Annotated in this window: 35 protein-coding genes and 3 pseudogenes; 23 read left to right on the top strand and 15 right to left on the bottom strand. The window is 65.3% G+C overall.

Features of this window, described 5'->3' with window-relative positions; all coding sequences use genetic code 11:
- The coding region (locus QOC76_RS05740) for a flavin-containing monooxygenase (protein ID WP_526355087.1) at positions 1 to 682 on the bottom strand (682 nt) is incomplete at its 3' end.
- A gap of 76 nt (positions 683 to 758) precedes the next feature.
- Here QOC76_RS05740 and QOC76_RS05735 point away from each other — a divergent pair.
- On the top strand, positions 759 to 1,775 hold the full coding sequence (locus tag QOC76_RS05735) for a helix-turn-helix transcriptional regulator (RefSeq protein WP_526355091.1): 1,017 nt from the start codon (positions 759 to 761) through the stop codon (positions 1,773 to 1,775).
- A gap of 4 nt (positions 1,776 to 1,779) precedes the next feature.
- Here the strand turns inward: QOC76_RS05735 and QOC76_RS05730 are convergent.
- Positions 1,780 to 1,911: pseudogene (locus QOC76_RS05730) on the bottom strand (Mut7-C RNAse domain-containing protein); the annotation flags it as partial.
- A 58-nt stretch (positions 1,912 to 1,969) separates the two neighbouring features.
- Positions 1,970 to 3,181 (bottom strand): ROK family transcriptional regulator, encoded by a 1,212-nt coding sequence (locus QOC76_RS05725; RefSeq protein WP_526355085.1) that lies wholly within the window; start codon positions 3,179 to 3,181, stop codon positions 1,970 to 1,972.
- A gap of 85 nt (positions 3,182 to 3,266) precedes the next feature.
- Between QOC76_RS05725 and QOC76_RS05720 the strand changes: the two genes are divergently transcribed.
- Genes QOC76_RS05720 through QOC76_RS05695 form a run of 6 tightly spaced genes read left to right on the top strand, consistent with a single transcriptional unit; the run spans position 3,267 to position 9,298 of the window.
- Entirely contained in the window at positions 3,267 to 4,223 is a 957-nt protein-coding gene (locus QOC76_RS05720) for a sugar phosphate isomerase/epimerase family protein (RefSeq protein ID WP_526355083.1), read from the top strand.
- 15 nt (positions 4,224 to 4,238) lie between these two features.
- A complete protein-coding gene (locus tag QOC76_RS05715; protein WP_526355081.1) occupies positions 4,239 to 5,387 on the top strand; it encodes an ABC transporter substrate-binding protein in 1,149 nt (382 codons plus the stop codon).
- Positions 5,388 to 5,398: 11 nt separating this feature from the next.
- Positions 5,399 to 6,472: an ABC transporter ATP-binding protein gene (locus QOC76_RS05710; protein ID WP_526355079.1), complete on the top strand. Its 1,074-nt coding sequence runs from the start codon at positions 5,399 to 5,401 to the stop codon at positions 6,470 to 6,472.
- Between the two features lie 2 nt (positions 6,473 to 6,474).
- Complete coding sequence (locus tag QOC76_RS05705) at positions 6,475 to 7,416, top strand: ABC transporter permease (RefSeq protein ID WP_526355077.1); 942 nt, start codon at positions 6,475 to 6,477, stop codon at positions 7,414 to 7,416.
- Positions 7,413 to 8,201, top strand: a complete 789-nt coding sequence (locus tag QOC76_RS05700; protein WP_526355075.1) for an ABC transporter permease — start codon at positions 7,413 to 7,415, stop codon at positions 8,199 to 8,201. Before QOC76_RS05705 ends, QOC76_RS05700 begins: the two co-directional genes overlap by 4 nt.
- Positions 8,198 to 9,298, top strand: coding sequence for a Gfo/Idh/MocA family protein (locus tag QOC76_RS05695; protein ID WP_526355073.1), 1,101 nt, complete (start codon positions 8,198 to 8,200; stop codon positions 9,296 to 9,298). Before QOC76_RS05700 ends, QOC76_RS05695 begins: the two co-directional genes overlap by 4 nt.
- Before the next feature lie 99 nt (positions 9,299 to 9,397).
- On the opposite strand, the pseudogene QOC76_RS05690 reads toward QOC76_RS05695, so the two are convergent.
- The 4 genes and pseudogenes from QOC76_RS05690 to QOC76_RS05675 all read right to left on the bottom strand — a co-directional run.
- Positions 9,398 to 9,687, bottom strand: a pseudogene (locus QOC76_RS05690) (FAD-containing monooxygenase EthA); the annotation flags it as partial.
- A 274-nt stretch (positions 9,688 to 9,961) separates the two neighbouring features.
- On the bottom strand, positions 9,962 to 11,968 hold the full coding sequence (locus tag QOC76_RS05685) for a YhgE/Pip family protein (RefSeq protein ID WP_526355071.1): 2,007 nt from the start codon (positions 11,966 to 11,968) through the stop codon (positions 9,962 to 9,964).
- A 2-nt stretch (positions 11,969 to 11,970) separates the two neighbouring features.
- The gene (locus QOC76_RS05680; protein WP_526355069.1) at positions 11,971 to 12,681 is read right to left on the bottom strand and encodes an ATP-binding cassette domain-containing protein; all 711 of its coding nucleotides are present in this window, start codon (positions 12,679 to 12,681) and stop codon (positions 11,971 to 11,973) included.
- Positions 12,682 to 13,128: 447 nt separating this feature from the next.
- Complete coding sequence (locus QOC76_RS05675; RefSeq protein ID WP_526355067.1) at positions 13,129 to 13,419, bottom strand: hypothetical protein; 291 nt, start codon at positions 13,417 to 13,419, stop codon at positions 13,129 to 13,131.
- 342 nt (positions 13,420 to 13,761) lie between these two features.
- On the opposite strand from QOC76_RS05675, the gene QOC76_RS05670 reads away from it, so the two are divergent.
- The 3 genes and pseudogenes from QOC76_RS05670 (at position 13,762) to QOC76_RS05660 (ending at position 16,191) form a co-directional block, all read left to right on the top strand.
- Entirely contained in the window at positions 13,762 to 14,532 is a 771-nt protein-coding gene (locus tag QOC76_RS05670) for an SDR family NAD(P)-dependent oxidoreductase (protein WP_526355065.1), read from the top strand.
- A gap of 69 nt (positions 14,533 to 14,601) precedes the next feature.
- Positions 14,602 to 14,773, top strand: a pseudogene (locus QOC76_RS05665) (NAD(P)/FAD-dependent oxidoreductase); the annotation flags it as partial.
- Between the two features lie 440 nt (positions 14,774 to 15,213).
- Positions 15,214 to 16,191, top strand: coding sequence for a hypothetical protein (locus QOC76_RS05660; RefSeq protein ID WP_526355063.1), 978 nt, complete (start codon positions 15,214 to 15,216; stop codon positions 16,189 to 16,191).
- 71 nt (positions 16,192 to 16,262) lie between these two features.
- Here QOC76_RS05660 and QOC76_RS05655 read toward each other — a convergent pair whose 3' ends face one another.
- Complete coding sequence (locus QOC76_RS05655) at positions 16,263 to 16,571, bottom strand: hypothetical protein (protein ID WP_526355061.1); 309 nt, start codon at positions 16,569 to 16,571, stop codon at positions 16,263 to 16,265.
- 473 nt (positions 16,572 to 17,044) lie between these two features.
- On the opposite strand from QOC76_RS05655, the gene QOC76_RS05650 reads away from it, so the two are divergent.
- Complete coding sequence (locus QOC76_RS05650; RefSeq protein WP_526355059.1) at positions 17,045 to 17,665, top strand: antibiotic biosynthesis monooxygenase; 621 nt, start codon at positions 17,045 to 17,047, stop codon at positions 17,663 to 17,665.
- A 156-nt stretch (positions 17,666 to 17,821) separates the two neighbouring features.
- On the top strand, positions 17,822 to 18,751 hold the full coding sequence (locus QOC76_RS05645) for a histone deacetylase family protein (RefSeq protein WP_526355057.1): 930 nt from the start codon (positions 17,822 to 17,824) through the stop codon (positions 18,749 to 18,751).
- A gap of 43 nt (positions 18,752 to 18,794) precedes the next feature.
- Here QOC76_RS05645 and QOC76_RS05640 read toward each other — a convergent pair whose 3' ends face one another.
- The gene (locus tag QOC76_RS05640) at positions 18,795 to 19,994 is read right to left on the bottom strand and encodes a glycerate kinase (RefSeq protein WP_526355055.1); all 1,200 of its coding nucleotides are present in this window, start codon (positions 19,992 to 19,994) and stop codon (positions 18,795 to 18,797) included.
- 349 nt (positions 19,995 to 20,343) lie between these two features.
- On the opposite strand from QOC76_RS05640, the gene QOC76_RS05635 reads away from it, so the two are divergent.
- Genes QOC76_RS05635 through gcl form a run of 3 tightly spaced genes read left to right on the top strand, consistent with a single transcriptional unit; the run spans position 20,344 to position 23,875 of the window.
- Positions 20,344 to 21,195, top strand: coding sequence for a hydroxypyruvate isomerase family protein (locus QOC76_RS05635; RefSeq protein ID WP_526355089.1), 852 nt, complete (start codon positions 20,344 to 20,346; stop codon positions 21,193 to 21,195).
- The gene (locus tag QOC76_RS05630) at positions 21,192 to 22,085 is read left to right on the top strand and encodes a 2-hydroxy-3-oxopropionate reductase (RefSeq protein WP_526355053.1); all 894 of its coding nucleotides are present in this window, start codon (positions 21,192 to 21,194) and stop codon (positions 22,083 to 22,085) included. Before QOC76_RS05635 ends, QOC76_RS05630 begins: the two co-directional genes overlap by 4 nt.
- Positions 22,082 to 23,875, top strand: coding sequence for a glyoxylate carboligase (gene gcl, locus QOC76_RS05625; RefSeq protein ID WP_526355051.1), 1,794 nt, complete (start codon positions 22,082 to 22,084; stop codon positions 23,873 to 23,875). Before QOC76_RS05630 ends, gcl begins: the two co-directional genes overlap by 4 nt.
- Before the next feature lie 33 nt (positions 23,876 to 23,908).
- On the opposite strand, the gene QOC76_RS05620 is transcribed toward gcl, so the two are convergent.
- Positions 23,909 to 24,679, bottom strand: a complete 771-nt coding sequence (locus QOC76_RS05620; RefSeq protein WP_526355049.1) for an IclR family transcriptional regulator — start codon at positions 24,677 to 24,679, stop codon at positions 23,909 to 23,911.
- Positions 24,680 to 24,834: 155 nt separating this feature from the next.
- Between QOC76_RS05620 and QOC76_RS05615 the strand changes: the two genes are divergently transcribed.
- Positions 24,835 to 25,518: a GntR family transcriptional regulator gene (locus QOC76_RS05615; RefSeq protein ID WP_526355047.1), complete on the top strand. Its 684-nt coding sequence runs from the start codon at positions 24,835 to 24,837 to the stop codon at positions 25,516 to 25,518.
- Between the two features lie 47 nt (positions 25,519 to 25,565).
- On the opposite strand, the gene QOC76_RS05610 is transcribed toward QOC76_RS05615, so the two are convergent.
- Together QOC76_RS05610 and frc are read right to left on the bottom strand one after the other, a co-directional pair.
- On the bottom strand, positions 25,566 to 26,954 hold the full coding sequence (locus QOC76_RS05610; RefSeq protein ID WP_526355045.1) for an OFA family MFS transporter: 1,389 nt from the start codon (positions 26,952 to 26,954) through the stop codon (positions 25,566 to 25,568).
- A gap of 289 nt (positions 26,955 to 27,243) precedes the next feature.
- Positions 27,244 to 28,485 carry a formyl-CoA transferase gene (frc, locus tag QOC76_RS05605; protein ID WP_526355043.1) on the bottom strand — a complete coding sequence of 414 codons (1,242 nt, stop codon included), beginning with the start codon at positions 28,483 to 28,485 and terminating at the stop codon, positions 27,244 to 27,246.
- A gap of 612 nt (positions 28,486 to 29,097) precedes the next feature.
- On the opposite strand from frc, the gene QOC76_RS05600 reads away from it, so the two are divergent.
- Together QOC76_RS05600 and QOC76_RS05595 are read left to right on the top strand one after the other, a co-directional pair.
- Positions 29,098 to 30,495 (top strand): OFA family MFS transporter, encoded by a 1,398-nt coding sequence (locus tag QOC76_RS05600; RefSeq protein WP_526355041.1) that lies wholly within the window; start codon positions 29,098 to 29,100, stop codon positions 30,493 to 30,495.
- Positions 30,496 to 30,783: 288 nt separating this feature from the next.
- Positions 30,784 to 31,464 (top strand): GntR family transcriptional regulator, encoded by a 681-nt coding sequence (locus tag QOC76_RS05595; RefSeq protein ID WP_526355039.1) that lies wholly within the window; start codon positions 30,784 to 30,786, stop codon positions 31,462 to 31,464.
- A gap of 6 nt (positions 31,465 to 31,470) precedes the next feature.
- Here the strand turns inward: QOC76_RS05595 and fdhD are convergent, their stop codons facing one another.
- On the bottom strand, positions 31,471 to 32,337 hold the full coding sequence (gene fdhD, locus QOC76_RS05590) for a formate dehydrogenase accessory sulfurtransferase FdhD (protein WP_526355036.1): 867 nt from the start codon (positions 32,335 to 32,337) through the stop codon (positions 31,471 to 31,473).
- Between the two features lie 85 nt (positions 32,338 to 32,422).
- Between fdhD and QOC76_RS05585 the strand changes: the two genes are divergently transcribed.
- From QOC76_RS05585 to QOC76_RS05570, 4 genes are all read left to right on the top strand, one after another.
- Entirely contained in the window at positions 32,423 to 33,772 is a 1,350-nt protein-coding gene (locus QOC76_RS05585) for an OFA family MFS transporter (RefSeq protein ID WP_526355034.1), read from the top strand.
- A gap of 24 nt (positions 33,773 to 33,796) precedes the next feature.
- Positions 33,797 to 34,090, top strand: coding sequence for an Rv0250c family protein (locus QOC76_RS05580; RefSeq protein WP_526355032.1), 294 nt, complete (start codon positions 33,797 to 33,799; stop codon positions 34,088 to 34,090).
- A gap of 107 nt (positions 34,091 to 34,197) precedes the next feature.
- Positions 34,198 to 35,901 (top strand): phospholipase C, encoded by a 1,704-nt coding sequence (locus QOC76_RS05575; protein ID WP_526355030.1) that lies wholly within the window; start codon positions 34,198 to 34,200, stop codon positions 35,899 to 35,901.
- 203 nt (positions 35,902 to 36,104) lie between these two features.
- The gene (locus tag QOC76_RS05570) at positions 36,105 to 39,314 is read left to right on the top strand and encodes an ATP-binding protein (RefSeq protein WP_526355028.1); all 3,210 of its coding nucleotides are present in this window, start codon (positions 36,105 to 36,107) and stop codon (positions 39,312 to 39,314) included.
- A gap of 200 nt (positions 39,315 to 39,514) precedes the next feature.
- On the opposite strand, the gene QOC76_RS05565 is transcribed toward QOC76_RS05570, so the two are convergent.
- Together QOC76_RS05565 and QOC76_RS05560 are read right to left on the bottom strand one after the other, a co-directional pair.
- Positions 39,515 to 39,700: an SDR family NAD(P)-dependent oxidoreductase gene (locus QOC76_RS05565; protein ID WP_526355026.1), complete on the bottom strand. Its 186-nt coding sequence runs from the start codon at positions 39,698 to 39,700 to the stop codon at positions 39,515 to 39,517.
- Positions 39,701 to 39,790: 90 nt separating this feature from the next.
- Complete coding sequence (locus QOC76_RS05560; protein WP_526355024.1) at positions 39,791 to 40,468, bottom strand: peroxiredoxin-like family protein; 678 nt, start codon at positions 40,466 to 40,468, stop codon at positions 39,791 to 39,793.
- 273 nt (positions 40,469 to 40,741) lie between these two features.
- Here QOC76_RS05560 and QOC76_RS05555 point away from each other — a divergent pair.
- Positions 40,742 to 40,957 (top strand): TetR/AcrR family transcriptional regulator (locus QOC76_RS05555; RefSeq protein WP_526355022.1); only part of this gene is annotated, 216 nt, incomplete at its 3' end.

Raw genomic sequence — 40,957 nt, 5'->3', positions numbered from 1 at the left:
CCAGCGCCTGTGAGATCTTGTCGAACGCGGGCAGGGAGAACACGTACGACGGCGAACGCTGCAGCATGGTCACCTGCGCCGCGTCGCCGGCCATTGCGGGGACCAGGGTGACTGCCGTTGCGCCACTGCCGATCACGACGACCTTCTTGCCCGTGTAGTCGAGGTCCTCGGGCCAATGCTGCGGATGGACGCAGCGGCCCGTGAACCGCTCGGCGCCGGGGAAGGTCGGCAGATAGCCCGCGTCGTAGTTGTAGTAGCCCGTGCAGCTGATGAGATAGCCACACGTGTAGTGGCGCGTCTCGCCCGTTGCCTCGTGCTCCGCGGTCACCGTCCAGCGACCCTCGGCGCTCGACCAGTCAGCGCCGACGATCTTCAGCCCGTACCGGATCTTCTCGTCGACGCCGTACTCGACGGCGGTGTCGGCGATGTACTGGCGGATCGACGACCCGTCGGCCAGCACCTTCAGCTCCTGCCACGGCCGGAACTTGTAGCCGAAGGTGAGCATGTCGGAATCGGAGCGGATGCCCGGGTAGCGGAACAGGTCCCAGGTGCCGCCGAGGCGCTCGCGGCGCTCCAGCACCGCGAGGGTCTTGTGCGGAAACTCGGCGGTCAACTGAGCGGCCGTGCCGATGCCCGACAGACCTGCGCCGATGATCAGGATGTCGAAATGCTGTGCGTTCATGACTATCAGAATGGCCGTCGGCGACGTTGCGGGTCTTGACAGTTTCCGACAGACTTTTATCATTTTCCGACAGGTGATGTTTATGGGCAGTCTGCTCCGCACCGGGGCCCTGCGGGGTTACGGCGATCTGGTGCGCGAACTCGGCGGCGACCCCGAGTCGTTCCTGGCGCGCTTCGGTATCCCCGTCGACGCCGAACAGCAAGCGGACGGATTCGTCGCCGTCGACGCGTTCATCCGCTTGCTCGAGGCGAGTGCCGAGGACCTGAAGTGTCCTGATTTCGGACTTCGCCTTTCCCGTTTTCAGGGCCTCGACATCCTCGGACCCATCGCGGTGATCGCCCGCAATGCCCAAACGGTGCTCGGCGGTTTCGAGGCGATCGCGCGCTACCTGTACGTCCATTCCCCCGCGTTGACGCTGACTGTCAGCCGGGCATCTGCGGACTCCGACGTGCGGTGCACGTATGAAGTGACCGAACCCGGCGTTCCGTACCCGACGCAGAGCTACGAGCTCAGCATGGGTATCGCTGCGCAGATTCTTCGGCTCCTCGGCGGACCGCAGGCCCGGCCTCGAGCGGTCTTCTTCATGCACCGCCGGCACGGATCGCAGGACGCCTACCGCGCGGAGCTGGGCTGCCCGGCGCGCTTCAATCAGACCTGGAGCGGATTCGAGCTGTCCGCGCATGAGGCCGACAAGGCCATCGACACCGCAGATCCCGAGACCCGACGCATCGCGACGAAGTACCTGGAGTCCACCTACCTGCCCAGCACTGCCGCGCTGTCCGAACGCGTAGCCGAACTGACAAGACGGCTGCTGCCCACCGGTCAATGTAGCGCCGACGCCATCGCCGACCAGCTCGCGCTGCATCCGCGGACTCTGCAGCGACAACTTGCCGCCGAGGGCGTGCGCTGTCACGACATCATCGACGGTGAGCGCCGAGCGCATGCCGCGCGTTACCTCGCGGTGCCGGGACTACATCTGCAGCAGATCGCCGGTCTGGTCGGCTATTCCGAACAGAGCGCGCTGAACCGGTCGTGCCGTCGCTGGTTCGGCCAGACGCCGCGGCAGTACCGGGCGAGCCGTTCGGCGACCTGATCACTCAGAGCTGCTCGCGGAGCAAGTCAACGAGGCGCAACAGCTTTGCGTGATGTAACCCGGGCCAGTAGATCCGGCTGCAATCCGCGCATCGAACGAAATCGCTGTAGTAGCGCCGCGTCAACGGCTCCAGGCGGTCGCGTAACTGGGTCGCCTACTCAGTAGGCGCCCGGGTTACAGCACCGGCGACGAGCTCAAGTCCAAGGCTGACTCACTGATCGAGCTGCCACCATCGCGTGGCAGGCGTACTCGGCCGCCCCGACGGCGCCGTCGTCGCGACCCAACTGACACGTACCGATCACCAGCCCCCGCGTCGCAGCCGGCCGCGCGTGCTCGTACACCCTCTGCCGCACCGCGGAAAGCACGACGTCTTCCGCACCGCGGATGCCGGTCGAGATGAACACCGCGGCCGGATTCAAGATCGTCACCAATCCCGCGATCGCATAACCGACATGCCTGCCCGCCGCCCGCAGCATTGCCGTCGTCGCCGGATCCTCCAACTGCGTGGCCTGCCCGATCGTGTCGAGCGACAGCGGTCCCGCCTTACGCAACTGGACCAGCGCGGGACTCTGCCGCATCTTCGCCATCGCCTCGGCCTCGCGCACCAACACCGGCGCCGACACCAGTGCTTCCAGGCATCCCCGGTTACCGCAGGCGCACACCGCTTCGCTGGCCGGGTCGATGCACACGTGCCCGATGTCGCCGGCGTATCCGTCACTGCCCCTGGCTAATTCGCCGTTGACCACCAGCCCGCATCCCACGCCACTGCTCACCTTGACGACCGCGTACGTTCGAAGACCCGACGCAGGCCCACACCTGGCCCGTTCCGCGACCGCCAGGACGTTGACGTCGTTCTCCGCAAAGGCCGGCACCTCGAACCGCCGCGCAAAGTGCGCGCCTATCGAGACGCCTGCCCACCGCGGCATCGTCGGCGGTGGTTCGGACACCTGGCCCACGTTGTCGATGTCCGCGGCAATCGACACCCCGATCAGCCGAAGCACACTGCGCGCCTTGGCCACCTCCGCCTTCATCGCCGCATCGATCGCCCGCAGCGTCTGTTGAGGTTCAAACGGCTGCTCGCAGTCCACGCCGCGGCGTGCCACCACCGTCCCGTCGAGATGCAACAGCACCAGCGATACACCGCCCGCGTCGATGTCCACCCCGGCAATCACCCCGAACTCGTCGTTGCCAAGCGTCAGCTGCGTCGCCCGCCGCCCGCCAGTCGATGCTGTCGACACTTCCTCCCGAGCAACCTTTTTCGCCACCAAGTGGGCCACCTCGGGCGAAAGGCGTGAGCGGCTGACGTCCAGCAGATCCGTCAGCTCCGACCGCGCCAGGGGTCCATGCGTGTGCAGCGCCGAGACCACCCGGCGCTGCAGCGACGACAGCCGCACCACTTCTGTCATAGATCGACGCAAGTTGTTCTAGACATCGACGGAAGCGTCTCATAGCGTCGGTGACGTCAGCAAGACCCAACGTTGCGAGGATTTCATGAGGCTCGGCTTCTACACCGACTACAGCCGCGACATCGCCCAGTTCGCGCAGGACACCGGCTTCACGTCGATGGAGCTCTCGGCGTGGCCGCAGTCGTCGCTCAACGCCGACGACGTCACCGACGAACGGATCAAGGAGATCCGCGCCGATCTCGACAGCCGCGGCATCGAGATATCCGCCCTGGGCTACTACCCCAACTATCTCGCCGCCGACAAGACCGAGGCCGCCGAATACAAGCGCTACTTCCGCAAGGTCATGCAGCTCGCCGACCGGATGAACGTGCCTGCCGTGTGCACCTTCGTCGGCATGACGCCGGGGTGGACCGTCGAGGACTGCATGGAGCCGTTCACCGAGCTCTTCACCGAATTCACCTCTGAGGCTGAAGATCTCGGCATCCGCATCGGCATCGAGAACTGCCCGATGCTCAACCACAAGAACCGCACCGGCGAGAACCTGGCCTTCAGCCCCGAAATCTGGAAGGCGATGTTCGACGCCGTCCCCTCGGGCGCGCTCGGCCTGGAAATCGACCCGTCACACCTGGTCTTCCTCGGCATCGACTACATCCAGGCGATCAAAGATTTCGGCGACCGCATTGTGCATTTCCACGCCAAAGACATCGACATCGACGAACGCAAGCGCGGCGTACTCGGGTTCTACGGCCAGGCGTTCGGCGACCTACAGGGATTCGGCAACGGATGGTGGCGCTTCCGTGCGCCGGGCTGGGGCGTCATCGACTGGCACAGAGTGATCAGCGCTCTCACCGAAGTCGGCTACGAAGGCAACATCGACATCGAGCACGAGGACGAGGTGTTCGCCGCCGCGGCCCTGTCGAAGATCGAAGGCGAAGCCGACATCGTCGAGATGCTCGGAAAAGAGCCCAACGCACTGGTTTTGGGCTACCGCTATCTGGCTCCGATGATGCCGCTGGACTCGTCCGAACTTCTTCCCCACTGACCACGAGGAGTCGTTGTGAGAATCAGACGCATCATCGCCGTTGCCGCAGTTGGACTCTGTGCGGCAACGGGCGTTTCCGCCTGTAGCGGCGGCAGTGACTCTGCGTCGGGCACCACGAGCACCGGTGTCCCGTCCGAACCGCCCGCCAAGCCTGACCGCCTCGTCATCCGCATCTGGAGCGGCGACGAGGAGAAGGTCTACGCCGACACCGCCGCCAAGAAGTTCACCGCCGACACCGGCATCCCGATCGTGTGGGACACCACCGACGAGGCCGTGAGCTACGCCAAACTCAACCAGGAGATCTCCTCGGGGCAGCGGCCGTCGGCCGACGCCAGCTTCAACGCCCAGCAGCGCGCCTACACCAATGCCGCACGCGGATGGACGATTCCGATCAATCCGCAGCTCGTCCCGAATCTCGCAAAGGTGACCGCCGAGACCGCCGCGCCGCCGGATCACAAGCAGGGTGAGGCCTGGAAGTACGTCAACCCCTACACGCTCACGGTGCCGTTCATCGTCCGCACCGACAAGGTCGACCCCAACTCGGTCCGCACCTGGAACGACCTGTTCAAGCCCGAGCTGGCCCAGAGCCTCGCCGTCGACACCATCTACTCGAGCACCGCGTTCGGGTTCGCCCAATCGATGGGTGTCGACCCCGCGCAGAACCCGCCGCAGGGCATGGACCCCGTCTGGGCGCGCATCGGCGGGCTGAAGCCGAACCTCGCGCAGCTCGGCTCCAACGCCGACGTCGTCACCGCGCTGACCGACGGCTCGGTCAGGGTCGCGATCTCCAACAGCGGGTCGGGCATCCAGGCCCAGAACGCCGGCGCGCCGGTCGCCCTCGTCGCCCCTACCGACGGCCTCTACGTCGTCGGCGACTCCTACTACATCCACAAGGGCATCCCCGACAACAACGCCTACTACGCGCAGGTGTTCGCCAATTACCTTCTGGATCCCCAAGTTCAGTCCGTCGTCGCCGACAAGCTCGGCCTCATCCCGGTGAACCCCGACGCGACCGTGCCCACATACATGTCGGACAACAAGGGCGTGTTCCCGCGCTCGGCGGACGACCTGAAGGCCGTCAAGGCGATCGTGGCGCCCATTCCTCTCATGGCGAAGAATGACGAGACGTGGCAGAAGGCCTTCGACGGCGCGATCGGGCGATAGGGACTCGACCGATGACCGCCGCCATCCGACTGGAGCACGTCAGCAAGAGGTACGGCGAGTCCGTCGTACTCGACGACGTGTCCGTCGAGATCGGCGAAGGCGAATTCTTCACGCTCCTGGGACCGTCCGGCTCGGGCAAGTCCACGCTGCTGCGCATCATCGCGGGCCTACTCGACGCCGACGGCGGCGACGTCGTCATCGGCGGCCGCAGCATGACCGGCCGCCCAGCACACACCCGTGAGCTCGGCGTCGTTTTCCAGTCGCTGGCGCTGTTCCCCCACCTCAGCGCCGGCGAGAACGTCGCCTTCCCACTCCGCATGCGCCGCGTCGGACGCAGGGAGACCGCCACCCGGGTCGCCGCCGCGCTTGACCTCGTGCAGCTGCCCGAACTGCAGCATCGCGCCATCAGCGAACTCAGCGGCGGCCAGAGCCAGCGCGTCGCCCTGGCGCGAGCCCTTGTCTACCAGCCCCGCATCCTGCTGCTCGACGAACCCCTGTCCGCACTGGACCGCCGACTACGCGAATCCATGCAACTCGAGCTCACCCGCATCCACCGCGAGCTCGGCGTCACGATCGTCAACGTCACCCACGACCAGCGTGAAGCCCTGATGGTCAGCGACCGCATCGCCGTCATGGACAGCGGTCGCATCGTGCAGTGCGGACCGGGCACCGAGCTGTACGCCAACCCCGCCACCACGTTCGTCGCCGGCTTCCTCGGTGACCCGCTGCTCCTCGACGGCGAAATCGTCACCGCCAATGGCGCACGGGCGCTTCATAGTTCGGGTGTCGTCGTCGCCGTGGGTGGCTCCGTACCGCTCGGCAAGGGCACCGCTGTCATGCGGCCCGAACGCCTGCGCCTGCTCGCCGTCGACGAGGACCCGCACTGCTACGACAACGAGCTTGCCGGCCGGATCCTGTTCTCCGCCTTCGACGGACACGGCACCTTCTACCAGGTGCAGCTCGACTGCGGCCCCACCGCGGCCGTCCACATCCCCGCCGGCCGGAGCGCCGCGACGCACCACGTCGGCGATGCCGTTGTGGTCGCCTGGAACGCCGACGACGTCCCCATCGTCACACAGGCCTGACCATGCACTCACGATCGGTGGCCGAGCAGTGGCAGGAGCTCGAGTCCCGCGCCGCCTCGCCCACCTGGCGGCTCGTCGACGCGCTCATCACCGTGCGCACCGTATTCGCGAAAGTCGTTCCCTCGCCATTGCGGCGCGTCGTTCCGCTGGCCCCAGGACTGGTGCTGGCCGGCTCGCTTGTCGCCGGGCTCGCCGTCCTGCTGTGGAGCAGCCTGCACTCCTATGACAGCTTCCTCGCCGTTGAAGGGCCAGTGTCCCTTGACCAGTACACCGGACTCATCGGCGACCCGCAGTTCCACACCGTGCTGGCGAGATCGCTCGTGATGGCCGTGCTCGCCCCTCTTGTCGCCGTCACCATCGCGATCCCGTACGCGCTGACGCTGACCCGGGTGCGACGGCGGGGTCTGCGGCTCGCGCTGCTGATCGGAGTGTTCGTGCCGATGCTCACCGGCGACATCACTCGCACCTTCGGCCTGCTCGTCACCATCGGCCCCGGCGGCCCGATCGAGTGGCTGACCGGTCTGCGTCTGGTCGGGAATCTGTGGGGTATCGGCATCGGCATCGTCCAAATCCTGCTGCCCGCCGCGGTCGTCGTGCTGCTGCCCGCCGTGCTTCGCATCGATCCTGAACTCGGCTCTGCGGCAGCCACACTCGGTGCGCGACCCTGCACTGTTTTTCTGCGGATCACCCTTCCCCAGCTGAGGGTCGGGATCGTCGCCGCCTTCGCCGCGTGCTTCGCGCTGACGATGGCCGCGTTCGCCGACCCCGCCATCCTCGGCCGCGGGCTGAAGAACTTCGTCTCGAATTTCCTGCAGGACCGCTACCTGGGACTGGGCAACCCGCCGCAAGGGGCGGCGATCGGCATCCTGCTGCTGGTGATCGTCAGCCTGGGCACCGTCGTGATCCTCGCCGTGGGGCGCGCACGCAGGCGGCGGTCACGATGAAGCGTATTCGTGTCGCGGGCATTGTCACCGTCTGCGCCCTGATCCCGCTGCTGGCGCCCACCGTCCTTGTCGTGCTCGCATCCCTGTCGCAGGGCGAGCTACTCGCGTTCCCGCCGAAGGGTTTCACGTTTCACTGGTACAGCGAGATGTTCACCAACCCGGCAGTGTGGACGGCGCTGGGCAACAGCCTCTTCGTCGCCGGGGTCAGCGTGGGGATCAACATCCTCTGTGGTGTACCAGCCGCCATTGCACTGCCCAATGTCGGCCGCTACAGCAGAACGCTTTTCACCGTGCTGCTGTCGCTCGGGCTCAGTTCGCCGACGATCGTGACCGCGTTCGCCTACTTCGATCTCTACGGCCGTATCGGTGTGCGTGGCAGCCTCACCGCGGTGGCCGTCGCCGTCGCCGTGACCTGTTTTCCCTTCATGCTGTGGACGGTGCTGGCCGCGATCGAGGACACCGATCCCAACGTCGTGCCCGCCGCCGCAACACTTGGCGCCGATCCCGTCGAGCAGTTTCTCTTTGTGCGGCTGCCTCTGCTCGCGCCGGGAATCGTCACCGGCGCGCTCGTCGTATTCGTGCTCAGCATCACCGATTTCGTCGTCAGCCAGGTACTTACGACGATCGACAACCAAACGCTTCCGGTGTTCGTGTATTCGGGTCTGCGGGGTGCCATATCGCCAGCGCTCGGCGCGGTGTCGGCGTTCTTCATCGCCGTGGTCGCGCTGGCGTTCGCCGTTGTCCTTCGCCTCGGCAAAGTCGAACGATTCCTGTTCCGCACATGACCGATGTACGAGCAGCCATCGTCGGCACGGGTTTCATGGGCGGAGTGCACGCGGAAGCTCTGGCTCGCATCGGGGTTTCGGTGGCCGGGGTCGTGGGCTCGTCGTCGGAGCGCGCGACCGCTTCGGGGTTGGCGCCGGCCTACGGGAGCTTCGACGAGATGATCGACGACGACCGCGTAGACGCCGTGCACATTTGCAGCCCGAACGACCTCCATCACGAGCAGGTGATGGCGGTGCTGCAAGCCGGCAAGCACGTCGTCTGCGAGAAACCGCTCGCACTGACACCGGCGCAGGCCCGCGAACTCTGCGATACCGCAGCCGAATTCGGCCTGGTCAACGCCGTCTGCTTCATCAACCGCTTCTACCCGCTCTGCCAGGACGCGGCGTCGCGCGTGAGTTCCGGGTCCGTCGGACCCGTACGGCTGGTCACCGGACACTACCTGCAGGACTGGCTGGCCAAGGACACCGACTGGAATTGGCGGCTCGACACGGCCGTCGGCGGGTCGTTGCGTGTAGTCGGTGACATCGGTTCGCACTGGCTGGATCTCGTGGGTTACGTCAGTGGTCAGCGCATCGATGCCGTGATGGCCGATCTGACGACGGTGATCCCGCAGCGAATCCGCCCGACCGGGTCTGTCGAGACGTTCGCGCAGTCGGATGGGACAGGTGAGGCGGTGGCGGTGACGACAGAGGACATCGCAGGTGTGCTTCTGCGATTCTCCGGTGGTGCGCGAGGTGTGCTGACTCTGTCGCAGGTGTCGCCAGGTCGCAAGAACAGTTTGAGCTTTGAGGTGAGCGGAGCCGACGCGTCACTGGCATGGGGGCTGGAGAACCCGGAGCAGTTGTGGATCGGTTACCGCGACGGGCCGAACCAACTGCAGCTGCGTGATGCGGGTGATTATCCCGCCGGGCATGCGCAAGGCTATGCAGATGCGTTCAAGGCGATGTTCCGCGCGGTCTACGCGGCAATCGCTGACGGGAAGGCGCCTGAGACACCCGACTATCCGACATTCGACGACGGACTCGAGCAGGTCCTCGTCGGCGAAGCCATCGCGGAGAGTGCCCGAGTCGGCCAGTGGGTCACGGTCCAGCGATGAAGCTGGACGGAGCGGGAAATGCTCGGCTGACGGTCAGCGCTTGTTGGCCCACGGGAAGAACCGTCGAACCGCGGTGGCCATGACCCGCTGATACTCCGACCCCCCGAGCCGCGACAGCATGTCGAGGGCTTTGGCGGTGACGATGATGTCGGCATACAGCTCGCGGCCCGACTTGAGCAGAATACCTGTCTCGGTGAAGGTTTCGATCTGATTGGTGACGACGCCTCGCCGGAGGCCAGCACGTCGAACAGGTCGCCGTCGGGCACCGCGCACAGTCGCTCGTCCCACGGCCTGTAGTTCGGGGTGAAGTGACTCATGTCGAACGGCGCGCCGACGCGACGGCGCACCTGCCACAGCAGGAATCGACGCATCGTCATTACCCAGGCCCGAGCTCAGGCTCATCGCCTGCGTGGTCCTGTGAAGTTGCTCGGACATGATCGGCACCAGGGGGTCGAGCGCCGCCGACAGCGCCAGATACGGGATCAGCGCAAGCGTGACCATGGCTCCACCGCCGGATACCGTCCGGCGAGCGGTCCCTGTCGCATTAAACCTGCCTGAAGTTGGCCGTCGGGTCCTTCGGCGCCGCCACACCGCGTTGGAGCGGTTGCTCGATTGGACTGGAACGCGCACGGGTCCTTGAGGGACATCACAATCACGGCGATTTCACACCTCCACCGGTGGTTTCAGTCGCGCCACGGTGTACTGCCGGTCTCGCCGCGCGGCCCATGCGGTCGCCGCGAGCGATACGACCAGCACACCCACCAGCACTCCGATCGCCACCCACAACCGCGAGTCGACCCCGCCGACCGTCAGCTCCCGTAACCCGTTGACCGCGTACGTCATCGGAACGTATGGATGCAGGATCTGGAACGGTCTGGCCGTCGTCTCGACGGGATAGATGCCACCCGCCGACACCAACTGGAACATCAAAAAGGCCAGCGCGACCACCCGGCCCGTCGCCTCCCCGAACACCGCGTTGAACGCCTGGATCATCGCCAGGAACACCGCGGCGATCAGGGCCAGGAACGCCAGGCTCGCCACCGGATACCTGGGCTCCAGCCCGACACCGAAGTGCACCACCGCATACATGACCATCGCCTGGCACAGTGCCACCAACAACCCGGGCCAGTACGACACCAGCATCACCCGCACTGCGGCCAGTCCGCGCATGACCGGCCGAGACTGCAATGGTGTCAACAACATCCAGATGATCAGCGCGCCGATGAACAACGCCAGCGGCAGGAAGAACGGCGCGAACCCGGTGCCGAACGTTGCTGCCCGGTTTCGCGACACCACGTCCAGCTCCACCGGCGACGACAACGTCTGCGCCACCTGCGTGCGTTGCTGCACCGTCCACGACGGCAACTGCCGCGCTCCCTCGCTCAACTTGGTCGCCAACACCTGCGCCCCGGCCTTCAGCTGGCCGGTGCCAGACACCAACGCCTGCGAGCCGTCGGCCAGTCGCTGCCCGCCGTCGGTCAACTGCACCAGCCCGCCGCTGAGCCTCTGCGCGCCGGTGTTCAGCTGTGTCGCACCGTCACGCAGCCTGACCACGTCTGCCTTCAGCCCGCCGTCGAGCACCCGGGTCATCAGCCTCCGCAGCTGACTATTCGGGTCGCCCAGTTCGGTCTCCAATTGCTGTGCGTCGCTTCGTAATCGGGCCACTCCGTCATCGGTGGTCGGATCGATTCCTCTGGCTCGCATGAGCGACTGCGCGCCCGCGAGGGTCTCTCCCAGCTCACGCACGGTGGGATCCGGGTTGGTGCGCAGCCCACCCACGACCTGGTCGACGATTCCCGCGGCCTGCGCGTAGTCGATGTTCAGCGCGGCGATCCGGTCGCCCGCCGAGCGGGCCGCCGCGCTGAGGTGCGACGCCGTCTCCCCCACCGCCGCCGGATCCAGGCCCAGGCCGTCGATCCGGCCCAGCACACTGACAACCGGGTCGGTCGCCGTGGTGATCGACGACGACAACTGCCGCGTCCCCGCCGCCAGCGTCGCCGCCCCGTCGCGCGCCACCGCCAGATTGTCGGCCAGCGCGCGCGACCCGGCCGCCAGCTGCTGCGCCCCGTCGTGGGCTGTCGTGAGGCCCGCCGAGAGCCGCCCGGCGCCGTCGGCTGCCTGCCTCAATCCTTGGCCCGCGTCGGTCAGCCCGACCAGCACCGCGTCCACCGTCTGCGCCCCGACCCGCTGGTTGACCTGGTTGAGCACTTCGCGCGCCGTGTTCTGCCCGATAACCGATGCCAGGTAATTGTTGACGTCGTTGAACGTGAAGCGGATCTGCGCCTTCCGGGGATGCTCGCCGGCCGCTGACGCGATCGCGTCGCTGAAGTCCTCGGGCACCGTGATGGAGAAGTAGTATGCGCCGTGGGCGACTCCTTCGGCGGCTTCGTTGTCTGAAACCTGGTGCAAGTCAAGTTGTTTCGAGGCCACCAGACCCCGCACGACCTGTTCACCCGCGTCCAGCTCCCGGCCCTGCGCCACCGCACCGCGGTCGTCGTTGACCACCGCGACCGGCAGCTTGTCCACGTGGCCGAACGGATTCCAGAACGCCCACAGATACATCGCCCCGTACAGCAGCGGCAGCACAACGATGGTCACCAGCGCGATGCGGGGCATGGTTCCGCGCGTGAAACGCTTGAAATCGCTGCCCAGCGATATTCCGGCCAACATGATCAGCTCGCACCCTTCTGGCCGCCGGCGGCGAACTCGGCCGGCCCGACATTCTCGACACGAATCTGCGCGCGCACACCCGACTCCGGCGACACACCGTTGGCGCTGGCGGTGATGACGGTCTGCGCCCGACCGAGTTCGACGAGACGCGCCACGAGCAGTTCGCGGTGCCGGTCGTCGGTGACTCGGTCGAGGCTCGCGACCACCAGCAGCGGCGGCCGTTCGGTGTTGGCCAGCGCGATCCGCAGCAGCAGCTGGTCGAGCTCGGGCAGCCCGTCGACGTAGGCATCCAGCGGCGGCATCGGGAGCGGCCCGAACACAGCTGCGCAGAGCAACTCGAGTTCGCGCGACCCGGCGCGGGGCACCGCCCGGTACCACGGTGCGGCCCACCGAAGCTCCTCGTCGACGGCGTCACGGACCGTGATCCATTCGGCGATCCCGTCGAGTTCGTCGATGCCCGCCAGCGCCGACCTGGCGAAGATGGCGGGGGCCGCGTCCTGGCCTAGCACGGTAAGCGATCCCGTCCGCGGCTTCATCCGGCCGGCCAGGGTCATCAGCAAGGCCGTTCGGCCCAGTCCGGCCGGGCACACCAGGACGCTTACACCGCCGGCATCGGCCTCGAAGTCGACCGGCCCGTAAATCGGTCCCCACGGTCCGCGCAGCGTGACGCCGCGGACCACGATTGCCTGCGGATCCCGATGGTCGGCCCCCACGTGCGGCGGGTACCCAGCCCATTGGGTCTGAACCTCACGATCACTTCGGATGACGGCGGAGATCCATTGTTTCGATTGTTTCGATCAGCCGGGATGTCACCACCACGTGGCCGCAGAACTCATTGGTTGCGCTTGATTGTGAAGCACGTGCCAGCTCAGCCCACAACTGCGGAGCCATGCGTCAACGTGGAATTCGAGTTCGGCCAGTCTCCAACCGCAGAACTAATTTCACCGGCACCGCCGCTGGCTGCATCCTGTGGACAGACCGGAGCTACCGCTTGGTGCCGTTAACCTTGAGCATTAGGCGACGGGACCGCCGCGTCAAATCCCACGCCAGCGCACCAATTGCCTGATGCATGTTCGCCATCGCGCCGACTGCCGGCAGAGCGCGGTCGCCGCGGTCGAGGCCGCGACAACACGACCTCGACCTGGCGCCTTATCGGCCGCTTACCAGCCCCTGCCCCAGGGCTGGTACCAAGGACCCCAACCGCCACCGCGCCAACCGCCGCCGTTCCAACCGCCGCCGTTCCAACCGCCGCCGTGCCCACCGTCGCCGTGCCCACCGCCGCCGTGCCCACCGCCGCCGTGCGAATCCACCGCCTCCACGGTGGGGCCCGCGGCGGTCGTTGCCGGCTGGGCCGGAGTGGAAGCGGCCGCGGCTATCGGTGCGAGGCCGATACCGACCGCGGCAGCGCCCGCCGCCAACGTCGGTGCGATGTACTTCAATGCGAGTCGCATAATGGAACTTCCTTTCGCTGGACTATCTGTCTTGCCCTTCCAGGTTCGCGCTGCATCGGAGCGTTTACGTCACGGCAGACACCCATTCGGTTCCTCCTGCTAACCGGTAGGCAATCTGGGAGCGATCGACGACCCGCCATGGCTCTGCAGTGTGCGAATGGCGCCTTCGAGCCTGGCGGGCGCAGTCGGCGCGGTCAGGTGCGGCGGCACGTGAAACTGATTGCGCCTGAGCATTTTTGCTGTCTATTGCTGTGAGCTGGATGTCAACGCACTGAAAGCCGCACCCTGTCGGGCCGGTCAAGACGGCACCCCGCCCAACCGGCGCGGGATAGGTTTAGACGCGTGGCGCGCTTTGGGGACCGGGTGGCGATCGTGACCGGCGCGGGAGCGCCGGGGGGCATCGGTACAGCGATAGCACGCGAGCTCGTGGCGGAGGGCGCCCGGGTGGTGCTGGGCGCCACCTCCGAGCGCGTGCATCAGCGGGCCGCAGAACTCGGCGACGCGGCCGTCGGGGTGATCGCCGACCTGACCGTCGACGGGGCGGCCGACAGTCTGGTGCGCACCGCGTTGGACCGGTGGGGCCGTGTCGACGTGTTGGTGAACAACGCCGGCATGACGTCGGTGACATCCGGTTGGGACGCCGACGACGATGTCGCGGAGATGTCGCTGGCAGCGTGGGATGCGGCGCTGGCCCGCAACCTCACGACGGCGTTTCTCATGTGCCGGTCGGTGGTGCCCGTGATGACAGCGGCCGGATATGGGCGAATCGTCTCGATCGGTTCGACCACGGGCACGGTGAACGCGATGCCGGGTCAGTCGACCTACACCGCCGCGAAAGCGGGCCTGGTGGGCTTGTCGAGGGCGCTGGCCCTGGAGGTCGTCGCAGACGGCGTCACCGTGAACGTCGTTGCGCCAGGCTACATCTGCACCGATTCGCAGTTACCGTTCGAAGCCACAGCCGCGGCGGCGGGACCGATCGGGCGCAGTGGCACGCCGGCGGAGATCGCCGCGTGCGTGCTCTTTCTCGCCCACGAGTCGGCCTCGTTCGTCACAGGGACCGTAGTGGTAGCCGACGGCGGCCACGGCCTACCGGAGACTTGGCCACGGCCCTGAGTTCAGCCACGCCATGGTGCGGTCTGATCGCGACGCGAAGATTGCTGTTCGGCGCCCCGCCGGCGAGTTCGTCACGGCCTCCTGCACCCCGATCTGATGGGCCCGAACCGACCCGGGCCCAAGGTTTTCCGCGATCCGCCGATCGGCATCGACGGGCTCTACCTTGGCGGCGCCCGGCTGCCACGGCGGCCCCGGCATCACCTTCATCCCCGATTACAACGCCGGTCATCAGGTGCTCGACACCACGGCTGAGCCGTCGAACGCGTCGTACGAATCCGAGCGATGGCCGGAGCCGGGCACTACTCAAATGCTGTCCGCAAATCGGGTCAGGCACGTCCGCACGTGAAGTCAAGTAGCTATGCTGGGTGTCCGAATACCACATTCAGGGCATCCAGTAGAGAGTCATGCCTGTGAGTAGGTACATGCCGCTGAAGGCGGGAACGTATCGCCTGTCCTCAACGCTTGGTCCGCGCGACCGCCAGATGCATTGGGGCCAGGATTTCGCCGCCAACGACGGCACGCCCATCTATGCAGCGCAAGCCGGATCCGTCCATACATCGGGGCACCACAGGGTTTCGGCCATTGGATCGTGATCGACCACCCCGCTCCGGCAGGAGGCGGCGCCACCGTCTACGGCCACATGTGGGACCCCTTGCCACCGGCCTGAACCGGGGCGACAGCGTGACCGCCGGTCAGCACATTGCCTATGTGGGAAGCAACGGCCAATCCTCCGGCCCACATCTGCACTTCGAAGTGCACCCCACAGTCTGGCGTGCGGGCTCTCAAATCGATCCGATGCCGTGGCTGGCCGGCGCGCTGGATCCAGAGACGCGGCTCGCGGTGGCGGCGGTCCCGGTCACCGACACACTCTATGCCGACGTATCGGAATGGCAACGCCCGGTGGATGATTCCTACCCCTACCGAGTGATCGCCATCCGGTCCAACGATGGCACGTATCGGGACAAGAAATGGGCGTCGAACTATGCCTGGTGCAAGAGACGCTGCGACGAGAATGCGCTGGTCTTTTTCATCGTCTACTTCGTCTGGCGGCAGAACTGGCGACAGACCGTTGACACGCTCAAGGCCCTTGTCGGAGCGCCCCATCCACGCATGGCCGTGATGATCGATGTGGAGAGCTGGCAGGGACAAATCATCGGCGACCAATCCGACGGGTTGAACAAGGCCTTCCAGACGATCGCGGACTGGCTCGGCGATCGGCGACGAGTCATCGCCTACGGCAACAGGGGCGATCTGAACAGTCTCTGGCCCGACAAACCCGCTGGACTTCGTATCGTTCTCGCCGCCTACGGATCAAATCCCGGCTACCCCCGCAAAATTGCCCACCAGTACACCAACGGGGAGGGTTACGGCGGCGGCCTGCCGGAGGGGTGTCCGCCATTCGGCAAGTGCTGCATGGATTCCGCCGACGGGCTCACCCCCGAACAGTACGCAGCTGGCTGCGGTATCGGCGCCGCTGTAGTGGGCGAGCGTACGGGCCACGGCGTGTTCACCGACGACGATTCCGTCGTGCTTGCCGCCGTGGAGCAGCCTCAGCAGAAGACCGTTACCGACCGGCCAGCTGCTGCGGAAGCGACGCCGACGAAAACAGCCCGCTCCCAAGCCAATCCAGCGAAAAAGAGGACGAAGCCGCGGCCGTAGCGGATCCACAAGAATCGTCAGGATGCTTCTTGGCGTGCGCAACCCAATCCAGGTGGTTCGGGCGGTGCCTCTCAGCAGGCCAGGTTGACGTAGACGGTTTTGCTGGTCACCGTGTTGACAATGTGGTCCTGGGCCCCAGGTGCACCGGAATCAGTGCGCGAGAACGTCTGGCCAGGGCGCACCCCACTGACCGTGCAGTCCACGGCAGCAGTATCGACGGTGCTCACGATGACGTTGAAGCCCTGCGCCTCCAGCTGACTGATCACCGCACCGGTGGGCGATGGTCCGGACGGAGCCGCGGTCGTGGTTCCAGCCAGCGCTAGCGCGGCGCAAGCCAATGCGCCGCCCCCTGCCAGCGAGGTGAAGAGGATGTTCTTCATTTTCGTGCCTTTCATCCGCTGCCTTGGATTCTCTGAACCCGTAACATGCACATTGAATCATCCGGTTGGGCGATTAAGTTATGCGTCGCCGCTGGTTCAACGGCCTGGAAAACTATCTCGTTCAACATGTCTGGCGTCGCCTCGGTACTTCCTGTTACGCCAAAGCTATGCGGGGGCCGTCGGCCCGTCACGAGTAGCGCACTACTTCACTTGGTCCTTGGCCGCTAGCAATCAGTGAGTAGCACCGACAACTGCGGCGTCTCCTGACAACCTGCCCCGATGGCGCCACCGCAACTGCTTAGTTGCGCTATCTTGTGAAGCACGTATTACTCGGGCGCGCACCAGGTTTCAGCAAAATGAATCCACGTCAGGCTGGCCCCCACCACCCATTGCCATGGCTTGCCCACCGGAGGACGATGAAGTGGTCCGGCGGCGCCGTCGAGACGCTGCCCCACATATAACGGAGGCAGATCATGTATGCACGAAGCACCACCATCCAGGCGCAGCCCTCGTCCATTGACGCCGGTATTGCGCACATGCGCGATAGCGTGTTGCCCGCGCTCGAGAGTGTCGACGGGTTCGTCGGCCTGTCCTTGATGGTCGACCGAACGTCGGGCCTCTGCATTGTTACCAGCTCCTGGGAATCCCAGGAGGCGATGCGCGCGAGCGAGGAGTCCATTCGGGCGATGCGGGACCGGGCCGCCGAGCTTTTCGGTGGTAGCGCGCAGGTCGAGGAATGGGAGATCGCTGCCATGCACCGCGAGCACCCCGCGGGTGAGGGCGCCTGGGTCCGAGCCACCTGGGTCAAGACCGACCCGGGTCAAATCGACGCAGGCATCGATTTCTACAAGAGGACCATCCTGCCCGCGTTCGAGGACTTGGAGGGGTTCTGCAGTGCCAGCCTGCTGGTCGACCGAGCCTCCGGTCGTGGCGTGGCCGCGGCGACCTTCGACAGCGCCGAAGCCCTTGAGCGGAACAAGGACCAGTTGGACAAGCTCAGGGCCACGGGCAGCCAGGAAGCAAACGCAGAGGTACTCGACCAGCGCGACTTCGAGTTGGCCCTCGCCCACCTGCGCGTGCCCGAGATGGCCTGACCGCACAAGCGTGCCGGCCCACCCATGTTGGAGGGACGCTGGGGCTCATTCCACGACCCATCAGCAACCCCTTCGATAAGCGCATTCGCGACGTGATATTTTGCATACAGTATTCGAGCGACCTCGATCTAAGTCATACTCCGAAAGCTTCCGCCCTTGGCCACTTTGCTTCTCCACCATCCCGCCTTCGCCAACCACAAGACCACTGCCGGGCATCCGGAGCGGCCTGACCGCTATCGAGCAGTGACGGCGGCACTCGGCCAGGCGCAATTCGACGCGCTCGTGCGCGACGAGGCCGAGATCGCCGATCTAGATACGACGCGCTACGTCCACACCAACCGATATGTCGATGCCCTCGAAGCCGCACGCCCAAGCAAGGGTTACTTCTACCTCGACGGCGGCGACACCATGATGGAGCCCTCGACATGGGAGGTCGTGCTGCGTGGCGTCGGCGCCACCCTCCAGGCGACGGGCAAGGTTCTCGACGGCGACGTGCAGAACGCGTTTGTCGCTTGTCGTCCGCCCGGTCACCATGCCGGAACCGAACAGGCCATGGGGTTCTGCCTGTTCAACAACATCAGCATCGGCGCGCGTTATGCGCAACAGAAGCACGGGCTGGAGCGAATCGCGATCGTCGATTTCGACGTTCACCACGGCAACGGCACGCAGGAAATCTTCTACTCCGACCCCAGTGTGCTCTACGCCTCGACCCATCAGATGCCGCTTTTTCCCGGCACGGGGGCAGCATCGGAGACCGGCGTCGGAAATATCTTCAACGCTCCTCTGGCACCCGGCGACGGCGGCGCCGAACTGCGCGAAGCTTTCGCACAGAAGATTCTGCCGGCGCTCAACACGTTCAAGCCGGAGCTCATCATCGTCTCCGCCGGGTTCGATGCTCATGAACGCGATCCGCTCGGTTCGTTGCGCATGACGGCGGATGATTTCGCCTGGGCGACGCGCCAACTGATGAAATCAGCTGAGAAGAACTGTCAAGGCCGTCTTGTCTCGGTCCTCGAAGGCGGTTACGACCTTCAGGGCCTTGGGGATTCGGTCAGTGCCCATGTCGGCGAACTGCTGAAGGGCTGAACCCCGATCAGCTCTTGCCGCCTCACCGATGCGCAGCCCGACTTCACTGCGCAAGCTGGTTGACGACGCCGCGATCATCTTGGACGGCGGCGGCGCTCAGCACGTCGCGAGTCATTCGCTCGGTCGCCAAGGCGAGCAGCTCACCGGCGCGGCTGATGGACTGCAGGCGGTCCGGTTCCAGGTCGCTCAGCGCGTAGATGCCGGCGAGCCCGGCAGTGGCGGCTTCGGCCGCGGCCAGGGTCGACACGCCCGCAACGGCGTACGTCGGTACGCCATGAGCACCGGCACGACGACAGATGCCCACCGCAGCTTTGCCACGCAACGATTGGTGATCCAGCGAGCCCTCGCCGGTCACCGCGGCGCACGCGCCCACCAGGTGCTTGTCGAGTTCGACGAGGTCGAGGATCACCTCGATGCCCGGGCGCATGCGCGCCCCCAACACCGCCAGCGCGGCAAAACCGACACCGCCTGCAGCGCCCGCTCCGGCGGCGGTTCGGCAGTCGGTTTTCGTTTCGCGCTCGACGACGTCCGCCCAGACGCGAAGCGCGCGGTCAAGGCCGTTCACTTCGTGCGGGTCAGCGCCTTTCTGCGGCGCATAGACGTTCGCCGCGCCCGATGGGCCATATAGCGGATTGTCGACGTCCACCGCGATCGTGAAAGTGGCGGAAGGGATTTCGGCGTGCAGTCCAGCGAGATCGAGCTGCGCGGCGTCGCCGATGCGCAGGCCCCCGAGACCGAGGCGCGAGCCATGCTGATCGCGCGCCACCGCGCCGAGTGCGGCCAGAAAGCCGGCCCCGCCATCGGTGCTCGCACTGCCGCCGACGCCGATGATGACGTCGCGGCATCCGTGGTCGAGTGCCTGCGCAACCACCGCTCCGAGGCCATAGCTGGATGCGCTCGCGGGAGCCGGTGTGCCACCGGGAAGCCGCTGCAAGCCGCAGATCTCAGCCATCTCGACGACCGTGGTTTCCCCGCTGCGGGCATACGCCGTGAGGCCTATCTGGCCGGTCGGCCCTGGGGCATAAACCGGAATCCGCGTGAATCCCGCGCCCACGACGGTCTCGAGCGTTCCGTCTCCACCGTCGGCTACCGGGCACTCCACTGTCGTCAATGTGGGGTCTGCGCGCTTCACACCCAGTGACATGGCCCGTGCGGCTTGCCGGGCCGTCAGTGACCCCTTGAACTTGTCGGGCGCAATCACCACATGGCGACCTGTCGCAGGCGCGGTTCTTTGCAAGGTCATATCCGGTTCCTTTCAGCTGGACCGCGCGACGACCCAGCCATCTTCCGTCATGCGGAACACCGCTTTCGCGGAAGCGCGCTTCAAGGCTTACCCCATCAACCTTGACAAGCGAGCGGTTCAGGCGTTCACTTTACTACATAGTGATAGATTAGTTCCGCATTACGGAATGAGGCAGCATGAACGCGCTATACCTCGCGCTGGCCATCCCTCTGGGGTGGGCCGTCACCGGTTATGCCCTCGTGTCGGCGCCGTGGCACACAGAAGCGGCGCAATCGAGGACCCGTTCTCATCCGCGGGGGCGCGCCACCGCGAGCAGTCCCCTGTCGCCGACAGGACAGAAAGGTATGCCGTGCTGAACATCGCCTACACCGTCAACTGCTCGATTCTGCTGACCGAGCTACCACTGCTGGACCGGCCGCACGCGGCTCGCGACGCCGGCTTCGCGGCGGTCGAGTTCTGGTGGCCCTTCCAATCTCCGACGCCGATCGACGCCGAAGTCACCGCCTTTACCCGCGCCATCCAGGATGCGGGTGTGCAGCTGACCGGTCTCAACTTCGCCGCCGGAGACATGCCGGCCGGCGACCGCGGGATTCTGTCCAATCCCGCGATGACACAGACATTCCGCGAAAGCGTCGATATCGCCGTCGATATCGCCGAGACGCTGGGAACCCGCGCCTTCAACGCGCTCTACGGCAATCGCATCCCGCAATCCACCCCGGCGGCTCAGGACTATGTCGGAGCCGAGAACCTCGCCTACGCCGCACAGGCGGCGAACCGCATCGGGGCGACGGTGCTCGTCGAGCCGGTGAGCGGCGCACCACACTATCCGCTCAAGACGGCCGCCGACGCCATCCACGTCATTGATCGGATGCAGGGGGAATACGGCGCGACCAACGTGCGCCTGCTCGCCGACCTCTATCACCTCCATGTCAACGGCGACGATGTGGACGCCGCAATTAGCCACTACTGCAACCGGATCGGCCACGTGCAGATTGCCGATGCACCGGGGCGTGGCGAGCCAGGAAGCGGTGAACTCCCCCTGAACAGCTACCTTCAGCTGCTCGCCGCGCTGGGCTACACGGGATACGTCGGCCTCGAATACAAGGCGACGAGATCCGACACCTTCGACTGGCTTCCCCCAGACCAGCGCGGTATCACCGCGCAATCAACACGTCGACACGCCGAAACGAGGATCCAATGAGCACAATCGCTTTCATCGGGCTGGGCATCATGGGCGGCCCGATGGCCGACCATCTGGTCCGAGCCGGCCATTGCGTCGTCGGCCTGGACCACTCACCAGAACGCACGGCTCGTTTGGTCGAAGCGGGAGGCAACGCCGCCGACTCGATCGAACAGGCGGTCAAGGGTGCCGACGTCGTGGCGATCATGGTGCCCGACTCTCCCGACGTGCAGAGTGTGCTGCTGGGCGATGACGGTGTTTTCGCCCATGCCCAGCCCGGCACGCTGGTGATCGACTTCTCGTCCATCCGGCCGGACGTCACCGCGGAGTTCGCCCGCATTGCCACCGAGCGCGGGATCCGGATCATCGACGCGCCGGTGTCCGGCGGTGAGCCGGGCGCCAAGAACGCCACGTTGTCGATCATGGTCGGTGGATCCGAAGACGACTTCGCCTCGGCCAAACCGATTCTCGAGACCGTCGGCAAAACCATCGTGCACGTCGGCCCCAACGGAGCCGGCCAAACCGTGAAGGCCGCCAACCAGCTGATCGTCGCAGGCAACATCGAACTGCTGGCCGAGGCGATCACTTTCCTGCAGGCCTACGGCGTGGACATCGACGCCGCCGTGAAGGTCCTCGGCGGCGGACTTGCCGGTTCGGCAGTGCTCGACCAGAAGGCCCAGAAGATGCTCGACCGCAACTTCGACCCCGGCTTCCGCATCGCCCTTCACCACAAGGACCTCGGCATCGTCACCGCGGCCGCCCGTGAGGCCGGCGTGGTGATCCCACTCGGCGCGGTGGTCGCCCAACTCATGGCCTCCGCCATGGCCAACGGCGAAAGTGGGCTCGACCATTCCGGCCTGCTACTGGGTGTCGAGCGGCTGTCCGGCATCGACAAGGGGCAAGCGAAATGACCCGGATGCGGACGGTCGACGCGGCCGTCAGGATTCTCGAAATCGAAGGCGCCACTCAGGCTTTCGGTTTGCCCGGCGCGGCGATCAATCCCTTCTACTCGGCGATGCGCGCACACGGCGGAATCAAGCACATCCTGGCCCGGCACGTTGAAGGCGCCAGTCACATGGCCGAGGGGTTCACCCGCGCCGCGGCCGGAAACATCGGCGTCTGCATCGGCACCTCCGGCCCCGCGGGAACCGACATGATCACCGGGTTGTACTCCGCCTCAGCCGATTCCATCCCGATCCTGGCGATCACCGGCCAGGCGCCCGTGGCCAAACTCCACAAAGAGGACTTCCAAGCGGTCGACATCACCGCCATCGCCGCACCGGTTACCAAGATGGCGATGACGGTTCTCGAACCGGGCCAGGTTCCCGGTGCATTCGCTCAGGCGTTTCACCTGATGCGTTCGGGGCGGCCAGGGCCGGTGCTCATCGACCTGCCCATCGACGTCCAACTGGCCGAGATCGATTTCGACCCGGATTCCTACCAGCCGCTGCCCGTGTACAAGCCGGCGGCAACGCGTGGCCAGGCCGCCAAGGCGATTGACATGCTGGTGAGCGCCGAACGACCACTCATCGTCGCGGGCGGCGGCATCATCAACGCCGATGCCTCCGATCTGCTGGTGGAGCTGGCCGAGGTCCTCGGTGTCCCGGTGGTGCCGACGCTGATGGGCTGGGGCACGATCCCCGACGATCATCGCCTTGCGGCCGGCATGGTCGGACTGCAGACCGCCCACCGCTACGGCAACGCGACCATGCTCGAATCCGACTTCGTTCTGGGAATCGGCAACAGGTGGGCCAACCGACACACCGGCGGGCTCGATACCTATCGCAGCGGACGGCGTTTCGTTCACGTCGACATCGAACCCACCCAGATCGGCCGCGTCTTCTCCCCCGACTTCGGAATCGTCTCGGACGCGAAGGCCGCACTCGAGCAGTTTGTGGCCATCGCCAAGGAGAGACGCGCAGCCGACGCGCTGCCCGATTGGCGCGGTTGGGTCGACGACTGCCAGCTACGCAAGGAGACGATGCATCGCAAGACGCACTTCGACGACGTTCCGATCAAACCCCAGCGCGTCTACGAGGAGATGAACCGCGTCTTCGGCCGCGATGTCCGCTACGTCAGCGCGATCGGGCTGTCACAGATCGCCGGCGGACAGTTCCTGCAGGTGTTCAAGCCACGCAACTGGATCAACTGCGGCCAAGCCGGACCGCTCGGATGGACCGTGCCTGCCGCCCTTGGTGTCGCCGCCGCCGACCCCAACGCCACCGTGGTGGGGCTGTCGGGCGATTACGACTTCCAGTTCCTGATCGAGGAACTCGCGGTCGGGGCCCAGTTCAACCTGCCCTACGTGCATGTCCTGGTGAACAACTCCTACCTGGGATTGATCCGCCAAGCGCAGCGCAACTTCGACATGGACTACTGCGTGTCATTGGCGTTCGACAACATCAACTCCCAGGAGACGGACGGCGATGTCCCCAAGGGGTACGGCGTTGATCACCTGCGAGTCGTTGAGGGCCTGGGCTGCAAGGCAATTCAGGTGGTCGAACCGCAGGACATCGGTCCGTCGCTGGCACGGGCGCAACAACTTGCGCGCGAGCACAAGGTGCCCGTGGTGGTCGAGGTCTTCCTGGAGAAGATCACCAACATCGCGATGGGCACCGAGATCGACAACGTCGTCGAGTTCAACGATCTCGCCGAATCGCCGGCAGACGCACCAACGGCTGCCGCACTGCTCGTCGATTAACCCCGACCGATGCAGCGCCCACAGTCGGCGTTCCTAAACCGCCGCCTCTTTGTCGAATTCCGAGGCGAGATCGCGAGCCACCCGTTTCAGCAGCGGCGCGACCTTCGTCGCCGACTTCAAGGTGAGACGCGACGCCGGGCCGGAGATCGAGATCGCGGTCGATGTGGGTGCGTCCGGCACCGGCACCGCGAAGCACCGCACACCGATCTCCTGTTCGCCTTCGTCCACCGCATAGCCGCGGGACCGGCTGAGTTCGATATCCCGCATCAGCGCATCCGGAGTGGTGTGTGTGTTCTCGCTGGAGGCGGGCATCCCGGCGCGCTTCAGCACCGCGAGCACCGCCTCGTCGGGAAGCTGCATCAGCAGCGCCTTTCCCACCCCGGTGCAATGCAAGTGCACGCGACGGCCCACTTCCGTGAACATTCGCATCGAGTGCGGCGACGGGACTTGGGCAACATAGACCGCCATGTCGTTATCCAGCACCGCCATGTTGGCGCTCTCGCCCGTCCGCTCCACCAGTTCAGCAAGATGTGGCCGCGACCACGCGCCGATGAGTTGGGCTGCGCTCTCCCCCAGCCGAATCAACTTGGGCCCCAGCGCATAGTGCCGATTGGGCAGCTGCCTGACGTACCCCATGTTCAGCAGCGTCCGCACCAGACGATGAATGGTTGGTTGCGGCAGTTCGGCACGAGCCGCCAACTCCCCGAACGCGATTGACGGGCCCGCGCTCGCCATGATCTCGAGCAGCTCGAACGCACGCTCAACCGATTGGACGCTGCCCTTGATCGGCGAGTCATCCGCCATCGATGCCCTCCGATCCATTGAGCCGGCTCCGCTTGGTGGCAGAATCGTTTCGCATTACGAAATGATTATGCACGGCGCGGGTACCCACGTTGCCACCTGGATTGCCTGCTGACGACCGTATGCTGGGTCGTCGTCGCCGAGAGCGGGAGTACTGCATGACCAATCCGTCAGCCGGGACGCGCCTGGAGCGTCCGGCACCGCTGCGGCAGGCGGTATACGACGTTCTCGTCGAAATGATCGTCAGGCGTGAGTTGCAACCGGGTGCGCACCTGGTCGAGCACGAATTGGCGGCCCAACTCGGGGTCAGCAGACAGCCTGTTCGGGAGGCGCTGCAGCGCATGCAGAGCGAGGGCTGGGTGGACCTTCGCCCCACCCTTGGCGCTTTCGTCCACATTCCGACGGACGTCGAGGCCGATCAGCTTCTCGCCGTGCGGACCCTGCTCGAGGCGGAGTCCGCCAGGCTGGCCGCCGGCGCCGCGACACCGGAGCGTGTCGAGCACCTCTGGGAGCTCCAACGCACCGGGGAGAAGGCGCTTGCCGACGACGATCAGGAAGGTCTTGTCGCCGCGAACGCGGCTCTGCATGCCGCGGTCGTCACGATGTCCGGCAACAACATTCTGGCCGATCTCATCGGGTCGGTCGACCGCCGGGTGCGGTGGTACTACCTGCCCATCGCGCTGGCGCGAGGCAAGGACGCCTGGGACGAACACGCCGAACTCATCCAAGCGATCGGCAGGCGGAGCTCCAAGCGGGCAGGCGAGCTGATGCGGCAGCACACCGAGCGCACCCGCGAGATCTACCACGAGCAAAGACAGGAGACGGCCGAGGGGACTGCCTGACCGGCACTTCCCCTCGGCCGCCGAATTCCCGCTTGCGACCGGCCTTTTCAGTCGGCCAGCGTCACCGCCATCGGTATCCCGACGGGGACTGTGCTTGGCGCGGCCGCAGCCACGGCCCGACCCGGCTGCCGCAGGAAGAACGCGATCCCCGCTGAGACCAGGGCACTCACCGCGGCGATCCAGTAGGCACCGGTGTAATCCCAGGCGTCGATGACGTTCGCGCCGACGCCGATCCCCACGACCGACCCGATCAACTTGGAGCTGTAGATCAGGCCGTAGTTGCTGGCGTTGTTGTTCTCGCCGAAGTAGTCCGGGGTCAGCGAGGCGAACATCGGGTAGAAGGCGCCGCCGCCGAACCCGACCAGGAAGGCGAAGGACAGGAACGCGAACTCGTTCTGCGCCTTGCCTGCGTACAGCAGGCCGACCAGTGCCACCGCCGATACCAGCAGCACGGCGAGCAGGGTCTGCTTGCGCCCGAACCGGTCCGATACGTAACCGGTCAGCGTGCGACCGGTGCCGTTGATGATTGACAACACACCGGCGGACGACGCCGCGATCAACGGGCCGAAGCCGAGGTCCTTGGCGAACGGCACCATGTAGCTGATGCCGAACAGCGAGACGCCCGCGCTGATCCCCAGCGACAACCACATGAGTGGCAGCATGCCGGTCCTGATCGCCTGCATTGGCGTGTACTGCCGGACCGCGGGCGGGTTCTTCCGAAGGCTCTCCGCGCCCTTCGTGCTGGTCGCCCACTGCACCGGGTCAACCTCGGACGGCCACCAGTTCTTCGGCGGGTCCCGGAACATCAGTCCGCACACAGCGACGACCACCAGCATGTACACGCCGACAAGGTCGAGAACCCAGACGTAGGTGTTCGGATGCAGGGCGTAGCTGAAGATGAAGATGAACGGCACAGCGCCGTAGGCGAATCCGCCGTTGACGAACCCGGTCTTGCCGCCTCGCCGCTCCGGGTACCACTTCCCGACGAGGTTGATGCACGTCGCGTACACCAGACCTGCGCCGATGCCGCCGCACACAGAGAACCCCAGGTAGACGATGACCATGTTGTCGCTGTTGGCGAGGCTGACGAAGCCGATCGCCGACAGGACAGCGCCTGCCAACATTGCAGTCCTGGCCGAGACGATGTCCTTCTCGCGAAGCTTTCCAGCGGGAAATGCGACGCCTGCCTGGAAGAACGCCCAGATGGAGAGCAGCCAGAACGTCTCCTCCATGGACCAGCCGTGCGCATCCCGTAGAGCTTCCTCGGCGGCGCCATAGCCGTACTCATAGACACTGATCGCCATCATGGCTGCCCACGGCAGCCATACCATCCAGGCGCGGGACCTACCGAGGAGTTCACGGTCGGTCTCCCCGACGCGGTAGACGCGGTTGTTCGCGTCCGTGATCTCCCGATAACTTGCTTTCGTTTCCGACATCGTAGATTCTCTTTCTGGCGAGGGTTACAGACTCGCGCTTCTACCGCCCGTCGCGTCAGGTTTTCGCGACAGACACAGGAAGCGCCTGCGCTGCACGGGGATACGGCCCCCGGGCAACGATCGGACGACACACGTCCGAGGCTCGGCGTGCGTCCCGTTTGTTCTTGGCCTCAGGCCGAGGGCAACTACTAGCGCCCCCTTGGCGAGCGACCTTTCCAGCACCACCTGTGCTGCCGCGCGGTTTACCGCATAGTGATTTCGCCCTTTCGACGTAGGACCACTGACATGCTCAGATTGCTCCGGCAGTCCTGAAAAGCTCCAGTTGGTCAGGCGAGTAGCCAAGCTCGGTGCAGATCTCGTCGGTGTGCTCGCCGAGCAACGGCGACCGGACGATATCGACCGGTGAGTCCGACAGCCGCAGCGGAGAGCCGACGGTCTTGAACGGACCCCGCTCGGGATGGTCGACGGTGACGATCGCGCCGAGATCGGCTAGTGTTTCGTCCTCGATCAGTTCCTTGGTGCTCAGCACCGGACCACACGGGACGTTGAGGGCATTCAATGCCTCCAACGCCTCCCACTTTGTGTGCTTCTCCGACCAGTCCTCGATCAGGGCAAAGACTTTGTCCAACTTGGGCAGTCGGTCCTCGGGCCGGGCCCAGTCAGGATCATCGGCGAGCTCTGGCCTGCCGATCAGCTCCGCCAGCGGCGCCCAGATCTGGGGCTGGACGATCACATAGATGTAGTCGTTGGGCCCGCCGCCTTTGGTGCGGACGGCCCAACCCGGTTGGCCGCCGCCGGATGCGTTGCCCGATCGCGGGACCTCGTCGCTGAAGCGTTCGTTCGGGTATTCCACCAGCGGGCCGGCCGCGAGCCGTTGCTGGTCACGCAGCTTCACCCGGCAGAGGTTGAGGACCGCGTCCTGCATTGCGACCTCGACACGCTGCCCACGACCGGTGTTCGTGCGCTGGTAGAGCGCGGCCAGGATTCCCGTGACCAAGTGGATGCCGGTTCCCGAATCGCCGATCTGCGCACCGGTCGCCGTCGGCGGCCCGTGCTCGAAACCCGTGGTGGCCATGGAACCGCCCATCGCCTGGGCGATGACTTCGTAGGCCTTGAAGTTGAAGTACTTGCCGGGTCCGAAACCCTTGATGGAGGCGTAGATCAGCCGCGGGTTGATCTGCCGTAGCCGCTCCCAGGTGAACCCGAACCGATCGACGACCCCCGGCCCGAAGTTCTCGACGAGAACGTCGACGCGCGACACCAGGTCGATGAAGATCTGCTGTCCCTCATCGCTTTTCATGTTGAGGGTGATGCTGCGCTTGTTGCAGTTGAGCATCGTGAAGTACAGGCTGTCGGCGCCAGGGACGTCGCGAAGCTGCCTGCGGGTGACGTCGCCGCCCGCGGGCGCCTCGAGCTTGATGACGTCGGCGCCGAGCCACGCGAGCAGTTGCGTCGCAGAAGGACCCGACTGCACATGCGTCATGTCGAGGATCCGGACGCCGTCCAATGCCTTCCCGGCTGCATCAACCATGACAACAACTCCTTCACTCGCTGCGGTGGATGCTCCTGCGATGTCCATCACAGATTGCATACCGTATGAGGTAGACAACAGTGTGGCGCACGTTACATCGGTTGTCCAGCGATCCGCAGACTTTTCGACGGACGGCTATCGGACGGACTGCAGCAGGGGATTCCGCGGCCCGGTTGGGGTACCCAGGCCTGGCTTGTCCACAGCGAACTCCCAGCTAGAACTTGCTGCAGATGCCGGGTAACCGGGAAGCCAATCCCGTTTATTCACAAGGATTTTCGTCAGCGCCGTTGATCTTTTATGCCCGCTGGCGCGGCAACGGCACTGGTGGCCATTCGCGTTCATCCCAGGAGACTTACAGGGAACTGATCTTGCGCACCTCAGGATTGTATGTAGTATACCGCGATATGTGATCCCGGTTACTTTGCGGAAGTTGAGTGACTGGCTTCACAGACCAGTTGTATGCAATATCCCATCCGGCGTGCGGACGGCGAGGGCTCAGACGTCAGCCTCGGCAACAAGCTCAGCCTCAACGCAAAGGGGTCATCTCGTGAATTCCCCCACCGACCAAAGAAAACAGTCGCAGGATCACATGGCACCAGGAGGTTCGAAAGCATGAGTTCGCCAGCGCAGCCAAAATTCCGAGAGGTAATCGACGACAACGGCAGGGTGTATCGGGTAGGCGAGACCGACCGCGACATCATGGGGCGGTCACGGGCATGGATGGTGTGGCTTCCATGGATCGCGATGATGGCCATCAGCTCGTCCGAATACGCGTTCACCTCCGCCGAGGACACGCTGTCAGAAGCACACGGCTGGCACGGCGCCCACATCTTCTGGCTGCTGGGCGTATGGGTGCTCTTCCAGGCCGCGGTCGCGTTCCCCGCCGGTCGGCTGCGGGAGAGCGGCAGGCTGTCGGCACGGTCGGCGATGATGATCGGTGCCGCCGGGGCGCTCCTCGGTTACCTCTCGCTGGCGTACGCCCCGCACGTCCTCCTCGCGTACCTGGGCTTCGGCTTCTTCGGCGGAGGCGCGGCCGGTTTCGTGTACGCGACCTGCATCAACATGGTGGGTAAGTGGTATCCCGAACGCAAGGGCGGCAAGACCGGATTCGTCAACGGTGGCTTCGCCTACGGGTCGGTGCCCTTCATCTTCCTGTTCACCAGCTACATGGATCTGGAGAACTACCGGGGCATCCTGTTCGCGGTCGGCGTCTTCTTGGCCGCACTGGTCGCGATAACTGGCCTCTTCTTCAAGGATCCGCCGAAGAACTGGTGGCCCCCGCACGTCGACCCGCTCAAGGTGTCCGAAGATCCGCGAGTTCGCCGCGCCCTGCGCAAGAACCCGCCGGCGGTCAAGCAGTTCACCCCGATGGAAGCGATCAAGACCGGCATCCTGCCGCTGATGTGGTTCCTGCTGCTGTGCACCGCGGGCATCAACATCTTCGGCATCGCCATGCAGGTGCCCTTCGGCAAGGAGATGGGCTTCGCCGGTGGGATCGTGGCACTCGCGATGAGCCTCAAGGCCATCATCAACGGCACCGGGCGAGGGGTGATCGGCTGGATTTCCGATCTGTACGGGCGCCGGAACACGCTCATCATCGTGTGCGCGGTGCTCGGCCTTGCCCAATACGCGGTCTACTTCTCCGGCTCCATCGGCAGCATGCCGCTGTTCCTACTGGCATCGATGGTCTCCGGATTCGGCGGCGGCGCGATCTTCCCGCTGTTCGCGGCGATGACCGCCGACTATTTCGGTGAGAACAACAACGCCACCAACTACGGCCTGGTCTACAGCTCGAAGTTGGTTTCCGGACTCGTCGGTGCGGGCCTGGGTGCGGTCGTGGTCGACACGTGGGGTTACGGCACCGCGTTCGTGATCGCCGGTTCGGTCGGCATCGCCTGCGCCTTCATCTCGGTCTTGCTCCGTCAGCCCAAGCTGCCTACGCAGAAGCCGACGGAGCCGGCACCGATCGAGGTGACGCCGATAAAGGAAAGGGCACTGGTAGTCGACTAGCGACGGCTGCCTCGAGTCCGCACCCCGGGTGTGGTGGTCCTGTTCAGGGCCTCCTCGCCCGGGGTGTTTCGTTGCGCGGCGCGTGCGGTCTAAGCGCGAGCAGCTATCGAACCGGAAATCCGGGTACTCAAAGGACGACACCTTCGTCGACACCTGCCTTGGTACGCAGGTTATTGCATACGAAACGCTGTATGTTTGTATCCGCCCGCTAGCACTTGGTTAAGGAGCGCAGCAATGTCACTTCCCGCCCAGGATTCGCGTAGTCGAACCCCGGCTTCGAGGAACAGCGTGCTGGCAGACCCCGCAGCGCGCCGCGTGCAGCGTCCCGCCCCCCTGCGTCAGGCCGTCTACGAAGCGATCGTTGAACTGATCGTGCACGGAACTCTGAAAAGGGGCCAGCACCTGGTCGAGAACGAGCTGGCGGAGTACCTCGGCGTCAGCAGGCAGCCGGTGCGAGAAGCCTTGCAGCGCCTACAGACCGATGGCTGGATCGAACTACGGCCGGCACAAGGCGCTTTCGTGCACGTCCCTTCCGAGGAAGAGGTGGACCAGCTCCTCAGCGTGCGAACGGTCCTAGAGGCATACTCAGCCCGGCTCGCCGCCGAGCGCGCCACCCCCGAGGACGTCAACCTGTTGTGGGAGTTGCAGCAGGATGGCCTGAATGCGTTGACGGCCAACGACCCGGAGGGACTGGTGGCGGCCAACGCGGCACTGCACGCCGCGATCACTGCCCTCGCGGGGAACGCCGTGCTCGCCGAGCACATCTCACTCGTCGAACGAAAGTGGCGCTGGTATTACCTCCCGATCGCGCAACCACGAGGCCAGGGCGCGTGGACCGAACACGCCGCACTGATCAAGGCCATCGCGGCCGGCGACGCCGATCAGGCGACCGACATCATGACTCGGCACACCGAATTGACTCGCGAGTCCTACCACGAACAGCGGATTGCCAAGACCGACACCGAGTAGCGGTCGTCAGATCGCCTGTCGCCGACCGGTATCGGCACTTTCGTCGCGATCGGCAGAGATGCGCTCGAGTCCGGAATAGATGTTCATCGACGATCCGCGCAGGAAGCCGATCAACGTCAGTCCCATCTCCCTGGCGAGGTCGACGGCAAGCGACGACGGCGCGGACACCGCGGCCAGGGCGGGCACGCCGGCCATCACCGCTTTCTGCACCAGTTCAAAGGAAGCCCGGCCACTCACCATCAGGGTCGTGCCGCTCAGCGGCAGCCGGCCTGCGTCGAGCGCCCATCCTATGACTTTGTCCACGGCGTTGTGCCTGCCGACGTCCTCCCGCACGCATAACAGCTCCCCGTCTGCGTCGAACAACGCGGCCGCGTGCAGTCCGCCCGTGCGGTCGAAGACCCGCTGAGCCGCCCTGAGCTTCTCCGGCAACGTGGTGATCGTTGCGGCGTTGAGCCGCAGCGGATCACGAGCGACGTGCCACTTGCTGGTGGTGCGCACCGCCTCGAGGCTGGCCTTGCCGCACAGGCCGCACGATGACGTTGTATAGAAGTTGCGTTCGAGCGACGGGTCGGGGGCAGCCACACCGTCTTCGAGGAGCACGTCAAGCACGTTGTACGTATTGACGCCATTGGCGGTCGCTCCCGCGCAGTAGCGGATCGCGACGATGTCCGAGTCGGCAGACACCACGCCTTCGCTCACGAGAAAGCCGCGGGCCAAATCGAAGTCGTCGCCTGGGGTCCGCATCGTCACGGTGAGCGCACGGCCGGCCACCCTGATCTCCAGAGGTTCTTCCGCGGCCAGGGTGTCCGGACGGGAATCTGCCACCCCGTCGGCCATGCGCACTACTCGGTATCTACTGGTTACGCGTCCCATTCCGGCTCCCGAGGTGCTTCGTCCAATAGACAAGTGATCCAGGTCACGCTAAACTCATCGCATACTGTATGCAATAGGAGTCTACATGTCCCCCACCAGCGCCCCAGTCGCCGTCGTCGAAGTCCGGGACCTCAACGGACGCTCGTACCGGGTCGGTGAGCGACCGCACGACATCATCGGTCACTCCCGGAAGTGGATGCTTTGGCTCTCATGGGCGGCCATGGCGGGGATCGGCGTGCTGCAGTATGGCTACGGCGTCGCCATCACCGCGCTGCACGTGACTGACGGTTCGACTGTGACGGGCGCCCTCTGGGTGCTCGCACTGTGGGTGGTGTTCCAGGCCGGCGCGGCCGCGCCAACTGCCGCGTTGAGCCACCGGTTTGCACTGGCCCCGTCGCGCGCCGTGCTCGTCGGAGCCCTGTTGTGCGCCGCCGGCCCATTGACCCTCGCCTACACCGACAGTTTCGCGCTCGCGGTGCTCGGTTACTCGGTGCTGTCCGGTACGGGCGCCGGAATCGTCTATGCCACATGCACGTCCACCGTTGCGAAGTGGTATCCAGAGCAGCGCGCCGTCCGGGTCGGGTTCGTCACCGGAGCCTTCGGCTATGGTGCCGTGCCGTTCATCGCGCTCTTCGCCGCCGTCCTCACAGCAGGAAACCGAGCGGCAATCTTCGCAGGCGTTGGCATCTGCGTCCTCCTCGTCGTCGCCGTGTGCGGCGCGCTCTTGCGCGATCCGCCGGCGGGCTGGTGGCCACCCGAGATCGACCCCAAACTCTGGGCGATCGACAAGCGGGTAAACCGCAGCCTGCGCAACAACGTCGCAGCGGTGCGGCAGTACTCACCTCGCGAAGCCGTCCGGACGCCTGCATTCGTGGTGATGTATCTCATCCTGGTCTTCGCCGCCGCGGCCTCGCTGCTGGCCATCGTCTACGTCCCGTTCGTGGCGATGGCCCATGGGTTTTCGCTCGCCGTCGGAGCGTCGGCGGTTGGTCTGCTCGCTGTCGTCAACGGCGCGGGCCGCAGCGTCGCCGGTCGGATCTCCGACCGCTTCGGGCGCCGTGAGACGCTGAGCGCCGCGCTTCTGCTCGAGGGCTGCGCACAGTTGGGGCTCGTCTGTTCCGCATCGGCCGGACAGGTCGTCGCGTTCGTGGCCTTCGCTGCGCTGAGCGGGATGGCGGGCGGCGCGTTCTATCCGCTGTTCGCGAGCCTGGTTGCCGACTACTTCGGCGAGCGGAACGCCGTGCGCAATTTCGGCGTGGTCTATAGCGCCAAGCTGTTCGGCGGCATCATCGGCGTCGGTCTCCCTGCGATGGTGGTCGCATCGGATGGACTCACGCATCTGTTCGTCGCCGCCGGCCTCCTCAGCCTGTGCGCCGCCGTCATGACGCGGATGCTTCACCGACCCGGATACCCGGCGTTGCACCTGCCGCGGTAATCGCTGACCCCCGAAGGAGATCCGATGTCCAGCATGGCCGAACGAGAAGAGCTCAACGAGCTGAGCGGCGCCCTATTGAAGTGCGTGACCTCGTTGGCATCAAAGTGTGGCGACACACCGGCTATGCGTCGACTCGTCAATGACGCCGAACGCATCCTCAATGGCGTCGACCGGCTCGAAATCGATGCCGAAGAGCTCGAAGTGGCCCGTGGGCTCACCCCGTCCGTCGAGATGGTCCAGATCCCGGACACGCAGTACGACATCGACTTCTGGCGCGACGTCGATCACGAAGGTATCGGCGGGCGCAGCGGCGCGTAACGCCCAAACGTACATTTGGGCGCAAAAGAGCGAGTAGCGCGCACCATTTCGTCGATCTCGGCGCTGCGGTTACCCGCATCAACCGCTGATACGGTCCACGACGCCGTATGCGATCTCCATTACCGCGGTGTCTCGGAGCGACTGCACCACCGTTGGCGTTCACAGCTGGGGTTTACCTGTTGTCCAACTGTGGGTTGAATGCTTCCCTGATGATGTCCAGACGGCCGAGTAGGGCGGTACTCGTTTTCGCGGGGATCCTTGCACTGTTGTTGAGCGCGTCCTGCGCCGGAAAGCCTGCGCCCCGTGCCAGTACCGCGACCCCGATTCATCACCTGGTAGTGATTTTCCAGGAGAACGTGTCGTTCGACCATTACTTCGGCACGTACCCGAACGCCGCCAATGTTGACGGTCAGCCCTTCACTGCCATGCCCGGTACACCCAGCGTGGATGGCCTGACGCCAGGGTTGTTGACCCACAACCCGAATAGGGCGCAACCGATGCGCCTCGGGGGGCTGGCCCAACAGGTGACTTGTTCTCAAGATCATGAATACACCGCCGAGCAACTGGCATTCCACGGTGGAGCCATGGACCAGTTCGTCGAACACACCGACGTCTCGGACTGCACGCCACCGGTGTACAAGGTCCCTGGCCTCGTGATGGGTTACTACGACGGCAATTCTGTGACGGCTCTGTGGAACTACGCGCAGCATTACGCGCTGAGCGACAACTCGTACGACACCACTTTCGGGCCGTCCACCCCGGGTCATCTCAGCCTCGTCTCTGGTCAAACCCACGGGGTAGTAAAGGAGTTCATGCCGGGCGGGAAACCATTCCCGGCAGGTGACGTGGTCGAAAACGCCGGCGGCGGGCAGGGCACGGTGATCGGTGACCCTCAGCCGTTCGGCGATGACTGCTCGAGCCGCGACCAAGTGCAGCTCACCGATGACAACAAGAACATCGGCGACCTCCTGAACGCGAAGGATGTCACGTGGGGTTACTTCCAGGGCGGGTTCAAGCCGACCGCCACCAAACCCGATGGCACCGCTGTGTGCGGCGCGACCCACAACGTGGGGGCCGTCCTCGGCGGTACAGGCAAGTCGGGCCTGCTGCCGCTCGGCACGAAGGACGACTACATCCCCCACCACGAGCCGTTCCAGTACTACCGTTCAACGGCCAACCCTCACCACCTACGGCCTAACTCCGTAGATCAGATCGGCCACACAGACGCGGCCAACCACCAATACGACCTGTCAGACTTTTGGGCCGCAGCCGACTCGGGCCACCAGCCGTCAGTGAGCTTTCTGAAGGCACCGGGATACCAAGACGGGCACCCCGAATATTCCGATCCACTCGACGAGCAACAGTTCCTTGTCGAGACGATCAACCACCTGCAGAAGCTGCCCGACTGGAAGGACATGGCCATCGTCGTCTCATACGACGACTCCGACGGCTGGTATGACCACAAAGCGTCGCCGAACCTGTCGACATCCGCTTCGCCAGCGGACGCGTTGACCGCCCCGGGCACCTGCGGCGACTCCGTCGCCCATCCGTCCACTTACCAGGGCCGTTGTGGATACGGGCCACGACTGCCGCTGTTGGCGATCTCGCCGTATGCCAAACCAAACTTTGTCGACCACACACGGACGGACCAGACCTCGATCCTGCGGTTCATTGAGGACAACTGGGGTACCGGCCGCATCGGTGACGATTCGTTCGACGCCCGAGCCGGTGTGCTGGACAACATGTTCGCCTTCACCGGGCCCGCCCAACCGACGTTCATGCTCGACCCGATGACGGGCACTCCTCCCTAGACGGCGGGACTGCCGCCGGTGTTGGTGGCGGCTGATGGCAGCGCACGCATCCGCAGGCGAGCCGGACGCGCCACCGCTGGTCTTCTCCGGCAAGGAGTCGGGCACGTCGAAGCCGTGTGCCTTACGAGGGACGCGAAATTTCGTCTCGGAGGTGGCACGCCGATATGACGGACATGGAGGACCAGCGGTGAAACGATACTCACGTGGACCCCAGCGGGGACGGCCGCGGTGCGCTGACAGCGGCGGAACTGCCATGTGGATCGTGCGGCACCGAGTTGCCGCCGGACTCACGGTTCTGCAACAAGTGCGGCGCGCCAGTCAGGCCAGCCGCGACGGTGGCGGAGTACAAGCAGGTGACGGTGCTGTTCGCCGACGTCGTGCGCTCTATGGATATTGCCGCGGTCGTCGGGGCGGAGCGGCTGCGCGAGATCATGACCGAGCTGGTCAACCGCTCGTCGCGGGTAGTGAAGCGTTATGGCGGGACGGTGGACAAGTTCACTGGCGACGGGATCATGGCTGTGTTTGGCGCGCCGGTGGCGTTGGAGGACCACGCTGTGCGTGCCTGTCTGGCAGCCTTGGGCGTTCAGGAGGAGGCCAATCGGCTCGCCGTCGAAGTCCAAGACCGCGACGGGATCGACTTCCGGCTGCGGGTGGGGCTTAACTCCGGTCAGGTGATCGCCGGTGAGATCGGTTCGGGGCCGTTCGGTTATACCGCTGTGGGTGAACAGGTCGGGATGGCTCAGCGGATGGAGTCGGTCGCTCCGCCTGGTGCGGTGATGCTCGGCGCGTCCACTGCCCGGCTGGTTGAAGACACTGCCACTCTCGACGAGCCTGAGCATGTTCTGGTCAAGGGGGCCGACGCACCAGTCACCGCCTATCGGCTGTTGGGCATGGGCGAAGAGCATCGCGGCGTGGGGCCTGCTGAGTCGAATCTCGTTGGTCGGCAGTGGGAAATGGCCGCCGCTGAGGGCCTGCTGCAACGCGCCGTCGACGGCCACGGCGCGGTGGTCGCCCTGGTGGGGCCACCGGGCATTGGAAAGAGCCGTGTGACGCGAGAGATCGCCGCGCTAGCGGCCGCTCGGGGTGTCGACGTGTTCACCGCCTACTGCGAATCACACACCACCGACATTGCCTTCCACGTCGTGGCGCGGCTGCTGCGTGCAGCCACCGGTGTGCGTGGCCTGGACGGCCCGGACGCCCGTGACCGAGTGCGCTCCCGGGTGCCGGATGCAGACCCCGAGGACTTGTTGCTCTTCGATGACCTGTTGGGAATCGCCGATCCCGAGGTTGCTGCCCCGACTATCGATCCCGATGCCCGGCGGCGGCGGTTGACCGCGCTGGTCAATGCCGCCTCGCTGGCCCGCCAAGCACCAGCGGTCTATGTCATTGAAGACGCGCACTGGATCGATGAGGTCAGTGAGTCGATGCTGACGGAATTCTTCACGGTGATTCCGCAGACACCCTCGCTGGTACTGATCACCTACCGCCCCGAATATCGACGTGCATTGACGCTGGTGAGCGGTGCGCAAACCATCGCCCTTGCGCCGCTGAGTGATCCGGAGACCACAGCACTGGTCGCGCAACTGCTCGGGCCAGACCCCTCAGTCGGCACGGTGGCCACCATGATCGCCGAGAAGGCCGCCGGAAATCCATTTTTCGCCGAGGAGATAGTGCGCGACCTGGCCGAGCGCGGTGTCTTACGCGGCAACCGCGGCGCCTACGAGTCGACCGCCGATGTTGACGAGGTCAGCGTGCCAGCCACCTTGCAGGCGACCATCGCCGCCCGCATTGACCGGCTTGACCCGGCGGCCAAGCGCACATTGAGCGCGGCGGCTGTCATCGGTTCGCGGTTCAGCCGGGGTCTCCTCGAAACCCTGGGCATTGATCCCGTCCTCGGGGACTTGGTGGGCGGCGAGTTCATCGATCAGATCACATTTACCCCACAACCCGAGTACGTGTTCCGCCATCCACTGATCCGCGCCGTGGCCTACGAATCGCAGCTCAAATCTGATCGCGCCGAGTTGCACCGGCGCGTCTCGGCCGCAATCGAATCACGTGACCCCGCTGCGGCCGACGAGAACGCGGCGCTGATCGCCGAGCACCTGGAGGCTGCCGGTGATCTGCACGCCGCCTATGGCTGGCACATGCGCGCCGGGGCGTGGGCGACTACCCGTGACATCGCCGCAGCATGGCTGAGTTGGGAGCGTGCGGAAAAGATCGCCGACTCATTACCCGCCGATGACCCCAACCGGGCAGCCATGCGCATCGCCCCGCGCACCATGCTGTGCGGGACCGCCTGGCGAGTCCATGTGAACGTGGCCGGGGACCGCTTTGGTGAATTGCGGGAACTATGCGCCGCCGCCGGGGACAAGGCGTCGCTGGCAATCGCAATCGCGGGCCTGGTGATGGATCACGCTTATCAGGGCCGGGTGCTCGAAGCTTCGCGGCTGGCATCGGAAGCCATGGCCCTCATCGAGTCGGTCGGCGATGCGACCTTGACGGTGGGGCTGTCCTTCGCGGCAATCTACGCCAAGGGTGAGAGCGCCGAGTGGTGTGACGTGCTGCGGTGGTCGCAGAGGGTCATCGACCTGGCCGACGGTGACCCGTCTAAAGGCAACTTCATTTTCGGGTTGTCTCCGTTGGCGGCCGCCTTTGCGACGCGGGCTCTTGCCCGTTACTGGCTGGGTCGTCCTGGATGGCGCGACGACCTACGGCACGGCCTGGCCATGGCCCGCAGCGCCGGCCCCATGTCCTATGCCACCGTCGTCAGCTGGGTCTACTTCCCGGTGATACCGCTTGGCGGCCTGAGGCCCGACGATCGCGCGGTGCGCGAGATCGAGAATGCCCTGCGGATTGCCGAACGGTCTGGTGATGATCTCGCGGTGGCGCTCGCCCGGGTGACGCTCGGCGTTGGGCTGCTTCACCGCCCAACGGCTGCGGAGCGTGACCGCGGACAGGAGCTCTTGGCCGTGGTCAGCGAGGTGTTCCTGCGCCGGGGATACCTCCTGGGCGATTTACCGATCGTCAACGTGTACTTGGCGCGCGAGAGGGCTCGGCGTGGAGATCGCGATGACGCCATCCCGCTCATGCGTGCCGGCATCGACCATCTGGTCCGCAACGGACAACTGCTGGGGTGGGGCGTTCCTGCGACGGGTGTTCTGGTGGAGACACTGGTCGAACGCCGGGCCGACGGTGACGTCGCCGAAGCCGAGGCCGCGATCACCAGGTTGGCGGACGCGCCGGCCGGCGACCGGCTGGTTATCCGGGAAGTCTGGCTGCTGAGACTGCACGCGCTACTGGCGCAGGCACACGGCGATGAGGCCGCATACCGTGACTACCGCGACCGCTACCGCGCGATAGCGACATCTCTGGACTTCGAGGGGCATCTGAAGTGGGCCGAGGAAATGCCATGATGGTTACGAATAGCGCCGGCGTGCCGGAAGACTGGGGCAGCCCGCTAGCGATGGATATGCGTAACGCCGAAACGTACGTTTGGGCGCAGAAGTGCGAGTAGCACACACCATTTCGTCGATCTCGGCGCTGCGATAAACCCGCATGGCACCTGCGAACCGGCATAGACGCAACAGTCCCGAAATAGACGACATATGAGGGTCTACGAAACTCCGTCTCGAAGCCACCGACGCCGAGTACCGACAGCGGCGTTGTCGCCGCGGGCCTTGTCGCCGCCGCTGACGATGACGTGGGCGCCACGGGCGACGAGTTGTTCGGCGACTCCCCGGCCGATGCCGCTGGTGCTGCCGGTGATCAGCGCTGTTTGGCCGACGAAGTCCTGAGACACGCTTGGCTCCTTACTGTTTGGGCCACTGAAGGCGATGGTGTTTGGGTGGGGCGGTCCCGCCGGGGGTGAGCGGGGGCCGCCCCGCAGGGGTCAGGACACGGTGTCCAGGCCGGCGAGGATGTCGCTGACCTCGGTGCGGGTGGTGTAGTTGGGGTGCACGTCGATCCAGCGGATCACCCCGGTCGGGTCGACGATGACGACAGTGGGCATGGGTATGCCGTAGGTGCCGTCGGCATTGACCTCGGGCAGGTCTAAACCCATCGCGCGCTGCGCGGCTCGGGCATCGTCGGGGGGTGCGGTCATCACGCCGAGCCGTTTGGCGATCTTGTTGCCCGGATCGGACAGCACGGTGAAGGTCAGCGCGTTCTTCTCCTGGGCCGACAGTGAGCCGTCGGATTTCTGCGGGCTGATGGCCACCAGCGCAGCGCCCTTGTTGGCCAGCGTAGGGACGAGGTCGTCCTGGTAGGCGCGCAGCGCCAAATTGCAGTAGGGGCACCACGCGCCGCGGTATAGCACGACCACCGCGGTGCGCCCGCCCAGCGCGGCCGACAGGGTGGTCGGCGCGCCGTGGACGTCGAGCAGGTCGAAATCGCCGAGCGTGTCGCCGGGTTCGGCGATGCCGGTGGGGATGCCGTGAGCATCCAGGCCGGCCTGCTCGGCGCCGAACACACGGAGTACCTCGTCGGGGATCTGGCCGGCCCTCCCTGCGTCCATCTTGGCGACGCGATCGGCGATCGTGGTGGTATTGGTGTTTGCAGCGGTCGTCATCAAAGAGCCTTTCAGATGTGTGCCGGTGCCACACAACGGTTTCCGGCAGGGTCCGAATTTGCGACACGACGCTAGCTTGCATCCAGAAAAATGGAGTGTCAACTCCAAAAAGTCTGCTGAGCACTCGGTGCATCAGATTTTGGAGTTGACACTCCATTTTCATCGGGCTCCAATGGTGAGAAGACCATGACGAGATCGACGAGAGGCTGATGTGACGGGTCAGTTCGCACCCCAACACACCGCATGCGATCGCTCCAGTAGAAAGCCGCTCCGATGCCTACCACTGCACCAGAAAAGCTGACTCCCAAGGGCCGCGCGACCCGAGAACGGATCGTGGCCGCTGCCGCCGAACTGATGTCCCGGCGTGGGGTGGCCCGCACCACCATCGAGGACATCCAGGAAGCCGCTGCGGTGAGCACTTCGCAGATGTATCACTACTTCGCCGACAAAGGCGACCTGGTCGCAGCAGTTATCGACTTCCAGACCGAC

This window comes from Mycobacterium sp., from assembly GCF_032159565.1.
In the GTDB taxonomy this organism is placed as follows: Bacteria; Actinomycetota; Actinomycetes; order Mycobacteriales; family Mycobacteriaceae; genus Mycobacterium.
The sequence above is the reverse complement of the archived record's forward strand: the minus strand, read 5'-3'. Positions and strand labels throughout refer to the sequence as shown.

Bases quoted from the DNA above. Each gene is read 5' to 3' on its own strand.
- QOC76_RS05735 (WP_526355091.1), top strand. From the start codon at position 759: ATGTTTATGGGCAGTCTGCTCCGCACCGGGGCCCTGCGGGGTTACGGC.
- QOC76_RS05725 (WP_526355085.1), bottom strand. From the start codon at position 3,181: ATGACAGAAGTGGTGCGGCTGTCGTCGCTGCAGCGCCGGGTGGTCTCG.
- QOC76_RS05720 (WP_526355083.1), top strand. From the start codon at position 3,267: ATGAGGCTCGGCTTCTACACCGACTACAGCCGCGACATCGCCCAGTTC.
- QOC76_RS05710 (WP_526355079.1), top strand. From the start codon at position 5,399: ATGACCGCCGCCATCCGACTGGAGCACGTCAGCAAGAGGTACGGCGAG.
- QOC76_RS05705 (WP_526355077.1), top strand. From the start codon at position 6,475: ATGCACTCACGATCGGTGGCCGAGCAGTGGCAGGAGCTCGAGTCCCGC.
- QOC76_RS05700 (WP_526355075.1), top strand. From the start codon at position 7,413: ATGAAGCGTATTCGTGTCGCGGGCATTGTCACCGTCTGCGCCCTGATC.
- QOC76_RS05695 (WP_526355073.1), top strand. From the start codon at position 8,198: ATGACCGATGTACGAGCAGCCATCGTCGGCACGGGTTTCATGGGCGGA.
- QOC76_RS05685 (WP_526355071.1), bottom strand. From the start codon at position 11,968: ATGTTGGCCGGAATATCGCTGGGCAGCGATTTCAAGCGTTTCACGCGC.
- QOC76_RS05675 (WP_526355067.1), bottom strand. From the start codon at position 13,419: ATGCGACTCGCATTGAAGTACATCGCACCGACGTTGGCGGCGGGCGCT.
- QOC76_RS05655 (WP_526355061.1), bottom strand. From the start codon at position 16,571: ATGAAGAACATCCTCTTCACCTCGCTGGCAGGGGGCGGCGCATTGGCT.
- QOC76_RS05650 (WP_526355059.1), top strand. From the start codon at position 17,045: ATGTATGCACGAAGCACCACCATCCAGGCGCAGCCCTCGTCCATTGAC.
- QOC76_RS05640 (WP_526355055.1), bottom strand. From the start codon at position 19,994: ATGACCTTGCAAAGAACCGCGCCTGCGACAGGTCGCCATGTGGTGATT.
- QOC76_RS05630 (WP_526355053.1), top strand. From the start codon at position 21,192: ATGAGCACAATCGCTTTCATCGGGCTGGGCATCATGGGCGGCCCGATG.
- gcl (WP_526355051.1), top strand. From the start codon at position 22,082: ATGACCCGGATGCGGACGGTCGACGCGGCCGTCAGGATTCTCGAAATC.
- QOC76_RS05620 (WP_526355049.1), bottom strand. From the start codon at position 24,679: ATGGCGGATGACTCGCCGATCAAGGGCAGCGTCCAATCGGTTGAGCGT.
- QOC76_RS05615 (WP_526355047.1), top strand. From the start codon at position 24,835: ATGACCAATCCGTCAGCCGGGACGCGCCTGGAGCGTCCGGCACCGCTG.
- QOC76_RS05610 (WP_526355045.1), bottom strand. From the start codon at position 26,954: ATGTCGGAAACGAAAGCAAGTTATCGGGAGATCACGGACGCGAACAAC.
- frc (WP_526355043.1), bottom strand. From the start codon at position 28,485: ATGGTTGATGCAGCCGGGAAGGCATTGGACGGCGTCCGGATCCTCGAC.
- QOC76_RS05600 (WP_526355041.1), top strand. From the start codon at position 29,098: ATGAGTTCGCCAGCGCAGCCAAAATTCCGAGAGGTAATCGACGACAAC.
- fdhD (WP_526355036.1), bottom strand. From the start codon at position 32,337: ATGGGACGCGTAACCAGTAGATACCGAGTAGTGCGCATGGCCGACGGG.
- QOC76_RS05585 (WP_526355034.1), top strand. From the start codon at position 32,423: ATGTCCCCCACCAGCGCCCCAGTCGCCGTCGTCGAAGTCCGGGACCTC.
- QOC76_RS05580 (WP_526355032.1), top strand. From the start codon at position 33,797: ATGTCCAGCATGGCCGAACGAGAAGAGCTCAACGAGCTGAGCGGCGCC.
- QOC76_RS05575 (WP_526355030.1), top strand. From the start codon at position 34,198: ATGCGATCTCCATTACCGCGGTGTCTCGGAGCGACTGCACCACCGTTG.
- QOC76_RS05560 (WP_526355024.1), bottom strand. From the start codon at position 40,468: ATGACGACCGCTGCAAACACCAATACCACCACGATCGCCGATCGCGTC.